The organism is Rhodopseudomonas palustris HaA2, assembly GCF_000013365.1.
In the GTDB taxonomy this organism is placed as follows: domain Bacteria; phylum Pseudomonadota; class Alphaproteobacteria; order Rhizobiales; family Xanthobacteraceae; genus Rhodopseudomonas; species Rhodopseudomonas palustris_J.
The window spans coordinates 4822501-4878278 of sequence record NC_007778.1 but is presented as its reverse complement, the minus strand read 5'-3'; the positions used below and the strand labels follow the sequence as shown (position 1 = coordinate 4878278).

Below are 55778 nucleotides of genomic sequence, written 5' to 3'. Positions count from 1 at the left end.
GGATGGCGGGGCGTGACGTCACATGGCGGATCGCCGCCGTGACGGCGGCCGGGACCCTTTAGTCCAGCGCCGACATCACGCGATCGACGGCGGCGCCGCCGGGATGCTTCACAATAACATATAGACGAATTCGTATTTCTCGATTAGAGCGCCGCGAGACAAGACATGGCGCGGTCGCCGGCGATCGGGCTTGCGTTTCAGCCGAGGCGTGCGCCGCGTCGTTGTCTGCCCTGCGTCGACGATCGAGGACGGAAATCACGATGACCGTTTCCGAGACCAGCCGTCCCAACCGGCTGCCGTGGCCGCCGATGCTGCTGACGCTGGCGGCGCTCGCGTCCATCGGTCTCGGCGTGGTGGCGCCACTGACCGTGCCGCGCGCGCAAGCGGTGGTGCTGATCGGCTATGCGATCGCGGGACTGGGGCTCGCTGTCGATCTCTGGGCGATCCTGACCATGCGCCGCGCGCGCACCAACATTCTGCCGCACCGCGCCGCCGACCGGCTGGTCACCTGGGGGCCGTTCCGCTTCAGCCGCAATCCGATCTATCTCGCCAATGCGTGGCTGCTGATCGGCATCGGGACGGCGTTCGGAAACGGCTGGTTCATCGTGTTCGCGCTGCTGTCGGCGGTGGCGGTCGATCGGCTCGCAATCCGCCGCGAGGAACGCCATCTCGCGATCAAATTCGGCAACGACTGGATAGAGTATTCGTCGAAGACGCCGCGCTGGCTGATCCGATGATCGCAAGCCGTCAAAGGGAGAATTGAATGACCACCAATGTGAAGCAGATGATGGAAGCCGCCAATGCGGCGGTGCCGCGGGTCACCCCGGATCAGGCGCGCGAGATGATGGGCAAGGGCGCCGTGGTGATCGACGTGCGCGACGCGCCCGAGGTCGAGAACAGCGGCAAGGTCGAGGGCTCGCTGCACATCTCGCGCGGCATGCTCGAGTTCCGCGCCGATCCGGACACGGCGTTTCACGACAAGCGTCTCGCCAAGGACAGACCGGTGATCGTGTACTGCGCCTCCGGCGGCCGCTCGGCGCTGGCCGGCAAGGTGCTGAAGGACATGGGCTACGCCGAAGTCTACAATCTCGGCGCGTTCAAGGACTGGACCGACGCCGGCGGACCGATCGAAAAGCCGATCGACCGCGGCATGTGAGCGCTGTCGGTTAGTTGCTGGTCGCGACGTTCGAGGTACCCCGAGCGTCCGGATTTCGGGTTTGCGCCCCGAGGGGCGCATCTCGGCATGACGAAACAATGGGGCGGCGACGCGAGGCTGGCGAATTGCCGGCATTGACGAATTGCCGTTCCGGCATTGATGCGACGCGTACAAGGAACCAAATGATTAGCCGGCCTTTGACCTCGACAAACGAGGTACCAGCAAATGTCGGACATCATCATTTTGTTCCGGATGGCTCTGCCCGTGCTGTCCCTGTTGGCGCTGACGATCGGCCTGGTAACAGGGTTGGTCCTGCTGATCTACGGAATCGGTGGGATGATTCCACGACGTCCGCGTGTCGTCGCGACGCAACGTCATCGCGACCTGACACGACGGCGTGAGCCGAGTCGTTAGTTCACTTCGTCAGAAATTTCCACGCCACCACGACGGCGACCAGCGCGGCGAAGATCAGCAGCGCGGGGACCGGCCGGCGGCCGGTCTGCGGGACGGGGCGGGCGCCGCGATCGGCGGCGCGGGTGACCTGCGGCTTCGGCGGCTTCTTGAAGCGGACGACGTTGTCGACCGGGGCCGTGCCGGGCTCCGCCGGCGGGGTGCGCGGTTCTGGCTCCGGCGCGTCGCCGGTGCCGCCCATGTCGCTGTAATAGGCCTGATAGGTCTCGCGCACCGCGATCGTCTTGGATTCGATCTCGCTCATCCGGTCGAGCCGCTCGCGATAGCCGTTCAGCACCGTCTGCGCATTCGGAGGCAGCGAGTCGAAGCTGCCGAGTTTCGCCATCATCAACCAGGTGGCGAAATCGGCCTCGGCCCGGGTTCGGGCTTTGCGGGCAATCGTGGTGCTGGACTTGGAAGCCATGGTGATCCGGTTGAGTCGCTCTCCGACATCGCGCGACGTGACGACAGGGTTGGGACGCATTCCTCAATAGCTGAAAACGCCGCCGCGCGTCAGGGGTTCGTGCCTCGCCACCGAAACGCGCAGGCGAGGCTGGCGAAGCAGCGGTATCATCGCTACATTGGGACGGCGAGGCTGCGTTTCGCGTCAGGAGCCATATATCCCCGGGGCCTTATCGATCCTTCCGGGAACTGTCCCTGGCCGGGTCCGTGGACCCGGTCACATGGTGCCCACCTACTTTCGTAGGGAACTCCGGGATCGAGCGCTTCAACGGTCATGTGGCTTCGCACTTCCTCCTCCCTCGTGCTCTCCCGGCTTTTCCGGCCGGCGGCCCCTGCCTATAAGCGGGGATGAGCGAACTTTCCGACAGCGTCTCCAAGGATGAATTGCGCGCCGCGGCATTGGCCCGGCGTTTGGCGTTGTCGGACGAGGCCCGCGCCGCGGCCGCCGTTGTGATTGCCGCAAGGCCTCTGCCGTTCGCGGTGCCGGAGGGCGCGATCGTCGCCGGTTATGTGCCGATTCGCGGTGAAATCGATCCGCTGCCGTTGATGCGCGCGCTTGCTGAGGGCGGCGCGAGGCTGGCCTTGCCGGTGGTGACCGGGCCCGGACGGCCGCTGAAATTCCGCGCCTGGTCGGAGGGCGAGGCGCTGCAGCGCAGCCGACTCGGCATCCTGGAGCCGCTACCCGGCGCGCCGGAGCTGGTTCCGGACATCGTGCTGGCACCGCTCGCCGCGTTCGATGCGCAGGGCCACCGCATCGGCTACGGCGCCGGCCACTACGACTGCACGCTCGCGGCGCTGCGCGGCTCGAAGCCGGTGATCGCCGCGGGGCTCGCCTTTGCGGTGCAGCAAATCGAGGCGGTCCCCGCCGCCGCCCACGACGTGGCGCTGGATTATGTGATAACGGAACGCGACACGCTCATTTTCCGGAGTCGATAGGTTTGCGCATTCTGTTCATCGGCGACGTCGTCGGCAAATCCGGCCGCACGGCGATCGCCGAACATCTGCCCCGAGCGATCCGCGACTGGCAGCTCGATTGCACCATCATCAACGGCGAGAACGCCGCCGGCGGCTTCGGCATCACCGAGGCGATCTACAATGATTTCATCGACGCCGGCGCCGATGCGGTGACGCTCGGCAACCACGCCTGGAATCAGAAGGAGGCGCTGGTGTTCATCGAGCGCGCGCCGCGCCTGATCCGCCCGGCGAATTTTCCGCGCCACACGCCGGGCCGCGGCGCCACGCTGGTCGAGACCCGCAACGGCGCCCGCGTGCTGGTGATCAACGCGATGGGCCGGGTGTTCATGGAGCCGCTGAACGATCCGTTCGCCGCGGTCGCGCGTGAGCTCGACGCCTGTCCGCTGCGCGAAGCCGCCGACGCCATCGTGCTGGATTTCCACGGCGAGGCGTCGAGCGAAAAGCAGGGCATGGGTTACTTCTGCGACGGCAAGGTCAGCCTCGTGGTCGGCACCCATACCCATGTGCCGACCGCCGATCACCAGATCCTGCCCGGCGGCACCGCCTACATGACCGACGCGGGCATGACCGGCGATTATGATTCCGTGATCGGCATGCACAAGGACGAGCCGCTGCAGCGCTTCACCACCGGCATTCCGCAGGGCCGGTTCGAGCCGGCCAACGGCGTCGCGACGCTGAGCGGCGTCGCGGTCGAGACCGATGATACGACGGGCCTGGCGCTGCGCATCGCCCCGGTCCGTATCGGCGGAAGGCTGGAGCCGGCGGTGCCGGGGTTCTGGATGAGTTAGCTGCTCGTTCCGTAGGGTGGCGCTGAGCGCAGCGAAGCCCACGCGCACAGCGCTCGGCTTGTGAGCGGGGGCACAGCGCTACGCGCCTTTGCGCACCCTGCCAACGACACGTGCAAGTGAGCACAGCGCGCTCCCTCGCCCCGCTCTTCGCGGGGAGAGGGTTGGGGTGAGGGGCGACGCGCGCACTGCGTCTCGGCTGTGCGGAGATGCCCCCTCACCCGGCTTGCATCTGGCGATGCAAGCCGACCTCTCCCCGCGCGCGGGGAGAGGTCACAACGGCCGCTTGCTCACCATCCAAGATTCGAAGTCCGGCAATGCTCAATACCGCTCCGGCACGTACATCTCCTCCGGAATCGGCGTGCGGTGATAGTCGGGGTGGTGGATCCGCGGCGGCAGCACCACGCGCTCGCTCGGCACCTCTTCGTAAGGGATCTGGTCGAGCAGATGCGCAATGCAGTTCAGCCGCGCCTTCTTCTTGTCGACCGCCTGCACCACGTGCCACGGCGCCTCGGCGATGTGGGTGCGCTCCAGCATCTCTTCCTTGGCCTTGGTGTAGTTCTCCCAGCGCGCCCGCGACTGCACGTCCATCGGGCTCAGCTTCCACTGCTTCAAGGGATCGTTGATCCGCATCATGAAGCGCAGCTGCTGCTCGTCGTCGGTGATCGAGAACCAGTATTTGATCAGCACGATGCCGGAGCGCACCAGCATCCGCTCGAATTCCGGCACCGAGCGGAAGAACTCCTCGACCTCGGCCTCGGTGCAGAATCCCATCACCCGTTCGACACCGGCGCGGTTGTACCAAGAGCGGTCGAACAGCACGATCTCGCCGGCGGCCGGCAGATGCGAGACGTAGCGCTGGAAGTACCATTGGCTGCGCTCGCGCAGGCTCGGCGCCGGCAGCGCCGCGACGCGGCAGATCCGCGGATTGAGCCGCTGGGTGATCCGCTTGATGACGCCGCCCTTGCCGGCGGAATCGCGGCCCTCGAACACCACCACCACCTTCAGGCCCTGATGCTGCACCCAGCTTTGCAGCTTCACCAATTCGCCCTGCAGCCGGAACAGTTCCTTGAAATAGATCCGGCGGTCGACGGTGTCGGCGGGCGAGTGACCGGCGAATTCGTTGGTCAGCGCGTCGAGGCGATCGTCGTCGATTTCGAGTTCCAGCTCCTCGTCGAATCCGTCGAGCATTTCCGCCTCGATCCGCTGCCGCATCGTCGGCGCGGCTTTGACGGGCTTCTTGCGGGTCGCAGCGGTGGTTGTCTTGGTCGCCTTGCCGGCGGGTTTTCGAGCCATTTTGGTCTCCGGGCGTGACTGCCGGAGGGAAACTGCCGCGCGGTGTTTGTCGCAGGTATGACAGCGGTGGCCCGGTGCGACATTTGGCGCGGATGGCCGCCCGGTTTTTGGGCCGGGCGGCCATCGATCGGCTCGCGATATCAGGCGGCTCGGACGTTGCTGAGGAAATTGCCGACTTCCAGTTTCAGCCGGTTGCTTTCGGTCGACAGCGATTGCGCCGCCGACAGCACCTGCGAGGACGCCGCGCCGGTCTCGCTGGCGCCACGCTGCACGTCGCCGATATTGCTCGACACCTGATGAGTGCCCTGCGCCGCCTGCTGCACGTTGCGGGCGATTTCGTGGGTGGCGGCGCCTTGCTCCTCCACCGCCGCGGCGATCGTCGACGAGATTTCCGACATCCGGGCGATGGTCTGGCCGATCTGCATGATGGCGCCGGCCGATTCCTGGGTGGCGGATTGGATGCCGGAGATCTGCTGGCTGATCTCGCCGGTCGCCTTGGCGGTCTGCTCGGCCAGCGCCTTGACCTCGGAGGCGACCACGGCGAAGCCGCGGCCGGCGTCGCCGGCGCGGGCGGCTTCGATCGTCGCGTTCAGCGCCAGCAGGTTGGTCTGCCCGGCGATGGTGTTGATCAGTTCCACCACGGCGCCGATCCGCGCCGCGGCCTGGGTCAACTGGCCGACGCTCTGATTGGTGTCGCGCGCCTGATCGACCGCCTCGGCGGCGATCCGGGCCGATTCCTGGACCTGGCGGCTGATCTCCTGCACCGAGGAGGTCAGTTCCTCGGTGGCCGAGGCCACCGATTGCACATTGGCGCTGGCCTGGCCCGAGGCGGCGGCGACCGAGGTGGTGAGCTGCTGGGCGCGGTCGGCGGTGGCGGTGAGGGTGCCGGCGGAGGCCTCCAGTTCGGTCGAGGCCGACGCCACCGTCTCGACGATCTCGCCGATCATCTGCTCGAAGTGGCGGGTGATCTCGTCGACCCGCTGGCCGCGCTGGATCTTTTCGGCGGCGTCCTTCATGGCGGCTTCGTCGGCCGCCTTCTTGGCGATCAAGGCCTCCTTGAACAGCTGCAGCGAGTCCGCCATCTTGCCGATTTCGGTGGCCTCGCCCTGGTGCGGGACGCTGGCGCCGAGGTCGCCCGCACCCAGCGCCTGCATCGGCGCCACGATCGAATCGATGCCGCGTGACACGTCGCGCACCAGATAGATCGCCAGCCCGCCGCCGAGCACGATGGCGGCGCCGATGATGATCAGCAACTGCATCAAGGCCGACTGATGGACCTGGTTCGCGAATCGGCCGGCTTCGTCGGCGCCCTTGTTGTTGAGGGCGATGTCCCGGTCGAGAATGGCGTCCGCCTGTTTCGAGATCGGATAGGCCTTGGTCTCGTTGAATGCGGTGGCGTCGTGCGGGATGCGGCCGATGCTGTCGCGCGACAGCGCGACGACCCGCGGAATCTGGCTTTCGTAGAGATTCCATTGCTCACTCCACTCGTTGTAGAGCGCGCGTTCTTCGGCGGAGCCGATCAGCTTCTCGTAGACGTCGCGAAACTTCCGCAGCGCTTGCGCCGAGGTCTCTATCCGATTTTCGACCGCCGCCTTGGTGTCCGCGGTTTCGGAGAGCAGGTGCAAGCGAACGATGGCGCGATAGGTGACGACTTCGGCGCGCAGATCGCCGAGCGCGCGGACGCGCGGCAGCCAGTTGCTCTGGATATCGACGGCTGCAGTGTTGATCGCCTGGGTCTTTGTGACAGCCAGTATTCCCATGCCGATTATGGTGATCAGCAGAAACCCAACGACAAGACTGATCTTGGCGCGAATGGAGAAGTTGGTCGGCATCGTCGATATCCTTGACCGCTATGGATGGTCACCGACGAACGACTCGGGATCGAGGGGCTGGTCAGGATGAGGGGCGCAGCGGCGGTAGATCGCTCTCATTGCGACGCAACATCATCCCCGCGCATGAACGCTTCGTAAAACTACCAGGTACGAGTCTCGCAATCCGACGGTAATAGACTAAAGGGGTATGGCGATCGATGATCCGGCAGTAATGGCGTTTCCCGATACCGTCAAGTGCCTCCGCCGAGTCGGAGTCGTCCGGTTTCTGGTCGGATCAGACCGGACCGCTCGATTTGTGAGTGGACGCGTACGGCCGGCACCATGCTTACCCTGTCAATACGCCACCCGGTTTTCAATCGTGGACTATATTCCTAAAAAGGATTGTGCGCATATATACTTAACAAATGTGATGATATGCCTAGAATCGATGATCGACAGGCCGGCGTATCAAGTGTTTCGTTTCTGAAGGATTCGGGCGGTCTCCGCTTCGAGACCGAGCACGATGCTGTCAACTTTGGTCATAATCTCGTTTAGCGTAGCCGAGACTGGATACTCAGACAGAAAGCCAGTGTCCGCGAAGGATATGTAGAAGGGCGCGCCGAACTTGTAGTCACATGATCCATCGGGGGACGTTTTTGCGACTACAATCTCGTTCTTCGATCTGTCCCAATAGGGATCGAAGCCATCAATGGCCTTGATCGCGTTCATATTGGTGATGGTGTACACTCCATCCAGGTTTCTAGCGCCCAGCCTGAGTGGAACTTGGTGTTTGTTCGGGTTGGCGATCTTAGCGAATGCCCTAAGGAGGTCGTCCCCGCCTTCATGAGTATCCCCAGTTGGGTAAGTCTGGAGAGACGCGAGGAAGGGCCTCAGATCGACGGGGATGTCGGAATAGGTATCCCTTCTGAAAACACCTTCGAGGTCTTTGGGGCCTTCGGCAAAGGGGAAGTACGCCTTCTTAGCCGGCCTTCCGTTCAAGACTTCACAACTGGCACAGACGGCAAAATCGAGGGCGTTGCGAAGGTCATTGACGACAGCATAGGCCGCGTAGCACAGCCTGTCGGGCAGCTCCTTGGTAACTTTCAGTTTATGGACCAAATGCCCTGTCTCGGGGTCTATCTCTGCGATAGGAGTGCATAGATTGTCCGCGAGGAACGACTCGGACAGTTTGTCAAACTCGGCAAGATTTTTGTATGCCCCCTCATTCACGACTAGCCGCGCCCCATAAAAAGGGTCTTCTTTGCGGGCTTCGCGCCTAGGGTCGAACTGCTCTTTGCCGGAATACCCGGTGGATAATGCTTGGAACGATTTGCGTGGAGAACTCCTCGATATATTCAGGTTGTTAAATGTTATGTTCTCCGCGCCATCTTCGATTTGAACTGGAACGTCGAAGCCGGATACCATCGTGTTATCGAAGGTGAGATTGGAGCTATCTTTACTGATATAGAATCCGGCTCCTCCTGTTCGCTTTTGCACCATGGGATCACTCCGATGTCGAAGTCTAAGGATAATGAAGATGATTTGGAACGGCACGTCTTATGGGCGCGCTTGTGCGCATGAAGCCAAAGCCGCACCAGGAAATGAAGGTTGGAAAGAAAGAGGTTTCGGCCAGAAAGAAAGGCCCGGCTTAAGAAAAGCCTAGCCCATCGAAACAGGTTTAACCTATAGCCGGCATCCCATCGTCTGGTGAAAGCGCGTCTGGTGAAAACGGTTTCGCGTGTAGTCTTGTTCCCTATCGAACCATTCGCACCATACGTCGCCACTTGATTGTCTATTTGTCACTGTCATGAGCGGGCCGCCAGACTTGAGCCTTACGGTGTCACACTTCTTGAACTGAGACATCCCTGCCTCGTTGGGCGATTAATTATGAAGTACAACAACGGCAAGATTAATGCACGCAATCTCGTGCATGTCTATTCGTTGATGATAGAGAGCCCCCTTTTTTATTAGGTAGCTTCGCATGCCTAAACAGTGGCGGGCCAACAATGTTTCTTGTTGATGGATGGCTGCAACGTTCTTGCCCGAGTTCATCATATGCGCGGCCATCCACGACTTGGTCAGAGGGACCTTGGACCGCTCGAACACGGTGCCAACGGTCACAGTGAACTGGCCTTTGCAGTCGTTGCAGTAATACAGGCCGGGGCGATGGGATTTCTTGGTCCCTTCGAGCTTGTCGGGATCAGAGGAGCCGCAATGATGACAAAAGGGACCTTCGGGTCATCGCACTGCCTCAAGGGTTTCGCGGGCCTTGTCCTCGTCCTGAAACATGGGGTCCTCGTCAGGCGTGCCCGCATCCAATCGCTCGAAAACGCCCTATCGCTGCCGTTGCGCGCCGAATGTGAGCACCGCATCGACCATCCGGTCGACGTCCGCGCACGTGGACCGGTGATTGACGATCGCGGCGCGGATCGCGAGCTGGCCGCCGATCGTGGTCGAAGACGGCGCGGCGATCCCGGATTCGTGCAGGTCGGCGACGATCTCGGCGTTGAGCGCGTCGGCATCGCCCGATGACGTTCGATGACGGAAGCAGACGATGTTGAGGGCGACCGGCGCCAGTCGTTCGAGTTTCGGCTCGCGCTGCACCCGGGCTTCGAGATGCCGCGCCACCGCGCAGGTGTGGGCGATCATCGCGCCGAGGCGCTCGGCGCCGTAGGTCTTCAGCGTGAACCAGGTCTTCAGCGCGCGGAAGCCGCGCGACAGGTCCGGCCCGTAGTCGCACGGCCAGGGCGAGCCGGCGGCGAGCCCCCGGGTCTCGCGGCGTAGATAGGCGGCCGGCGCCGCGAAGGTGGCGCGATGCTGCTCGCCGTCGCGCACGATCAGGAAGCCGGCGTCGTAATTGACCTGGCCCCATTTGTGAAAGTCGAGCGCGACCGAATCCGCTTCGCTCAAGCCTGCGAGCATCGGCGCGATCTGCGGCGACAGCATCCCGAGCGCGCCATAGGCGCCGTCGACGTGAAACCACAGCCCTTCGTCGCGGCAGAGCTGCGCCAGCGCGGCGAGATCGTCGATCGCGCCGGTGTCGACGGTGCCGGCCGAGCCGGTCACCAGGAACGGCCTGAATCCGGCGGCGCGGTCCTCGGCGATCCGCCGGCGCAGCGCGGCGATGTCGATGCGATGCGCGGCGTCGAACGCGATCCGCCGCACCGCGCCGCGACCGAGTCCGGCGAGATCGGCGGCCTGCACCACGCAGCCATGGGCCGCGGCCGAGGCGTAGGCGGTGAGCGGTTCACCCGATAGTCCGCCCTCGCGCACCTGCGGCCCGAGCGCGGCGGTCCGCGCCACCAGCAGCGCCATGAAGTTCGCCATCGACGAGCCGGTGACGAACAGCCCGCTCGCGGTCTTCGGGAAGCCGAACAATTCGCGCACCCAGCGTACGATCTGGCGCTCGACCTCGAGGCCGATGTGGTCGCGGCCGCCGCAATTGGCGTTCAGTCCTGCGGCCAGCATCTCGGCGAGCATGCCCACGGCGGTGCCGCCGCCATGCACCCAGCCCATGAAGCCGGGATGCACATTGCCGGTCGCATAGGGCGCGATGCTGTTCGAGAACTCCTGATACACCTCGCCGAGCGGCGTTTCCCCGCGCGGCAGCGTCTCGCCGAAGCGCGCGCGCACGTCGTCGGGGATCGGCTGCCACACCGGCCGCTCGCGCACATCGGCGATGGAGTCGATGACGTCGTCGAGCATCCGGTGCGCATCGGCGCGGAGGCTCTCCCAGTCGTCGGGATCGAGGCTCGGCGCGCCGGAATGCCCTCCGGCGCGCTCCGTCTCACTCACGCCACGCTCTGTCGACGCGCCGTCACGCGACGCTCCAGCATCGCCGCGAACGCGTCGAAGATCTTGATCATCTGGGGCGGCTTGTAGGGATACAGCTCCGGGCTGTCCATGTTGTGGACCACCGCGGTGTTGTCGATCTCGAACACCAGCAGGTCGCCGGCCGGCGTCTGCGCGCAGTCGATGGTGAAATAATCGAGCCCGATCCGTTCGATCATGCCGTCCAGCGCGGTGCGATGCCGCCGCGCGAAGCCGAAATCGAAGGTGTGGAAGAACGCCGCCTCTTCCAGCCGCTTGCTGGCGCTCTGCGCCATTCCGGCGTTGAGATACCAGATGTCCCAGCGGTCGGCGATCGCCATGTGGCAGGCATAGGGCTTGCCGTCGACCACGACGAGTCGATATTTGCGGAACAGCCCGTCGTCGCTGGCGTAGTCGACATAGCGCGCGACGAAGTATTCCTCCTCGGGGCGCTCTTCCAGATAGGCGGCGAGGTCGGCGGTGTGCTCGATCCGCGCCAGGCCGAAGCCGGCATGCGAGCCGCGGGGCCGGACGATGAGCGGATAGCCGACGCCGTTGGTGACGTCGGCGAGCGCCGCGGTGCCCACCGCGACCGCGACGAGCGCGTCGCGACCGACCGGAACGGTGGCGGGAATGTCGAGGCCGTCGATGTCCCCGATCAGCCGGTACAGCTTGTCACGGTCGAGATGGCCGATCAGATCCGGCGGATTGAGCAGCGGCACCGGCCAGCTCGGCGCGCGCGCCGCGATCTTGGCCAGGGCGCCGCGGCATTCCTCGGAGTCGGAGGCGATCACGATCGCCAGATCGTGCGCCGGCAGCGGCTCCGGCAGCGGCACGCCGTCGACCACATACAGCGTCACCAGCTCGATGCCGGAGCTCTCCAGCAGAAATTCGATCGGCGTGTTGCCGCCCATGTCGATGTCGGCGGCGAGTGCCAGCACCCGCATCGGCGGGGTCTCGCGCGCGCAAGGCGAGCGGAACAATTGATGCTGCGCCAGCGTCTCGGTCTGCACCGACAGCCCGGCCTCTTTGTGGCCGAACAATTGCGTGATCAGCGCCAGATCGAGTTGCTCGCCGGCGGTCGCGGTGCCGTCATCGACCTTGCTCATCAGGCTCTGCCACAGCGGAAACAAATTCTCGCCGTCGAACGCGCGCTTGGTCAGGCGCGCGAAGCCGATGCGGTCGGCGATGGGCTGCGGGACGGGCGGCTGCTGCGTCTCAATGGGCATGGCGGTCCTGGGCTGGTGTGGTGGGGGCCGGCTGCGGCAGCAGCAGCGTTTCAAGTCTGGCCACGATCCGCGCGGCGTCGCCGAGGATGCGATCGATGGCGTGCTGCGCCTGACCGGGTTGCGCCGCGAAGGCATCGACGACATGGCGGGCGCTGATGCAGATCCGCAGCGCCGCCACGGCGTCGTGGCCGGGCCCGCCCCAGCCGACCGGCTGTCCGATCAGGCATGGCGGGTCGTCGGGCGACCCTTCGCGCAGCGCCGCATGGATCGCGCGGCACTGCGCCAGCGACAGCGCCGCGCCGCCGGACGTGAGGGTGAAGCCGAAGATCGACGGGTTGGCGAATTCGCCGCCGTGTTCGGGGCGCGGCTGCGGCGGCAGCAGCGTCAGCGACGGCGACGCGGCGATCACCTTGGCGATACCGTCGCTGAGCGTGCGCAGCGCGGCGCGGCGGAACTCGTCCGGAACCGCGTAGTACGCGCGCATCTCTTCCAGCGCCGCCTCCCAGCGCAGCCATTGGCCGAAATTCGGCGCCGCCGAGAATTGCTCGCGCAAGCCGCGCCAGCGCAGCGGCCAGTCGCTGCGGCTGGCATAGTCGGCGAGCCCCGGCGCCAGTTGCGTCAGCGCGTCGATCTGCGCGCCGAGCCGCGGCGGCACCAGCAGCGCGCCGCTGAACGCCGGGCCGGCGTAGTATTTCGAGCCGGTCAGCAGCACCAGGTCGCCGCGCGCGAGACAGCGCGCGATGCGGCGGCGGCCGATCCGCATCTGGCAGGCATCGACCACGATCTGCACCCGGCCCGGCCAGCGCCGGGCGATTTCCGTGGTGCAGCGGTCGCTCGGCGCCTGCAGGCCGAGCTTGGAGCAGTCCATGATTTCGAGCATCACCCGGGCGCCTTGGGCGACGAGCGATTCCACCGTCTCCAGCACCTCGGCGTCGATCGCCGATGGCGACCGCAGCCGGCCCTCGGCATCGCGCAGCCGCAGCGCGAGGCTGTGGACCGGGCCGAGTCCGGTCACCGGCGCGCCTTTGGCCACCTTGCAGTCGTTGGTGCTGCGGTCGCTGAAATGCTGGCCGCGCGCGGTGTGCACGGTGCCGGTGCCGGTCTGGTCGGCGGCGACGATCAGCGTCACCACCTCGCCGCCGAGCAGCGCGCGGCTCAGCGCCAGCGCCTGCAATTGCGCGTCGGTGCCCGACGCCGCGAACACCACCTCGACGTCCGAGCGGGCGAGGCCGAGCAGCGCCTTCAGGTCGTCCCGCATCGCCTCGATCCGGGCGTCGAAGCACTCGATCAGCCCGTGCAGCATCGCCGAGGACATCAGCGCGGTGCGGGCGCGCTCGGCGGCCTCGTAGCCGCGCTGCGAAATGGTGGTGGCGGTGCAGGACGAGAAGCTGGCGACCTCCGGCGTGGGGGTCGGGCTGCAGCCATAGGCATTGCGGCCGGTCGCCGGGTCGATGTCGAGCCGGGCATCGCCGCCGCAGCTCAGCAGTTGACCGAGCGGCGCGAACAAGTCGCGCAGCGGCGAGGGAGCGCGCAGCCCCATGTCGGTCGGGGCGTGGCGGTCGGCGGCGGTGCGCGGCAGGCTCCGGGGATTCGACATCGCTCAACCTCTCGCCCGGCACCCGGGGCGGTCGTCGGCGCCGCGGCCGGCTGCCGGGCGCTAGTCTCACCAAGGCGTAAACGAACTTGGTTAATGCCGGCTTTACTTCTGGCCTCGGATGGTCCCGAGGCGGAGCTCAAACGAAAGCCGGCGCCACGCGGGCGCCGGCCGGTCTTGGGTGCCGTGGTCCGCTCAGGCGGCGCGGACGTTGTCGAGGAACTTCGACACCTCGACCTTGAGGCGGTTGCTGTCCCGCGACAGCGACTTCGCCGCCGACAGCACCTGGCTGGAGGCCGAGCCGGTCTCGGTGGCGCCGCGCTGCACGTCGGTGATGTTGACCGACACCTGCTGGGTGCCGATCGCCGCCTGCTGGACGTTGCGCGAAATCTCCTGGGTCGCCGCGCCCTGTTCTTCCACCGCCGAGGCGATGGTCGAGGAGATTTCCGACATCCGCCCGATGGTCCCGCCGATCTCCTTGATCGCCGTCACCGACTGGTCGGTGGCGACCTGGATGCCGTTGATCTGCTGGCTGATCTCGCCGGTGGCCTTGGCGGTCTGCTCGGCCAGCGCCTTGACTTCCGCGGCGACCACGGCGAAGCCGCGACCGGCCTCGCCGGCGCGCGCCGCCTCGATCGTGGCATTCAGCGCCAGCAGGTTGGTCTGGCCGGCGATGGTGTTGATCAGTTCGACGACGTCGCCGATCCGCGCCGCCGCCTTGGCGAGTTCTTCCACCCGGCCGTTGGTGGTGCGGGCCTGCTCGACCGCCTCATGGGCGATCCGCGCGGATTCCTGCACCTGGCGGCTGATCTCGTTCACCGACGAACTCATCTCCTCGGTCGCCGACGCCACCGACTGGACGTTGGTGGAGGCTTCTTCCGAGGCGGAAGACACCATCGTGGCGAGGTGCTGCGAGCGCTCCGCGGTGGTGGTCAGCGTCGTCGCCGAGGCTTCTAGTTCGTGCGAGGCGGAGGACACCGTCTCGACGATCTCGCCGATCGCCCGCTCGAACTCGTCGGCGAGGCGGACGGTGTCGGCCTTGCGCTGCGCGGCGGCGCGTTCCTCGGTCACGTGCTGTTCGGCCTCGAGCCGCTGGCGCTCGATGGCGTTGTGCTTGAACACTTCGACCGCGCCGGCCATGTCGCCGATCTCGTCGCGACGCCCGACGCCGGGCACCTCGGCGTCGAGCCGGCCGCCGGCGAGAGTCTTCATCGCCGAGGTGATCGCATCGATCGGCCGGGTGATGCCGCGCGCCACCAGGATCGACACCGCGGTGATGATCAGCAGCGCGATCGTCGCGGCGATCAGCAGGCGCTGCGTCGCGCTCCAGGTCTGGGCGTCGAGGTCGTCGATATACACGCCGGTGCCGACGATCCAGCCCCACGGCGCGAAGCCGGCCACATGGGTCAGCTTGGGATAGGGCGTGTCCGAGCCAGGCTTCGGCCAGGCGTAGTCGACGAAGCCGCTGCCGTTGCGGCGGACGGTGTCGACCATTTCGGTGAACAGCGGCTTGCCGTTGGGGTCGCGGGCGTTCGACTGATCCTTGCCGATCAGTTGCGTCGCGATCGGATGCATCAGCATCATGCTCTGCATGTCGGTGACGAAGAAGTACTCCTTGCCGCCGTAGCGCAGCTTGGAGAGCCGCGCCTGCGCGCGCTTCTGCGCCTCGTCGACCTTGATCTCGCCGCGCTGTGCCGCGTCGTATTCGTCCTTGATGATCGCCAGCGCGAGGTCGGTGAGATGGGCGAGTTCGATCTGCTTCTGCTGCTTCAGGCCGCCGCCGATCTCCTGCGACGCCATGAAGGTCGTGCCCAGCAGCCCGAGGAAGCCGAGGCCGATCAGCAGGTAGATGCGGCGACCGATGGTCATGTGCAGTCTCGATAGCATTGGTGATCTCCGGTTGTCGTCCCCGGGGGTCGGCCCGCTGGAGGTGTTGCGCTCAGTGCGCGATCTTGGCATCGCGCGTTCGACCTTGCGACGCCCGACAACAGGCACCGCAATCGACCGCACGTTGTGAAATCAGATCCAGATCCAGGGAGCCGAGCGCGCCGGATGACTTCCGATACCGCCGCGCCCCGCTACATGGAATATGAACGGTAAATGATAGCGATTAGTAAAACTGCGTATCAATTGATAGGAAACTGTCCGCGCCACGGGCCGAAAGTCCGTCGAATTCCGCACTGTAGTACCGGCTTCGATCGATTCTGACCTCGTGTTTCTACGGGGCGGCAACTCGCCGCAGCCGACAAAATGAATCGGTCGTTCGGCGCGAGGGAAATTTCCGGTGCGCCCGTACTCCTTCTGTCGGCCCGCGGCTTCGCGTCGCGAGCCGGGAGCCCAGCAGAAGGATTCCAACCATGCGAACAGTTCTGACCGTCGCCTTCCTCGCCATCGCGGCGCCTGCCGCCCATGCCGCGCCGCTGATCGCGCCGGAGGCGATGCGGTCCGCCATCGCCGCGACCTCGCCGGTCGAAACCGTGGTCTGCGTGCGCGGCGGCTGGCGTGGCCCGGGCGTCTATCCGGGATGCCGCGCCTATCGGCCGGGCTATCCGGTGCGGCCGTATCGCTATTACGCGCGGCCGGTGGCGCCGTATTATGTCGGTCCGCGGGTGGTGGTGGCCGGGCCGCCGGTGGTGGTCGCGCCGCGCAGCTGCTGGATCGCGGGCGCCTGGCGTCCCTGCTGAACCGATGCGGGGGAGCCCGGCCGTCGCGCGCGCGCGAATGGTCGAGATGTTGGCCGGGCCGGGGGCGGCACTGATGGACGATGACAGCGACGAGGCGTTGATGGCCGCCGTGGTTGCGCGGCGGCAGCAGGCGTTTCGCGTGCTGATGAATCGCCACATGCCGCGCGCCATCCGGGTCGCTCAGCGCGTCGTCCGCGATCCGGCGGAGGCCGACGATATCGGCCAGGAGGCGTTTCTGCGGGTCTGGAACAAGGCCTCGTCGTTCGATCCGCAGATCGCGCGGTTCACCACCTGGCTGTACCGCATCGTGCTCAATCTGGCGTTCGATCGCGCGCGAAAGCCGCAGCTGGCGCCGATCGAGGAGGCCGCCGAGATCGAATCCGGCGAGGCCGGTCCGGTCGAGACGATCATCGCCGCCCAGCAGCGTCGGCTTCTGGAACGGGCGATGGCGGCGCTGCCGGAGCGCCAGCGCGGCGCGGTGGCGCTGTTCCACATGGAAGGTTTGAGCGGCGAGGACGCGGCGCGGGCGATGAATCTGAGCCCGAAGGCATTCGAATCGCTGCTGGCGCGGGGACGGGCTGCGCTGCGTAAAGAGGTCGAGAGACTAGAAGGTCACAGGAGGGACGCATGAATCGCGAACAATTCAGGCAACTGGCCGAAAGCTGGGGCGGTGACATCGGGCGTTGGCCGCCCGATCTCCGCGATGCCGCCCGGCGACTGGCCGAACACGACGAGCAAGCCGCGGCGATGCTGCGCGCGCAGGTCGCGTTCGATCGCCTGCTGGCGATCCCGCCCGAGGTCGACGCCGCGCGCGCCGGCCGCGCCGGGCTGTCGGTGCTGCAACGGATCGCGGCCGCGGAGACCAAAGCGGAGACCAAAGCGACTCGGGCCCCATGGTATCAGCGCTTGCTGTGGCCGGAATCGCTGGTGCCGGCGGGCAGTCTCGCCTGCTCGGCGCTGCTCGGCGTCTGGATGGCGAGCACGCTGCCCTATCACCCGGACGCGCAGGCGCTGGAAGCGGTCAGCGCGGTGTTCGACGCTTCCGCCTTCACCTTGTGGGGCGCACAATGACGATCCGGCGGGGGTCTCTCACCGGCGGCCGCCTGCTGTTGCTGGCGTCGCTCTGTCTCAACGTCGCGCTCGGCGTCTATGTCGGCGTGCAATGGTCGCAGCCGGAATGGCAGCCGGCCAATGTCGGCATGCCGCTGCGGATCGTGGAGCGCGTCGCGTCGCGATTGCCGGAGTCGGATGCCGCGATCCTGCGCCGCAATTTCGAGGCGCGGCAGGCCGAAATGCTGCCGCTGCAGCAGCAATACGCCACGGCGTTGCTGAAGACGCTGCGGCTGATCGCGCAGACCGATCTCGACAAGCCGGCGCTGCGCGCGGCGATCGAGGACTCCCGCGAAAAACGCGTCAAGATGGGCGATGTGCTGGCCGAAACCTTCCTGGAAACGCTCGAGCAAGTGTCGACGAAAGGACGGCGACAGCTCGTCGGCGGGTTTCGGCCCTGACGCACGGCGGCGCGGCGAGGGATCGCGCAGCCTGCAGCGTATCACCTACATTCGACCCCGACACAGCAATCTCGACCGCAAGGAGCCGACATGCGAATGACCTCGAAGACCCCGCTGCGCCGCAAGGCCGTTCTGAACGTCAGCGACGCGATGGTGCGGGCCACGCTCGTCGCCGGCTGCGTGATCGCCGCGCTGGCCGTCTCGCTCACATTGGCGAGCGCGCAGGACCAAAGCAAGGCGCGCGAAGCCTGCAAGCCGGACTATCAGAAATTCTGCAGCGGCATGATGCCGGGCGGCGGCCGCATCAAGAAGTGCCTCGTCGAAAACCGCGACGCGCTGTCGGCCGCCTGCAAGCAGGTGCTCGACGACATGAAGTAACCGGCTGGCCTCGACCCGTTCACCGTCATCGCCGGGCTCGACCCGGCGATCCATCCTTTTCGAAACAGAGTCATCCGTGCGCGCTTGGCGACGGAGTGGAACACGGCGCGGCGTTACAGAGTTCGTCATCCCCCGCGCATGCGGGGGATCTAGTATGCCGGAGCGCTCGTGGGGCTCTGCAGACGAGCAAAGCTCTGGAATACTGGGTCGCCCGCCTTCGCGGGCGATGACCATCGGCGGGGGCGAGCAATGCCCTCGCGCAATGCCCCGCGCAACCCCCCGTCGACGTTTGGCCGCGGAGGCAGGTTGAAGTCCCGCATAGCGGGTGGCGAGCCGCTTACTTTTTCGTGTTTCGCCGGACGATCGGCGGAACAGGACCGACGGTCTGATAGGCCCGTTTTGCGGTTCGATTGTTGTGCCAGACGAGCGCCGCGCCCATCGCGGTGACCAGCGCGGGAATAGCCAGCAAATACAGCACATCGATCATTGGAGGCTCCGCAGCGCGCTACGTGCCAGCAAATGTAGGATGCCGCTCAGCACCACGCAACCACATCCGACGATGAGGACGTCGCTCTTGGCGAGCAGCGGGCGTTCCGACAGCAGCGACAGCGCCGGCGCGAAAACGCCTGCGGCGATGAGGCCCACGCCCAGATTGCTGACGAAACTGGCCGTCAGCTTGGTGACCTCGTTCTGCGCGGTTCGGGAGAGTTCGGTCATCGCCCAGACGCCCTACAGCCTGTACGCCGTCCGGAAGCCGCCCCAGTGCCGGCCGCGGACTTTCACCGGGACGTCGATCTCGCGCATCATCACCATGTTGCCGCCGCCCATGTCGCGGGCGTAGCTCTGGATCAGGAACGGGCGGGTGTTGCGGCCGGCGGCGAGCCCGGCCGGATCGTTGAAGATCCGGCGGTTGCGGCTGTTGGCGGTGTTGAAAGTCGTGTCGCCCGGGCGCTGCGGCTGCGAGTAGATCCTATTGTGCACCGGCAGATAGCCGTTGCGGTCGATCATCGCGCAGAACGCCATCCGCTTGTCCTTGGCGAGGAACGCCTCCTGGAACGGCGGCAGCGCCTGATCGGCCCAGGTCAGGATCCGGGTGCGATATTGCGTCGGGTTGGTGCCGGCGATCTCGACGTAAGTGTCGTCGAACATCTCCTCCAGCGTGATCGCGCCGGTGGCGATGCCGCGTTCGAAAATCCGATGCAGCTCGGCGCCGGCTTCGAGCGCGCGGGTGACGAACTCGGTGTTCTCGTCGCGGATCGCCCACAGCCGGTCTTCGATCAGTTCACGCAGTGTGGTGCTCGGCGCGACGAAGCTCGCCTGTGCGCCGGCGCCGGTTTGCGCGTCGATGCGGATCCTGCAGGCGCCGATATCCTGCAGCTCGGCCGCGAGCGGCTGCCGCAGCGGCAGCGCCGCGGCGCCGGGCCCGGCGATCAGCAGGCCGTCCAGCGAGATCTCGTAAACTGGCGCCTCGACTTTGCCGCGCGGCGTGTCGATCGCGATCGACAGATGGCACGGCAGCTTCTCGCGCTTGCGCGCCTGTTCGCGGTCGCCCTGTTTGAGCAGCACCGCGGTGCGCGTGCGCAGCTTCTCGGCATACATCGTCACCGCCTGGCCGGCCTTGGCGACTTCGCCGCCGTGCTGTTCGGCTTCGCGGGTGGCGCTCTCGATCTCGGCGGCGCTGTCGCCGACCGAGACGATGAAGCTGCTGGCGGTCGCGGCGTTGCCGGCGATGTCGCCGGTGGTGGTGTTCTGCTCGGCGACCGCGCCGTTGACGTTCTCGAACACCGGCCGGATCGCCGCGATCGCGCTGGTGATGCGGTGAACGGCGTCGGCCGAGCTGGAGGCGTCGCGCTGCAGCGCGTCGATCTTGCGCTTGATCTCCTCGGTCGCCTCCTGGGTCTGCACCGCGAGCGCCTTGACCTCGGTGGCGACCACCGCGAAGCCGCGGCCGGCGGCGCCGGCGCGGGCTGCCTCGATCGTCGAATTCAGCGCCAGCAGCGTGGTCTGGCGGGCGATCTGCGCGATCAGATTGACGACATTGCCGATCGCCCCGGAGGATTCGCGCAGCCGCTCGACATTGGCGGTGGCCTCGTCCGCCGCCGCGCTGGCGTCGTCGGCGAGCTGCGCCGCCTGCCGCACCTGGGCGCCGATGCCCTGCGCCGAATCGGTGAATTTGTCGGCGGCCTGCGAGAACGACGACGCCGTCGCCTGCGCGGCGCTGGTGCGCCCGGTCAGCGCATCGGTGCGCTCGCGAATGGTGTGCAGCGTGGTGGTGGTGGATTGCACCCCGGTGGTGACCGACTGGGCGGCGCGTTCGAGCTGGCGGATCAGCGAGCCGAGCTCGAGTTCGAGCAGTTCGAGGATTTCGGACGCCGAATCGGTCTCGGCAGCGGGCAGAGGCGTCGGCTCGGGCGCCGGGGCCCGCGCGACGTCAGGCGCGGCCGTTTCCGGCTGCTGCTTTCGAAAGAGGCCGAACGCCATGAATCCTCCCGCAGGACGCGAAATTTACCTGCTACTCTCGCAGGCCTGCGTGAAATTACGGTTAAATTTCTCGATGCGGAAATCCGGTTCCGGTGCGGATATTGGGGCCAGGTCTTTGATTTCAGGCCCTGCGCCGCTTATAACCCCGCGCCGCAGCCCGAAATTTTCCCGATCGACCGCGAGAGAGCACGCATGGCCGGACATTCCCAATTCAAGAACATCATGCACCGCAAGGGCAAGCAGGATGCCCAGAGGTCCAAGGCGTTCAGCAAGCTGGCCCGCGAAATCACCGTCGCCGCCAAGCTCGGCACGCCGGACCCGGCGATGAACCCGCGGCTGCGCGCCGCCGTGATCGCGGCGCGGGCCGAGAATATGCCGAAGGACAATATCGAGCGCGCGATCAAGAAGGCGATCGGCGGCGACAGCGAGAACTACGACGAGATCCGCTACGAGGGCTACGGCCCCGGCGGCGTCGCGGTGATCGTCGAGGCGCTGACCGACAACCGCAACCGCGCCGCCTCCGACATCCGCTCGTTCTTCACCAAATCCGGCGGCAATCTCGGCGAAACCGGCTCGGTGTCGTTCATGTTCGACCGCACCGGCGTGATCGAATACGACGCCGACAAGGCCTCTGCGGACGACATGCTCGAAGCCGCGATCGAGGCCGGCGCCGACGACGTGGCGTCGTCCGAATCCGGCCACGAGGTCTATGCGTCGCAGGACACGTTCCGCGACGTCGCCAAGGCACTCGAAGCCAAATTCGGCGAGGCCCGCAAGGCGGCGCTGATCTGGAAGCCGCAGAACACCGTCGCGGTCGACGACGAGACCGGCGAGAAGCTGTTCAAGCTGATGGATCACCTCAACGACCACGACGACGTCCAGAACGTCTACGCCAATTTCGAAGTGTCGGACGCCTTGATGGCGAAGATGGCGGGGTGAGCCACTCGCGAACGGACGGCGCCGCCCCACAACACCACGTCATCGCCCGGCTCGTCCGGGCGACCCAGTATCCCAGAGCGTTCATGGTGGGGCGTAGCCGCCGCTGCGGCCAAACGTCGGCGTTCTGGGATACTGGATCCCCGCATTCGCGGGGATGACGTGGGTGGGGATGATCCCGTCGTCCAAACCGTTTCTGTTTCGTTCACGTCTATCTGGCGTTATCACTGCGCCATGAGCCTTCCGCCGATTCGCACCGCTGTCCGCATCCTGGGGATCGACCCCGGCCTTCGCCGCACCGGCTGGGGCGTGGTCGAGAGCGACGGCAATCGGCTGGTGTTCGTGGCCTGCGGCTCGGTCGAACCGAAGGACACGTTGACGCTGGCGGAGCGGCTGCTGGCGATCCATCATGGGCTCGAGAAGGTGCTGGCCGAGTTCGCGCCGGCGGAGGCCGCGGTCGAGCAGACCTTCGTCAACAAGGACGGCGCCGCCACGCTGAAGCTCGGCCAGGCGCGGGGCGTGGCGATGCTGGCGCCGGCGATGCACGGCATTCTGGTCGCCGAATACGCGCCCAACCAGGTCAAGAAGACGGTGGTCGGCGCCGGCCATGCCGACAAGGTCCAGATCCAGATGATGCTGAAGATATTGCTGCCCAAGGCCGATCCGCGCACCGCGGACGCCGCCGACGCCCTCGCCATCGCCATCACCCACGCCCACCACCGCGTCGCCGCGCAGCGGCTGAGGGCGGTGGGGGGATGAGCGTGTTCATCCGCGGAACCAGCCCCGCGCACAGCGCGCTCCCTCTCCCGCTTGCGGGAGAGGGCTGGGGTGAGGGCGACGCGGGCACAACTTCTCCCTCTCCCGCCCTTGCGGGGGAGGGCCGGGGTGGGGGCGAGCCGAGCACTGAGTCCGCGTTGCGCGGAGAGCTTTTCCCCCACCCGGATCGCTACGCGATCCGACCTCCCCCGCAAGCGGGAGAGGTTGCGGAGTGCCGCTTGGCGATTCCGATATCAAGATCGCGCCTCCCCGGAGCGGTTGCATGATCGGCAAGCTCAAAGGCATCATCGATTCCTACGGCGAGGACTATGTGGTGCTCGACGTCCACGGCGTCGGCTATCAGGTGCATTGCGCCAGCCGCACGCTGCAGGCGCTGCCGGCGCCGGGCGAGGCGGCGGTGCTGTCGATCGAGACCTATGTGCGCGAGGATCAGATCAAGCTGTTCGGCTTCCGCACCGATACCGAGCGCGAATGGTTCCGGCTGCTGCAGACGGTGCAGAGCGTCGGCGCCAAGGTGGCGCTGGCGGTGCTGTCGACGCTGCCGCCGAACGACCTCGCCAACGCCATCGCGCTGCGCGACAAGGCGGCGGTGGCGCGCACGCCCGGCGTCGGGCCTAAGGTCGCCGAGCGCATCGTCACCGAGTTGAAGGACAAGGTGCCGGCGCTCGGCAATGTCGATCCGGCGGTGGTGCATCTGTCCGGCGCGCTCGACGATCACCGCGCGCCGCGCCCGGTGACGGACGCGATCTCGGCGCTGGTCAATCTCGGCTACGGCCAGCCGCAGGCCGCCGCCGCGATTGCGGCTGCGTCCCGCGCCGCCGGCGACGATGCCGCGACCGCGCAACTGATCAAGCTCGGCTTGAAGGAGCTGTCTAAGTGAGCCTGACCGAGACCGACCGCGAGTTGATCGCCAGCGCGATCGAGGCGATCAGCCGGCGCTATCGCAACGACTGGCAGGAGGTCGGCGCCGCGCTGCTGACCCGCTCGGGCCGGCGCTTCGTCGGCGTCAATCTCGACGCGTATCTCGGCCGCATGGCGGTGTGCGCCGAAGCCGTCGCGCTCGGACAGGTGATCACGCAGCTCGGCGAGGCCGGCATCGAGACCATCGTGGCGGTGCGCCATCCCAAGCCGCATGAGACTGACCGCGAGGTCCGCGTGGTGTCGCCCTGCGGCGCCTGCCGCGAACTGATCTTCGACTACGACCGAGGCGCCCGCGTGCTGGTGCCCGGCCCGGACGGCGTCGAAGGCGTCCGCATCAGCGAGTTGCTGCCGAACAAATACAGCCGGGAGCGCGTGTTGTGAGGGCTGCGCTGATGATGGCTGCTGCGATCTCCCCGCGCCCGGCGCGCCCCCTCTCCCGCGTGCGGGAGAGGGCTGGGGTGAGGGCGACGCGCACGCCGTGCCCGCAGCCCCCCACCCCCGACCCCGGATCAAGTCCGGGGCAGGCTCCCTCCCCGCAAGGGGGAGGGGAGAAGAGGGCGCAGTGCACACTCACCATGCTATCCTCGCGCCATGACTGACCCCTCCCGCCTCGTCACCCCCGAGCGCCGCGGCGATGATCTCGGCGATGCGGCGCTGCGGCCGCAGAATCTGTCCGAATTCGTCGGGCAGGAGAAGGCGCGCGCCAATCTGCAGGTGTTCATCGACGCCGCCCGCAAGCGCAAGGAGGCGCTCGACCACGTGCTGTTCGTCGGGCCCCCCGGCCTCGGCAAGACCACGCTGGCGCAGATCGTCGCCCGCGAACTCGGCGTCGGGTTTCGCGCCACCTCGGGCCCGGTGATCGCCAAGGCCGGCGATCTCGCAGCCTTGCTGACCAATCTCGAAGAGCGCGACGTGCTGTTCATCGACGAGATCCACCGCCTCAGCCCGGCGGTGGAAGAAGTGCTGTATCCGGCGATGGAGGATTTTCAGCTCGATCTGATCATCGGCGAAGGTCCGGCGGCGCGCTCGGTCAAGATCGAGCTGTCGAAATTCACCCTGGTCGGCGCCACCACGCGCGCGGGCCTGCTGACCAATCCGCTGCGCGACCGCTTCGGCATTCCGGTGCGGCTGAACTTCTACACGATTGAAGAGCTGGAAAGCATCGTCAGCCGCGGCGCCCGCGTGCTCGGCACCGGTATCACGGCGGACGGCGCCAACGAGATCGCCCGCCGCGCCCGCGGCACGCCGCGCATCGCCGGCCGGCTGCTGCGCCGGGTCCGCGATTTCGCCTCGGCAGCCGATGCCGAAGCGATCGACCGCAAGATCGCCGACCACGCGCTCGGCGCGCTCGAAGTCGACGCCGCCGGCCTCGACGCGATGGACCGGCGTTACTTGTCGACGATCGCGCTGAACTATGGCGGCGGCCCGGTCGGCGTCGAGACCATGGCGGCGGCGCTGTCGGAGCCGCGCGACGCCATCGAGGACATCATCGAGCCCTATCTGATCCAGTGCGGCTATCTGCAGCGCACCCCGCGCGGCCGCCTCTTGACGCCGCACGCCTTCAAGCACCTCGGCCTCGCCGAGCCTTCGCGCGAGCCCGGGCAGTTCGGGCTGTTCGGCGGGGAGGAAGAGGCGTAACGACACTCGCATCGGCGCCAAAATCAGCTATATTCGGCTGATGAGCTCCGTGATCGAAAAAGCCGTCGAAGCCTTGGAGATGATGCCGGACGACATGCGTGAGCATGCGGTGGCTCGTCTCGTCGAACAGGCTGAAAAATTCCGCGCGCTCAAGGCTTCGATCGACGAGGGAATGGCCGATGTCGAAGCTGGGCGCGTCGTGCCGTGGGACTCGAAGACGTTTCTGGCGCGGGCTCGGGAGCGGGTAGCATTCATTGGGCCCCCGAATAGCTGATGTCTCTCTCCACTCATCATACCCTGCCCTGTGCCGGGCATCCACGCCTTGCGGCAGACGTCGCGTGAAGAACGTGGATGGCCGGGACGAGCCCGGCCATGACGACGTTGATAGCTTCCGCTTCTGCAATACAGGTAGAACAAGTGTCCCATCCCCTCGACGGCGCCATCATCGACGGCGCTCACCACATGCAGGTCCGCGTCTATTACGAAGACACCGACTTCTCTGGCATCGTCTATCACGCCAACTATCTGCGCTTCATGGAGCGCGGGCGGACCAATTATCTGCGGCTGCTCGGCGCGGCGCAGAGCGAATTGTTCGCCGAAGCCGAGAGCGAGACACCGGGCTTCGCCTTCGTGGTGCGGGCGATGCAGCTCGATTTCCTGAAGTCCGCCAAGATGGACGATCTGCTCGACGTGATCACCCGCCCCGTAGAAGTCCGCGGTGCGTCGATCACCATGCAGCAGGAAATCAGACGGGACGAACTGCTGCTGCTGAAAGCCAGCGTCAAGGTCGCCTTCGTCTCCGGCGGTCGCGCCCGCCCGATCCCGGTACCATTACGGGTGGCGATGAAAGCCGACGTCGCCTGATCCTGTGCGCGGCGTTAGGGCGTTGCTAGGGAGACCCGGGCTTTGATGCTACACGGAACGCACCGGCGGTCCGCTACGTTGGGATGCATCATGACCGAGACAACACCCCACAGGATCGTCATCGTCGGCGGCGGCGCCGGCGGGCTCGAGCTCGCCACCGCGCTCGGCGACAAATACGGCAAGTCCGATAATGTGCGCGTCACGCTGGTCGATCGCAGCCGCACCCACATCTGGAAGCCGCTGCTGCACGCGATCGCCGCCGGCTCGTTGCGCCGCTCGCAGCACGAGCTCAACTATCTGGCGCAGGCGCATTGGCACGGGTTCCACTACCGGCTCGGCGAAATGGTCGGGCTCGATCGCGCCGCGAAGACGATCACGCTCGCCCCGGTGATCGACGAGGAGGGGCGCGAGATCAATCCCGCCAGCAGCCTCGGCTACGACACGCTGGTGGTGGCGGTCGGCAGCGTCACCAATGATTTCGGCACGCCCGGAGCAAAGGAGCACGCGGTGCCGCTGGAGACGCCGGAGCAGGCGACGCGGTTCAACCGCCGCATGGTCAATGCCTGCCTGCGGGCGCAGCATCAACACACGCCGATCGCGCCCGGTCAGCTCCACGTCGCGATCATCGGCGCCGGCGCCACCGGAACCGAACTCGCCGCCGAACTGCACCACACCGCGCGCGAGATCATCGCCTACGGCCTCGACAAGATCGATCCCGAGCACGACCTCAAGATCGTGCTGATCGAGGCCGCCGACCGCATCCTGCCGGCGCTGCCGCCGCGGATTTCGCAGGCGACGCTGAAGCTGCTGCAGGATCTCGGCGTCGAGGTGCGGACCAAGGCGCGGGTCGCCGAGGTGCTGGTCGACGGCATCCGTCTCGCCGACGGCGAGGTGGTTCCGTCGGAACTGGTGGTATGGGCCGCCGGCGTGCGCGCGCCGGATTTCCTCAAGGACATCGACGGGCTCGAGACCAGCCGCATCAATCAGCTGGTGGTCCGGCCGACGCTGCAGACCAGCCGCGACGACGACGTGTTCGCGCTCGGCGATTGCGCCGCCTGCGCGATTCCCGGCTACGAGAACGGCATTCCGCCGCGCGCCCAGGCGGCGCATCAGGAAGCCGAATTCATGCTGGCGCAGATCGACAGGCGGCTGAAGGGCGAAGCGCTCGGCGGGTTTCAATATCGCGATTTCGGCTCGCTGGTGTCGCTCGGCAAATATTCGACCGTCGGCAGCCTGATGGGCTCGCTGGTGAGCAAGAGCTTCATGATCGAGGGCTATTTCGCGCGCTTCATGTACAACTCGCTGTACAAGATGCACGAGGCGGCGTTGTACGGCCGCAGCCGGACGCTGCTCAGCATGTTGTCCGGCGCGACGCGGCCGACGCCGACGGTGAAATTGCATTGAGGTCCGTCGCGCAAGGCGGTTCCGGTGCAGGCCGCCGCGACGACGATCGCGATGGGTCGGTCCGCATCGCGCCGGACACGAATGCCCGTGGCACGCGGGACACGCGATCCTCCGTCACATGCATCCCCACCGGAGCCGCGGCGCGGGTCGGATAGATTGCCGGCTGGTGAGATGATTCGGGCCGAAAGACCGGGAGGACAGGCGCGTGGATGCAAGCAACGAAACCCCGCGCGGCGTCGCGATCGGTCCCGGCGAGCGCGATCTGCGGCTGGATTTTCTGCGCGGCGTCGGCCAGTGGATGATCTTCGTCGATCACATTCCCTACAATGTGCTGAGCTGGTTCACGCTGCGCAATTACGGGTTCTGCGACGCCGCCGAATTCTTCGTCTACATCTCCGGCTATTCGATCGGCTTCGCCTACGGCCCGGCGGTGCGCCGCGGCGAGATGGTCGCCGCGATCAAGCGGCTGTGGACGCGCGCGGCGCAGCTTTATGTCGCGCACGTGTTCCTGTTCCTGTTCTTCACCGCGCAGATCGCCCGCGCGGCGCGCCGCTTCGACAATCCGATGTACAAGGACGAGTTCAACGTCGCGCAGTTTCTCGCTGCTCCCGACATCATGATCCAGCACGCGCTGCTGCTGCAATACAAGCCGGTCAATCTCGACGTGCTGCCGCTGTACATCGTGTTCGTGGTCGCGGCGCCGCTGGTGCTGTGGGGGCTGCTGCGCCGGCCGCACTGGACGCTGGCCGCGTCCGGCGTGCTGTATCTGGCGTCGCGCCATTTCGGCTGGAACCTGCCGTCGTTCCCCGACGGGCATTGGTACTTCAACCCGTTCGCGTGGCAGTTCCTGTTCGTGTTCGGGATCTGGTGCGGCTTCGGCAACGGTCCGAAGGTGCGGCCGTGGGTGAAGTCGTGGCCGAACCAGACGCTGTCCTGGACGATCGTTCTGGTCGCGCTGGTGATCGCGATGTCGTGGAATTTCGAGGCGCTCTACGGGCTGGTGCCGGAGTCCGTCGGCAAGCTGATCTATCCGATCGACAAGACGAGTCTCGCGCCGCTGCGGCTGATCCACTTCCTGGCGCTGCTCGCGATCGTGGTGAAGCTGTTGCCGCCGGATCTGCCGGCGCTGCGCTCGCGCCGGCTCCATCCGATCATCCTGTGCGGCCAGCGTTCGCTGCCGGTGTTCTGCGTCGGCGTCATGCTGTCGTTCACCGCGCACTGGATTCTGGTGCAGATCTCCGGCGGCATCGCCATGCAGATCTTCGTCAGCGTCGTCGGCATCGGCCTGCTGGTCGCCGTCGCCTGGATCGCGACCTGGTATCGCAGCCTGCCGACGCTGTTCACGGTGCCGGTGACGATGCCGGTGGAGGAGGAGGCGAAGCCGGCGGAGACGAAACCGCGCGCTTGACTCGCTGTACCGATCGGTACAATCTTCGCCGCAACTCATCCGCCGTGAAGATATCGCGATGTCGCGCCCGCCATTGCCGCCGTTCACCCGCGAGACCGCCGCGCAAAAGGCGCGGATGGCCGAGGATGCCTGGAACTCCCGCGATCCCGTCAAGGTGTCGCTGGCCTATACGCCCGACAGCCGCTGGCGCAATCGCGGCGAGTTCTTTCAGGGCCGCGACGCGATCGTCGACTTCCTGACCCGGAAATGGGCGAAGGAGCACGACTACCGGCTGGTCAAGGATCTGTGGGCGTTCGACCGCCATTTCATCGCGGTGCGGTTCCAGTACGAATGGCACGACGATGCCGGGCAATGGCATCGCTCCTACGGCAACGAGCAATGGGAGTTCGACGACGCCGGCCTGATGCGCCGCCGCGAGGCCAGCATCAACGACGTGGCGATCAAGGAAACCGAGCGCCGCTTCCACTGGCCGGCGCCGGGCCCGCGCCCCGCGGACGTGCCGGGGCTGGCGGCCGAGCCGTACTAGCGCCGCAATGACCGATCGCGCGGCTCTGCTGCCGCTGCTTGGCGAGGTGTTTCGCGCCCACGGCTACGAGGGCGCGTCGCTGGCGCTGATCTCGCAGGCCACCGGGCTCGGCAAGGGCAGCCTGTATCACTTCTTTCCGGGCGGCAAGACGCAGATGGCCGGCGAGGTGCTGGCCGAGATCGACGGCTGGTTCGAGACCCGGATCTTCGCGCCGCTGCGCAGCTCCGACGATCCGCGCGCCGCGATCGTGGCGATGCTCGCCGGCGTCGACGATTACTTCCGCTCCGGCCACAGGGTCTGCCTGGTCGGCGTCATCGCGCTCGGCCATGCCCGCGACGAGTTCGCCGAGCCCGTGAATGATTACTTCGCCCGCTGGCACGACGCGCTCGCCGCGGCGCTGCGCCGCGGCGGCATCGGCGCATCGCTCGCGCGCAAGCGCAGCGAAGACGCGGTGCTGACGATCCAGGGCGCGCTGGTGCTCGCCCGCGCCCGCGACGACGCCAAGATCTTCACCCGCGCGCTGGCGGAGCTGAAAACGAGGCTGCTGGCCTAGACGTCCCGTTCGCCTTGCCGTGAAGTCCTTCAACGGAGCACTGCGCCACCTCTCCCGCGTGCGAGGGAGGTCGGATCGCGTCAGCGATCCGGGTGGGGGAAGGGCTTTCGGCGAATAGGAGAGTGAGTTCAGGGCGACCGCCGAGTTAGTTCGTCAACTCACCGACTCACTGCTCGGCTCGCCCTCACGCCGCCCCACTCCCGCAAGCGGGAGAGGAAGCGAGCTGCGGCGTGTGGCTTGCCGGAGTGACGAACTCGAGGGGCCTCTACGCCGCCTTCTTGTGCCGCGCCATTTCGGCCTGGAACAGCGGCAGTTCTTCGGACAGCGCGCGGGCGACGCTGGGGCGCTGGTGCAGAAATTCGGCGTAGGCCTTGATCGCCGGCCATTTCGCCAGGTCGATCTGCGGCGTCGCGCGGCTCCAGTTCAGCACGGTCGCGAGATAGGCGTCGGCGACGCTGAAGCGGTCGAGCAAGTAGTCGCGGCCTTGCAGATGGTCGTTCAGATAGTCGAGCCGCGACACGCCGACCTCGACGGCGAAGGCCTTCACGTCCGGCGGCGCCTTCAGCAGCAGCGCGAACAGCCCTCGGTGCAACTCAGTGGCGATGAAGTTCAGCCATTGCTGCAGCTTGGCGCGCTCGATGCCGCTGCCGGCACCGATCGGGCTCGAGGGATAACGGTCGGCGATGTATTGCAGGATCGCGGCGTTCTCGGTCAGCACCACGCCGGTCTCGGTGCGCAGCACCGGCACCAGCCCGAGCGGATTGAGTTTGCGGAAATCCGAGCCGTCCGCCAACACCGTCTTGGTCGCCGAGTCGATCTCGTGAAAGACGGCGCTTCCGCCGGCTTCGTACAGCGCGATGCGGGTGGCCATCGAACAGGCGAGCGGCGAGAAATACAGATCCATCGGAACCTCCCTCGGGTGGCGGCCGTTCGCGAGCGGCCGCGAGTTGATTTTCATACCGTCTCGCATAATATAAATCTGGTCAAGGAATTTAATGCGATATGGTACAAAAATCACGCGCGCCGTCGCGCGCCGCCGCCAAGCCGAAATCGCCGGCAATGCCCGACGCCGCGCCGGCGCCGAAGAAGCGCGGCCGGCCGCGCAGCTACGAGCCCGAGCAGGCACTCGGCCAGGCGCTCGATCTGTTCCGGCAGAGCGGCTTTGCGGCGACGTCGCTGGACGAATTGTCCGCCGCCACCGGCCTCAACCGGCCGAGCCTGTACGGCGCGTTCGGCGACAAGCGCGAGCTCTACATCAAGAGTTTCGCGCGCTATCGCTCGGACGCCCGCGCCCGGATCACCGAGGCCATCGCCGGCGAGGCGCCGGTGCGGCAGCGGCTGAAGCGGCTTTATGACGCCACGCTCGACATTTACCTGTCGGGCGAAAATGGCCCACGCGGCTGCTTCACGGTGATGACCGCGGCCTCCGAGGCGATGGCCGATCCGGAGATCCGCGCGATGGTGCAGGACACGCTCGGTGAACTCGACAGGGCCTTCGCCGGCCTGCTGCGTCAGGCGCAACAGCAGGGCGAGCTGCCGTCCTCCGCCGATCCGCAGTTGCTCGGCCAACTCGCGGCTGCGACCGTCCATACGCTGTCGGTCCGCGCCCGCGCCGGCACGCCGCGCCCGGCGCTGGACCAGATCGCGGACGCGGCGATCGAGTTGATCTGCGGCCCGGCCTGACGGCGAAAATATCGCCGGCGGCTGTCGGGTGCGGCCGACGCCGTTCGTCCTTCGCGGGTGAGCCATCACCGAGGACGCCACCATGACCGAGCCTGCCATCGCCGAACTTGCTCTCGCCGATCCCGCCATGATCGCTCGCCAACCTGTCACCCCGCATCTCGTCGTCCGCGACGCCAATGCGGCGATCGACTTCTACAAGCAGGCGCTCGGCGCCACCGAGGCGGTGCGAATGCCGGCCGATGACGGCAAGCGGCTGCTGCATGCCGAGATCCATGTCGAAGGCGCGCGGATCTTTCTCGCCGATCACTTCCCGGAATATTGCGCCCAGCACGGCAACGAGGCGGTGATGCCGCCGACCGAGCTGAAGGGCACCGCCGTGACGATGCATCTCGAAGTGGCCGATTGCGACGCCGCGGTGGCGCGCGCCGAGGCAGCCGGCGCGATCGTCACGATGGAGCCTTGGGATGCGTTCTGGGGTGCGCGCTACGGCCGCGTGGTCGATCCGTTCGGCCATTCCTGGAGCTTCGCGCATCCGCTGCCGGCGGCGACATAATCGTCATTGCGAGCGAAGCGAAGCAATCCGGAAAAGCGGGCACTGCACTGGATTGATTCGTCGCGGCGGTCCTCGCAAGGGCGGATCCGCCGGGCTTGGCTGCTGCAAACTTGTCGGCCATGCTGGCGAGCCACGGCGACGTCGATCGTCGTGCAGAAAGGGAGATTCGTCCGCATGCTCTACGCCATCCTTTGCTATCACGACGAGGACTTCGTCGGCTCCTGGAGCCGCGAGGAGGACGCGGCCGTGATGGAGAAGCTGAAGCTCGTGCACGGCAAATTGGCCGCGCAGGGCCGGCTCGGCCCGGTGGCGCGGCTGCTGCCGACCACGGCGGCGACCACGCTGCGAAAGGATTCGGAGCCGCCGGTGGTGATCGACGGTCCGTTCGCCGAGACCAAGGAGCAGTTGCTCGGCTTCTATGTCGTCGACTGCGCCGATCTCGACGGCGCGCTCGATGTCGCGCGCGATCTCGCTTTGGCCAATCCGGGCGGCGCCTACGAGATCCGTCCGATCGGCCTGTTCATGCCGGGAGCCGCGCAGCCATGACCGACCTCGCCTGGATCGACACCGCGATCACGGCGTCCCGGCCCCAGGCGATCGGCGCGCTGCTGCGCTATTTCCGCGATCTCGACACCGCCGAGGAGGCGTTCCAGAACGCCTGCCTGCGGGCGCTGAAAGCCTGGCCGCAGAACGGCCCGCCGCGCGATCCGGCCGCATGGCTGATCCTGGTCGGCCGCAATGTCGCGATCGACGACCTCCGCCGCGGCAAGAAGCAACAGCCGCTGCCCGACGACGAAGCGATCTCCGATCTCGACGACGCCGAGAGCGCGCTCGCCGAGCGGCTCGACGGCTCGCATTATCGCGACGACATCCTGCGGCTGCTGTTCATCTGCTGTCATCCCGAATTGCCGCCCACCCAGCAGATCGCGCTGGCGCTGCGCATCGTCTCGGGGCTGACCGTGCCGCAGATCGCGCGGGCGTTTCTGGTGTCGGACGCGGCGATGGAGCAGCGCATCACCCGCGCCAAGGCCAAAGTCGCCCGCGCCCGCGTGCCGTTCGAAACCCCGGGCGCGCCGGAGCGCAGCGAACGGCTGGGCGCGGTGGCGGCGATGATCTACCTGGTCTTCAACGAGGGCTATTCGGCGTCGGGCGACACTGCGGGAATCCGCGCGCCCTTGTGCGAGGAGGCGATCCGGCTGGCGCGGCTGCTGCTGCGGCTGTTTCCGTCCGAGCCCGAGATCATGGGGCTCACTGCTTTGATGCTGCTGCAGCATGCGCGCGCGCCGGCGCGCTTCGATGCCCATGGCGAGATCGTGCTGCTCGACGAGCAGGACCGCGGCCTGTGGGACACAAAGCTGATCGCCGAGGGCCTGGCGCTGATCGACAAGGCGATGCGTCATCGCCGCACCGGCGCGTATCAGATCCAGGCCGCGATCGCCGCCCTGCACGCCCGTGCGACCCGGCCCGAGGATACCGACTGGGCGCAGATCGATCTGCTGTACGGCTCGCTGGAGATCCTGCAGCCGTCGCCGGTGATCACGCTCAACCGCGCGGTCGCGGTGTCCAAAGTGCGCGGCGCCGAGGCGGCGCTGGCGATGATCGCACCGCTGGAAGAGAGGTTGTCGAACTACTTCCATTATTTCGGCACCAGGGGCGCGCTGCTGCTGCAGCTGGGTCGCCGTGACGAGGCGCGGACCGCCTTCGACCGCGCCATCGCGCTGGCCCGGACCACCGCCGAGGCCAACCACATCCGCATGCATCTCGACCGCTCGAAGCGCGACGACGCGGCCGAGCGGATCAATCCGTAGGGTAGGCGCAGCGCAGCCGGCCGCATCCTTCGAGGCTCGCCCAAGAGGGCGAGCACCTCAGGATGACGCTGTGCTTGTCTCGAGCCCCACAACAGGGACTCCGTCATCCTGAGGCGCGAGCGTAGCGAGCCTCGAAGGATGCTGTTTCGGCACAGCTCACCGCGCTGGCTTGCCGCCGCGGCGACGCGCCAATTGCTGCACGCCGTCCCAATCGGACCTTGCCAGCGCTTCCTTCTTGGCCCGACCCCAGCCTTTGATCTGCCGCTCGGCGGCGATGCCGTCGGTGATGCGGTCGAAATGCTGCGACCAGACCAGTGTGACCGGTCGACGGACGAACGTGTAGCCGGGGAAGGCGCCGGCATTGTGCTGATCGATCCGCGCGGACAGATCATCCCCCGTCGCGCTGCCGACGTAGTACGAGCCGTCCGAACAGTGCAGCATGTAGACGTAGATGCCCATCGCCGAGTCCTTCGAAGCTGGCTATACTCGCATCTTGAGGATGACTGCGCCGTGCTGATTGTCAATTATCTCGTCGGTGCCGCGTCGCCGCATCCTTCGAGGCGAGCCGAAGGCGGCTCGCACCTCAGGATGACGATGCCGTGCCTGTTGTAGAGCGCAGCGAGCCTCGAAGCGTCATCCTGAGGTGCGAGCGAAGCGAGCCTCGAAGGATGCTGTTCTGTCGCTGGCGCACCAGCGAGCCTCGAAGCGTCATCCTGAGGCGCGAGCGAAGCGAGCCTCGAAGGATGCTGTTCTGTCGCTGGCGCACCAGCGAGCCTCGAGGCGTCATCCTGAGGCGCGAGCGAAGCGAGCCTCGAAGGATGGGCGGGCGGAGAGAACTACCCGTTCCGCCGTTCGCCGCGCAGGGTCGGCAGGCCGATGCCGGCGGCGTCGAAGCCGCCGTCGACGGCGAGGATCTGCCCGGTGATGTAGCTGGCGCGGTCGCCGCACAGGAAGTAGATCGCCTCCGCCAGTTCGTCTTCCAGCCCGTAACGGCCGAGCGGGATGGCGTCGCGATAGTCGGCGCGGATTTCAGGGGTGTGGACAGCCTTGGCCATCGCGGTCTCGACCGGGCCGGGCGCGACGCCGTTGACGCGGATGCCGAGCGCGGCCAGTTCGACCGCGCACTGCTTGGTGAGATGCGCCAGCCCGGCCTTGCTGGCGCCGTAGGCGACCCGCAGCGTCGAGGCGCGTAGCGCCGAGATCGAGGTGATGTTGACGATCGCGCCGCCGCCGCTGTCGCGCAGCAGCGGCACCGCCGCCTGGATCACCAGGAACGGCCCGGTGAGATTGACCGCGAGCACCCGCTGCCATTCCTCCGGCGTGGTGTCCATCAGCGGCTTGAACACCGCGATGCCGGCATTGTTGACCACCGCGTCGAGCCGGCCGAACCGGGTCGCGATCGCGCCGACGCCGCGCGCGACCGCGCCGGCATCGGAAACATCGCAAGGCAGCGCCAGCGTCCGCTCCGGCGCGGCCAGGTGGGCGATCGTCGCGGCCAGGCCGTCGCCGTCGATATCGAGCAGCGCGACGCGCCAACCATCCGCGAGAAAGCATCGCACCGCTGCGAGCCCGATGCCGCGCGCGGCGCCGGTGACGAGGGCGACTTTGGGCGAGGAGGTGGTCATGACGGGTCCTGTCGTTGGTGATGACGTATCGATCGTCCAGCACGGCCGCCACGACGCGCCCCGTCGTTGCTCCGGTGGACATTTGCGGCCGCGACAGGCCTGCGCACGCGCCGCCGTGGCTTGCATGCGAATACCGCATCCCACCGGGCCCAGGAACCAGTCTCTGACATCAGGATTACACCAACCTGAAATAGAGAAATCTGCGTTGCACGCAACGCATCTGACCGGAGGCAGCCATGGACGACGAACTGACCCAGCGTATCCGCCACCGTGCCCGCGAGAAGTGGGAACTGGCCGGCTACCCGGAGGACCGCAGCGAGGAATTCTGGCTGGAAGCGGAAAAGGAAGTCCGCGGCGAGCAGGAGACCTACAGCGAGTTGAAGGCCGATCCGAGCGTCACGACGAACAGCTGATCGCTCCGCGCGTCGGACCTCAAGAGATCCCGGCCGTCACCCGCCGTCGTCGCCTCAGCGTGACCACGGCGGGTGACGTGCGTCGCGCGCGCCGTCGCAGATGCCTGACGGGTGGGGCCGCGCCCATCCCCGCCGCTCACTCCGCCGCGGTCTTGCCCAATTGCGGATGCTTACGGCCGAAATCGGCGGCGGCCTCGTCCTGACCGATCTCGACGATGCCGCGGCGAATCGCGCGGGTGCGGGTGAAATGGTCGAACAAGGCTTCGCCGTCGCCGCGGCGGATCGCCCGGGTCAGCTTCGACAGATCCTCCTGGAATTCGCCGAGCATCTCCAGCACCGCGTCCTTGTTGTTGAGGAACACGTCGCGCCACATCGTCGGGTCGGACGCGGCGATGCGGGTGAAGTCGCGAAAGCCGCCGGCGGAGAATTTCAGCACTTCCGAACTGGTCACGCCCTCCAGCTCCTGCGCGGTCGAGACGATGGTATAGGCGATCAGATGCGGCAGGTGGCTGGTCACCGCCAGCACCTTGTCGTGATGCTCCGGCGTCATGATCTCGACATTGGCGCCAAGCCCACGCCAGAACGCGCCGAGCTTGTCGGTCGCGTCGGCATTGGTGCCCTCCGGCGGCGTCAGAATGCACCAGCGGTTGATGAACAGTTCGGCGAAGCCGGAATCCGGGCCGGAATTCTCGGTGCCGGCGACCGGATGCGCCGGCACGAAGTGCACGTTCGGCGGCAGATGCTCGGCCATCGCCTTGACGACCGCGGCCTTGACCGAACCGACATCGGAGACGATCGCGCCCGGCGCGAGATGGGCCGCGATCTCCTGCGCGGCCTCGCCGCAGGCGCCGACCGGGATGCACAGGATGACGAGATCGGCGTCCTTCACCGCCTCGGCATTGGTCTCGACCACGCGGTCGACGACTCCCAGCTCGGCGACGCGCGCCCGCGACCCCGCCGAACGCGCGGTCGCGACGATCTCGCCCGCGAGACCCTGCAGCCGCGCGCCGCGTGCGATCGAGCCGCCGATCAGGCCGAAGCCGATCAGCGCCAGCCGTTGAAACAGCGGCGCGGTCATGGCTTCGCCATGAACTCGGTCAGCGCCGCGATTACCAGCTCGTTGGCCTCGTCGGTGCCGATGGTCATGCGCAGCGCGTGCGGCAGCTTGTAATTGCCGAGCGCGCGCAGCACGAGACCGCGCTTGGTCAGGAACGCGTCGGCATCCGCCGCGGTCTTGCCCGCCGTGGTCGGGAAATGCATCAGCACGAAATTGCAGACGCTCGGCGTCACTGTCAGGCCGAGTTTGGTGAACTCCTCGGTCAGTCGGTCGCGCCACTTCTCGGTGTGGACGCGCGACATGTCGACATGCGCGGTGTCCTGGATCGCCGCGACCGCGGCGAGCTGCGCCGGGATCGACGTGTTGAACGGACCGCGGATGCGGTTGACCGCGTCCACAATATTCGCCGGGCCGAACATCCAGCCGATCCGCAAGCTCGCGAGGCCGTGCACCTTGGAGAAGGTGTGGGTCAGCACGGTGTTGTCGGTGGTCGAGACCAGTTCGATGCCGATCTCGTAGTCGTTCTTCGAGACGTAGTCGGCATAGGCGGCGTCGAGGACCAGCACGACGTGCGAGGGCAGGCCGGCGCGCAGCCGCTTGACCTCGTCGAACGGAATATAGGTCCCGGTCGGGTTGTTCGGGTTGGCGAGCCACACCAGCTTGGTGTTCGGCGTGACCTTGCTGAGGATCGCGTCGACGTCGGTCGTCAGGTCCTTTTCCGGCGCGACCACGTTGGTGGCGCCGTTCGCCAGCGTGGCGATCGGATAGACCAGGAAGCCGTGCTGCGACGAGATCGCCTCGTCGCCGGGGCCGAGATAAGTGTGCGCCAACAGGTTCAGGATTTCGTCGGAGCCGGCGCCGCAGATGATGCGGTCGGGGTCGAGGCCGTAGGCACGGCCGATCGCCTCGCGCAGCACCCGCGAGGTGCCCTCCGGATAATCCTCGAGATGATCCGCCGCGCTCTTATAGGCCGCGATCGCGTGCGGCGACGGGCCGAACGGGGTTTCGTTGGCCGAGAGCTTGAACACCTTGCGGCCGGCTTCGGGCACGGGGCTCTTGCCGGGGGTGTAGGGCGCAATATCGAGAATGCCGGGCTTCGGCACGGGACGGGACATCGTCAACTCCGGAGTGTCAGGCGGCTGCAGGCCGGTCCTTCAGGTCGGGGCCTTGCCGCTCGGGGGCACCGTATAGCGCCTCGCGTGGCTGCCGACGAGGCCCGATGAGCGCACCGAGGCCCCCGCTGCGATCAGGGCAGCCTTGATATTGTCGAGGCCGCCGGGGGCGGAAATCGACACCAGCAGCGCCGCGCCGTCAAAAGCGGTATCCGGCACCGCCACGACTTCGGCCAGCGGCGAGATCGCCCGGGCGATCTCGGCATTCCAGCCCGACACCCGGATGCTCCAGGTCTCGACCTCGGTGACCATGGCGCTGTCCGCGACCCGCGACACCACGAAGACCGGCAGCGCCGCCGGATGGTCGGCGCGCTCGATGAAGGGCAGCCGGGCGATGATCTTCGGGGCGCCTGCGGCCTCCAGCGCCAGCCACCACGGATTGCTGCCGGAGGTCGCCGACACCAAAGCGAGGTCGCCCTTGGAGCGCGCCACCGCCTCGACCGCCGCGGAGGCCGAGAAATGCGGCACATAGGGCACCGTGAAGCCGAAATGGAACCGGGCCGAATCCCGCATCGCGGATTCGCCCAGCGACTGGTCGACATGCACGGCGAACGGCGCTTGGACATAAGTAAAGGTGGCGATGATCACCCGCCAGATGCTCTCCACGGTGTCGAGCGGCAGGATGCCGTGGTGGCGCTGCACCAGCCGCCGCATCATGTCGGCCTCGCGCGCCGGGCGGAACGCCGAGCCGACCTCCTGGGTCTGCTTCACCGAAATCAGCCGGTCGATGATGTCGCCGCGCTGCATCAGCAACTGATGGACCTGCGCGTCGATGCCGTCGATCTCCTGGCGCAGCTCGGTCAGCGACGGCGGCGAGGGCGGTTTGGTCATGGCGGGGAACCTTCAGGCGAGATCGAGGCGCGATACGACCTTCTGCTTAGGAAACCAGACGATTGAAGGCAAAGGATTTTGCCTTCGGGCAGGGCGCCGCCCCAGCCGCAGCGCGCTCCCTCTCCCGCGCGCGGGAGAGGGCTGGGGTGAGGGCGAGCCGAGCACGGCGCTGAGGTGTGGCCGCTCTCCACAACCACCGTGCTCGCGGCCCCCCACCCCCGACCCCTCCCCGCAAGGGGGAGGGGAGAGCAGGCGCTGCACACCCTCGGCCCCAATATTGACGACCCCGAGCTTCGTGATTAGAGTCCCAGCCAGATCCCGTGGTCATTTGAGCCGGCCGGCTTGCAGCCACGTTAAACAACTCGCTAAACAGGCCGGGGACAGTTTCTGATCCCGGCCGAACCGATGTTCAGGCCGGGTTTTTTATTGGCTCGGTCGCTCTTATCTGAGGTCAGCGGGGATGCCCTCGCTGAGGCCGTTGGCAGTATGATGAATGTACACCCGGTGAAAGGTCCCGTTGCGACCGGTGGCGAGCGCCCCCACGAGGCCGACCATCCGACGTCGCTGGTGGCGTCGTTCGGCGCCGACCAGCCGCTGCGGCTCGATTGCGGCGTCGACCTCGCCCCGTTCCAGATCGCCTACCAGACCTATGGCACGCTGAACGCCGACAAGAGCAACGCCATTCTGGTCTGCCATGCGCTGACCATGGACCAGCACATCGCCAATGTGCATCCGATCACCGGCAAGCCGGGCGGATGGCTGACGCTGGTCGGTCCCGGCAAGCCGATCGACACCGACCGCTATTTCGTCATCTGCTCCAACGTGATCGGCAGTTGCATGGGCTCGACCGGTCCGGCCTCGACCAATCCGGCCACCGGCAAGGTCTGGGGCCTCGATTTTCCCGTCATCACCATCCCCGACATGGTCCGCGCCCAGGCGATGCTGGTCGACCGGCTCGGCATCGACAAATTGTTCTGCGTCGTCGGCGGCTCGATGGGCGGCATGCAGGTGCTGCAATGGAGCGTCGCCTATCCGGAGCGGGTGTTCTCGGCGATGCCGATCGCCTGCGCGACGCGGCATTCGGCGCAGAACATCGCCTTCCACGAGCTCGGCCGCCAGGCGGTGATGGCCGATCCGGACTGGGCCCATGGCCGCTATGTCGAGACCGGCGCGCATCCGCATCGCGGCCTCGCGGTGGCGCGGATGGCCGCGCACATCACCTATCTGTCCGACGCCGCCTTGCACCGCAAGTTCGGCCGCAGGATGCAGGACCGCGAACTGCCGACGTTCTCGTTCGACGCCGACTTCCAGGTCGAGAGCTATCTGCGCTATCAGGGCTCGTCCTTCGTCGAGCGCTTCGACGCCAACTCTTATCTCTATCTGACCCGCGCGATGGATTATTTCGACATCGCCGCCGACCATCACGGCGTGCTGGCGGCGGCGTTCCGCGGCACCCAGACGCGGTTCTGCGTGGTGTCGTTCACCTCCGACTGGCTGTTCCCGACGCCGGAATCGCGCGCGATCGTGCATGCGCTCAACGCCGGCGGCGCGCGGGTGTCGTTCGCCGAAGTCGAGACCGACAAAGGCCACGACGCCTTTCTGCTCGACGAGCCGGAATTCATCGACATCGCCCGCGCCTTCCTGCACTCGGCTGCGACCGCGCGCGGGCTCGACAAAGCGGGGCGCTGAGATGGCGGTGCAGGAGAGCTTGCCGCTGGAGCCGCCGGCGCGCACCACGCTGCGGGTGCATCGCGCCGATCACCTGCTGGTCGCCGACATGGTCGAGCCCGGCTCCAAGGTGCTCGACGTCGGCTGCGGCGAGGGCGATCTGATGCAGCTGCTCGAATCCCGTGGCGTCGATTGCCGCGGCATCGAGCTGTCGCGCGAGGGCGTCAACCGCTGCGTCTCGCGCGGTCTCGCGGTGGTGCAGGGCGACGCCGACACCGACCTCGACAACTACACCGATGACGCCTTCGACTACGTGATCCTGTCGCAGACGCTGCAGGCGACGCGGCAGCCGCGCGTCGTGCTGGAAAACCTGCTGCGCATCGGCCGCCGCGCGATCGTGTCGTTTCCGAATTTCGGCTACATCAACATGCGGCTGCAGCTGCTGATCAACGGCCAGATGCCGCGCACCGACAATCTGCCGGCGACCTGGTACGACACCCCGAACATCCATTTCTGCACCATCAAGGATTTTGTGCTGCTGTGCGACGAAATCGACGTCAAGATGGAACGCGCGGTGGCGCTCGACCGCTACGGCCGGCCGCTGCGGCTCAACGCGCCGTGGTGGTTCTGGAACATGTTCGGCGAGCAGGGCGTGTTCTTGCTGAGCCGCGCCGAGAAGAAACACCACGCCGCGCCGGGCGATTACCTCGCGCCCTGATCTGCCGAGTCGCAACGACGACCGCCGGGCGCTGCGCCGCTGTGCTTTAACTAATGGTTAACGCACGCGCGGAGGCCGGATGCGGCGGTTCCCCTGCCACGAAATGATCATCCTATGACCGCGGAATGACGACTTCGTCGCCGCACGAGTCATTCTCTCGCCATCCCCGCTCTGTTTACGCACCGGGCCGGTCGTACTTGCCGGGTATCGATGGAGAGAGTTCTGCATGGTCGAGTTTACTGCGTTCGCGTTCGGTCGCGTAGTTGTGTTGGGTCTGGGTATCGCGGCGATCGCCGCATTGGCGTCCCCCGCATCGGCCCGGCCGTTGCATCGTCATCATGGTCACACCGTTTCTCACTACGGCGATCACAGCGCGTCGGTTCGCGGCGCTCATCGCGCGTCCCGCAGCGCGTATCGCCACCAGCGCGCCGCCAAGCGCCATCGCGCCGTGCGCCGCGCGCCGCAGGCGGCGACCGGCGGCTTTGCTCAGCCGCAGCAGTTCGGCTTCGATCAGGGGCGTCATGATCAGGGGCAGAACTATTCGCTCAGCTACGCGCAGAACCAGGCGCAGAATTTCACGCCCGGCGGCGCTTCCACGTTTTCGTCCAACTACTCCGACGGCATCCATGCGCCGCGCGTGACCAAGCAGCGCGTCTCGCGGCGCGCCGTGCGGGCTCGGGCGATGGCGCAACAGACGGAGCCGCAGCAGATGCAGACGCAGAGCTGGGCCGGTAGCGGCGGTGGCGGCAATTCGAGCCTGGTCGCCGAGGCGCGCCGCTACATCGGCGGCAACCCGACCGGCCGCAGCCGGCTGTGGTGCGCGCGGTTCATGAACATGGTGCTGGAGCGCGCGGGCCATCGCGGCACCGGCTCCGACATGGCGAGTTCGTTCGCCCGTTACGGCCAGCGCATCTCCGGCCCGCAGGTCGGCGCCATCGCGGTGATGTCGCGCGGCAAGCGCGGCGGCCATGTCGGCATCGTCAGCGGCATCGATTCCAGCGGCAATCCGATCGTCGTCTCCGGCAATCACGGCCGCCGCGTCGCCGAGTCGGTGTACTCCAAGAGCCGCATCTACGCCTATGTGATGCCGTCGAGCTGAGGCCCGCTCTTACCCTCTCCCCTTGTGGGAGAGGGTAAGAGCGTGCTCACGCTGAACATGCCGACAGCCGCCGTGCAGTTAATGTATTAGGAAGGCGGCGCTCACCCCTTTCAGAAGCTCAGACGGAAGCTGAACGGCTCCGACGACCTCGCTCGGATTGCTAGCGCTGAATCCCGAGAGAATGCCGTTGTTGAAGGATATGACGGTCTTATTCTTGACAAAGGCTCGCCGATTGAACCGGACAAATCCAAGTTCGCTCGCCACGGGAGCAAGAACTTGGAAGCTCACTGGTGGCGTGGTGGCGAGCGTCTTTTCTCCATTTTGGCCCTTCTGAACCAACTTCGCATAGCCTTTGACTGAAAACAGTCCCGCTCTCCTGAAGCAAAAACTGAAATTACATACTTGATCCGGATTTGTGCCGATGTCGTTCTGTGGAATAAACCCGTTGAAAGAGAGAACTTTATCCGGGTGTGATTTGACCTCGATCGCAAACCGGATCGAGCAACTGGGCTCGCCCAATTGCGTGATGGTTGTTCGATGTCGACGGTTGTTGGTGATATCTTTCTGAGCAACAGCCTTCATGTCGCTGCAGGGAGGCATAGCGGGCGTGTCTGCGATGAAGTTGCTGAACACCCGCGATTTCTCCAGGTCCTTTTGTGTTGCGCCAGCTTGCGTGAGCAGCGCCGTTACGCTTTGCACGACGGCGATGGAGCGGTCCTCCGTCGAGGAAGAGAGCGATTTTACTAGCGCTCCGTCCATTTGGATTTCGATGTCGTCACTAGAGAAGCTGTTGTGATCATAGACAACCTTGAACATTGCCCCGTAGTCGGGGGTTGCCGTCATCTTCTGATCACTTGAGAGCAATAGCCGCTTGTTCGTGTATTCGGCGCTGAAGCTAACTTCTCCCTGAGCCATTGCATAGGAAAGTACTGCGCCGTCCAGGTTTGGCGGAATATCGAGATTGCTGGACGCGCTCCACATTGAGTTGCCGCAGCTGCAGAGCAGGACTGAAGTGCTCGAAACAAAGGCGAACTCTCGAAATCTGCGAAACATGAAATGCCCCACAAGCTAAAACCAGAGTTGCTGTTCGGAATCAGGCGGTCTTTGAAAATTACGAGCTACGGCTAGTAAGAGAAAATCTTGTGCATCGAAAAATCCTATGCACTCCAAAAAGAAGTCAACCTGCCAATGAGCGTCGAGTCAATTGGTAAATTTGAGTTAATCTCAAGAGCGCGTAGCGCGACAGTAAACTCCGTACTGCGCATATCGAACCATTTCAGTCGAACCCTACCGCATCGCCCCTCGCGATTCGTCCGCCTTCGATCACTTCGGCATACACCCCGCAATCGGCGTGGCCGAGCTGGCGCTGCAGTGTTTCGGGAATCTTCATGTCGCGCGCGGCGGTGACCGGGTCGACATTGGTGGCGGCGCAGCGGACGGTGCGCTTGACGATCTTCAGCCGCGCGTCGCCGATCGCCAGAGTCTGCCCGATCATGTCGAGCTCGGCCCAGGCGGGCCAGCCTTCGACATAGAGGTTGGCACGGAAGCGCAGCGGGTCGACCTTGTGCCCCGTCATCTCCTCCAGCGCCGCGACGCTGGCGAGGTTGATGACGGACAGCACCTTCATCGGCACGTCGGAGAAACTGTAGCCTTTGCCGTCCAGAACCTTCGGCGGCCCCTTCAGCTCGTCGGCAAAGCGCGCGGCAAAGAACGCCTCGATCGCGGCGCGGCCCTCGACCGTGCGCAGGTCGCCGCGGGCGGCCTCGGCGCCGTCCTGGCGGATCGTCAGCATGGCGGTGGCGTCGTCGTAATGCGTTCGCAGCGCGGCCAGCCGCTCGTTGCGCATCAGCATGAGATAATGGACCTTCGCCTTCCACACCGGATTGGCCGGATCGAAGCCGGTCGGCCCGTTCTCGATCGCATAAGCGCGGTCGGCCGGCAGCGTCTGGCCGACCCGCAGCGCCACTTCGGCCAGCGGCTCGGGCGACAGGCCCTTGACGGGATAGCGATAGATCGAGGTGAGAGACGCCGGGGATGGTATGGTCATGCCGCTCCTTAATGGATTTTCGCGACCCTGACCTGCACGAAATTGTGACGCCGCGTCTTCCGTTTCCACCAGCAGATGCCCACATTTCCGTCAAGCCGCTGCCCTGATCGGGCAGGGCGACGACCGCCGCCGGCTGAGGAATGTCAGCGCGGCCGGTGGAACCCCAATGAAGATGCCGTCCGCGTGCTTTCGAGGCGCCGATGGCAGGCTGAGGGACACCCAACATGAATCCAGAAAAATACACCGAACGCGTGCGCGGCTTCGTCCAGTCGGCGCAATCCCTGGCGGTCCGCGAGGGCCATCAGCAATTCTCGCCGCTGCATATTCTCAAAGTCCTGCTCGATGATTCCGAGGGGCTGGCCGGCGGTCTGATCGACCGCTCCGGCGGCAATTCCCGCGCGATCCTGAAGGCGACCGAAGACGCGCTCGGCAAGATGCCGAAGGTCTCCGGCTCGGGCGCCGGCCAGGTCTATCTGGCGCCGGCGACGGCGCGCGCGCTCGACGGCGCCGAGCAGGCCGCCGAAAAGGCCGGCGACAGCTTCGTCACCGTGGAGCGGCTGCTGCTGGCGCTGTCGCTCGACAAAGATTCCGAGGCCGGGCAGTTGCTCGCCAAGGGCGGCGTCACCCCGCAGAATCTCAACGCCGCGATCAACGCGCTGCGCAAGGGCCGCACCGCGGACAGCGCCACGGCCGAAAACGCCTATGACGCGCTGAAGAAATACGCCCGGGATCTCACCCAGGCGGCGCGCGACGGCAAGCTCGACCCGGTGATCGGCCGCGACGAGGAAATCCGCCGGACGATCCAGGTGCTGTCGCGCCGCACCAAGAACAATCCCGTCCTGATCGGCGAACCCGGCGTCGGCAAGACCGCGATCGTCGAGGGTCTGGCGCTGCGCATCCTCAATGGCGACGTGCCGGAGAGCCTGAAGGACAAGAAGCTGCTGGCGCTCGACATGGGCGCGCTGATCGCGGGCGCGAAATATCGCGGCGAGTTCGAGGAGCGGCTGAAGGCCGTGCTCAACGAGGTCACCGCGGCCGCCGGCGGCATCGTGCTGTTCATCGACGAGATGCACACGCTGGTCGGCGCCGGCAAGGCCGACGGCGCGATGGATGCGTCCAATCTGCTGAAGCCCGCGCTGGCGCGCGGCGAGCTGCACTGCATCGGCGCCACCACGCTCGATGAATATCGCAAGCACGTCGAGAAGGACGCCGCTTTGGCGCGGCGGTTCCAGCCGGTGTTCGTGTCCGAGCCGACCGTCGAGGACACCATCTCGATCCTGCGCGGCCTGAAGGACAAATACGAGCAGCATCACGGCGTGCGCATTGCCGATTCGGCGCTGGTGGCCGCCACCACGCTGTCGAATCGCTACATCACCGATCGCTTCCTGCCCGACAAGGCGATCGACCTGATGGACGAGGCCGCGGCGCGGCTGAAGATGCAGGTCGATTCCAAGCCGGAAGAACTCGATTCGATGGACCGCGAGATCGTGCGGCTCAAGATCGAGCAGGAGGCGCTGAAGAAGGAGAGCGACGCCGGCTCCAAATCGCGCCTCGTCACGCTGGAAAAGGAGCTCGCCGATCTCGAGGAGAAGTCGGCCGCGCTGACGCAGCGCTGGAGCGCGGAGAAGAACAAGCTCTCGGACGCCCAGAAGCTGAAGAGCGAGCTCGACGGGTTGCGGCTCGAACTCGCCGACGCGCAGCGTCGCGGCGAGTATCAGCGCGCCGGCGAACTGGCCTATGGCCGGATCCCGGAGCTGGAGAAGCGGCTTGCGGACATCGAAGCCAACGAGAATGCCGGCGAGATGATGGAGGAGGCGGTCACCGCCGATCACATCGCCCAGGTGGTGTCGCGCTGGACCGGCGTGCCGGTCGACAAGATGCTCGAGGGCGAGAAGGAAAAGCTGCTGCGGATGGAAGAGCAGATCGGCAAGCGCGTGGTCGGCCAGTTCGAGGCCGTGCATGCGGTGTCGACCGCGGTCCGTCGTGCGAGGGCCGGGCTGCAGGACCCGAACCGGCCGATGGGCTCGTTCATGTTCTTGGGGCCCACCGGCGTCGGCAAGACCGAGCTGACCAAGGCGCTGGCGCAATATCTGTTCGACGACGAGACTGCGATGGTCCGGCTCGACATGTCGGAATACATGGAGAAGCACTCGGTCGCCCGGCTGATCGGCGCGCCTCCGGGCTATGTCGGCTACGACGAGGGCGGCGCGCTTACCGAAGCGGTGCGGCGCCGGCCGTATCAGGTGGTGCTGTTCGACGAGATCGAGAAGGCGCATCCGGACGTGTTCAACGTGCTGCTGCAGGTGCTCGACGACGGCCGCCTGACCGACGGGCAGGGCCGCACCGTCGACTTCCGCAACACGCTGATCGTGATGACGTCGAATCTCGGCTCGGAATATCTGGTCAACCAGCCCGAGGGCGAGGACACCGGGGTGGTGCGCGAACAGGTGATGGACATGGTGCGGGCGCATTTCCGGCCGGAATTCCTCAACCGGGTCGACGAGATCATCCTGTTCCACCGCCTGCAGAAGAACGAAATGGGCCGGATCGTCGACATCCAGTTCAGCCGGCTGGCGAAGCTGCTGGAGGATCGCAAGATCGTGCTCGATCTCGACCCCGCCGCGCGCGACTGGCTCGCCGAGAAGGGCTGGGACCCCGCCTATGGGGCGCGTCCCCTGAAGCGGGTGATCCAGCGCCATGTGCAGGACCCGCTCGCCGAGATGATCCTCGACGGCACCGTCAGCGACGGCGCGAAGGTGGCGATCTCGACCGAAGGCGGCGTCCTGACCTTCAACGGCGCCCCGCCGCACACCGCCGATGTCGAGCCGTTCCCCGGGCGTCCGCCGAAGCGGATGCTGAACTGAGGCGAGGCAAAGTGCGGGCGGAATTTCCGCACGCACTTTGAGAAGTCACAAATCGTCATGGCCGGGCTCGTCCCGGCCATCCGCATTTTGAGACCGCGCGCTGAGACTGATCCTGCCTCGCCACCTGCTCGGCGTCATCCTGAGGAGCCCGACGTGCCGCGCTTTTGCGCGGCGCGTCGGGCCTCGAAGGATGTTGCATCGAGCTCGTTGCTCATCCTTCGAGGCTCGCTGCGCTCGCTCCTCAGGATGACGGTCGCGCAGCCTGGTGAGGCCGTCGAGCCTGCCCGGCTACTTCTTCGCGATCTTGTAGATCGCGTTCTCGATGTCCGACGACACGTAGATCGTGCCGCTGGCGCCGACGCCGATTCCGGTCGGCATGTTGGTCGGCGGCAGGCCGGGGGCGGGGACGAGGCCGATCGGGAGGTTGCCGGCGAGTTCGGTGACCTTGCCGGTCGCAGGATCGATCTCAACCACGCGTTTGGCGCCGACTTCTGCCACGACGAGCTTGCCGGACGGCGCCAGCGCCAACCCCTCCGGCATCTTCAGATCCTTCGCCACCACGGTCTTGGCGCCGGTGGCCGGATCGATCTTGGTCACTTGTCCGGCGAACGCCTCGGTGACGTAGACCGCGCCGTCGGGCGCCGCGGCGAGGCCGACCGGGCCGTTAAGGTCGGTGGCGATGGCTTTTCGGTCCTTGCCGTGCTCGCCGCCGACTTCGACCAGCGATTTGGTCCCGAGTTCGGCGACCACCAGCTTGCCGTTCGCCAGCCGGATCGCATCATACGGCGCCTTGAAGTCGTGCAGCATCTCGATGGTCTTGCCGCTCGCGCGGTCTATCACCTGCACGGTGCCGGTGAACCAGCTCGACAGCATCACCTCGTTGCCCTTGGCGGTGGCGCTCATCGGATATTCCAGCGTGACGCCGTCGGCATGCATCCGCGCCAGTTCGCGGACCTCGCCGGTGGCGCCATCGACGCTGCGATAGGCGAAAACATCCGCCACATAGATCGTGTCCTTGCCGCCGTCGGAGACCACGCCGATGCCGCCCGGAAATGCCAGCTTGCCGATGATCACCTGCCTGGCGGTGCCGGTCGCCGGATCGACCTCCTGGATGCCGTTGTCGGCCATGTTGGAGACGAAGATGCGGTCCTGCGCGTCGATCGCCAGATTGTCGAGCGACGGCTTCAGCTGCGCCGCGAGCTGTTTCTTGCCGGTCTTGATATCGACCCGGACGAGCTGGCCGAGCGCGGTGTCGAGCACGTAGAGATTGCCCTTGCTGTCGAAATTCGCCGCCGCCGGAATCTTGAAACCGTCGGCGACGACGTTGAGCTCGCCCTTGTCGACATCGACCGCGGCGACCTGGCCCTTGAACCACAATGGGCCGTAGAGCTTGTCGTCGGGACCGAATTCGAAGCCGTTCAGCCCGCCGATCTTCTCCATGATCTTGCGCGGCGGCTTTTCGCCCGCGACGTCGATCTCGTACAGCGCGTCGCCGAGAAACACCTGCGTGGCGTACAGCCGGCCGTCCTTGCGGAAGGCGAGCGAGTTGATGCCGGGCAGACCCGAGGCGAGCTTTTTGATCGGGCCGTCGCCCTTGCGCGCATAGAGGTCGCCGGTGAGGAACGCGGTCCACGCCATGGTGCCGTCGGGCGCGAACGCGATGTCGTCGGCCATGCCTTCCGGCGTCGGCACCGCGATCTTCGCCGTGCCCTTGTCGCGATCGACCTCGTAGAGCGCTGCGCCCGCGACCGAGCCGGCGAACAGCCGGCCGGCCTTGTCGATGCCGAGGCCATGCACGCCGTGAAACGCCGAGCCCTGCACCAATTTCGTGACGTGGTAATCATCCGCGCGCGCGGCGGAAACGGCCAGCAGTCCGAGCGCCATCGCGCTCGCGCCGAGCGCAAGTTTGGTCCTCATCGCATTTTCTCCCGTATGTTTGTTGTTATGCCGGGAGTATTTGGCTGCGCCGAAGCGTTGGCAAGGGGAAGTTGGCGAGGGGAATCGGCAAATCCCGTGTCCCGGACGCGCTGCGGCATTCTTCATGCCGCTGCGCAGATCCGGGAGCCCGGTCACTTCTTGTTTCGCAGAACTCCGGGCCCGCGGATCAGCCGCGCATCACGCCGCGAAGCGCTTTGTGCGGCACTGAATCGCCGGCGCGCTCGCGCGACGCTGCGCGCCGTGCTTACTTCCGCGCCGCCGCCGCGTTGACGCTGCGCACCGGGGTGGCTGCGGTGAGGTCTTCGGCGAAGCGGCCGGCGCCGCGGCCGGTCAGCATGGCGTCGAGGCGGTCGCGCTCTTTCTCGAAGGACGCCAGCAGCGGGCCTTCGAGCGAGCGGCCGCGCGGCAGTTTCACCCGCATCGGGTCGACGAAGCGGCCGTTGACGAGAATTTCGTAATGCACATGCGCGCCGGTGGAGAGGCCGGTGGAGCCGACGAAGCCGATCACCTGGCCCTGGCGGACCCGCTTGCCGGGCTCCATGCCCTTGGCGAAGGCCGACATGTGGCCGTAGGCGGTCTCGTAGCCGTTGTTGTGCTTGATCCGGATGTATTTGCCGTAGCCGCCTTCCCAGCCGGCCTTTTCGATCACGCCGTTGCCGGAGGCAAAAATCGGGGTGCCGTAGGGCGTCGACCAGTCGACGCCGGTGTGCATCTTGACGTAGCCGAGGATCGGATGGCGGCGGCCGCCGAAGCCGGAGCGCATGATCGCGTTGTTGACCGGCTTGCGCACCAGGAACTTCTTCGCGCTCTTGCCGCTCTCGTCGTAGAAATCCACCACCGAATCGTCGGGGGTCTGGAAGCGGTAGTATTTCTTGGTTTCGCCGCCGACGGTGAGCGCGGCGAACAGCACGTCGTTCTTCTCGACCGTTGTGGTGGTCTCGTCGTCGCCGGCGTAGAACACCTCGAACGAGTCGCCGGCCTGCACCTTGCGCTGGAAATCGACGTCGTAGGAGTAGATCTTGATCATGTCGTCGATGATCGCCTGCGGCACCTTGTTGCGCATCGCGGTCTCGTAGATCGACTGATACAGCCGCACGCCGGTGCCGTCGTCCTCGTCCTCGTCGCTGTTGTCGGCGGTGTCGCTGACGGTGTTGAGGGCCTGGACGTCGACCGCGACGTAGCGGCCGAGATCGGACAAGGCCGCCACCGCTTCGACCGCCGAATCGTTGGCGATGATCACCCGGAACGGCTGCGGCTGCTTGGCGGCGCCGGAGGGCTCCATCAGGATCCGCAGCTTCTGGCCTTCCTTCAGCCCGCCGTTGCGGCCGCGCGCGCCGAGCGCTTGGGCCACCGCATTGGCGTCCAGCTCGCTGGCGCCCTGGTCGCGCAGCACCGAAACGACGGTGTCGCCCTTCTTGACGATGTGGACGCGCTCGCCGGAGGCATTGCCGCCGGTCACCTGCTCCTTGGTCTTCGGCAGCAGCGTGACGTTTTCCGGCACGATGCGGGTCTCGAAACCCGCATAGGGGTCGGCGGAGGCGCCTTCGGGCGCGTAGCCGAGCCGCATATCGCCGCCGCCGCCGCCGATATCCCCGGCGGTGGCGCTGGCGTAGCGCACGCCGCTATTGCCCTTCCAGTTCGCCGCGTCGCGCACCCGCATCAGGATTTCGTCGGGCGGGATGAAGCCTGCGATCTTCGCCCGCGGCAGCACCTGGCCGAGATCGCGGGTGATGAACGAGACTTCGGCGTCGGGCTCGACGGCGTCGGGATTCTGCGCGTCTTCCGCCGCCGGCGCCGCGGCGCCGACGTCGCTGAGCATCCGCTGGGCGTTGAACGGCGGGATCTTGGCCGACAGTTCGGTGGTCGACAGCGACAGATTGCCGGCGATCTTGATGTAGGGCCGCACCCGGACGACGTCGCGATTGCCGACGCGCGAGACCGAGGAGACCCGGATCACGTTGCGCGCGGCCTGCGATTCGCTGGGCGGGGGCAGGCGGTCGCTCTTGTGCAGGGCGGCGTTCTTGTCGGCGCCGAAGGCGCCGCGCAGCGCGGCCTCGACCCGCTCGGGCGCCTTGGCGAAGGTCATTTCGCCGTCGAGCGACGCGAAAACGGCGCCGCCGATCAAGGCTGCGCCGCACAGGCCGGTCAGAATCGTGCCGCTGAACCATTGGACCGAGACGCGACGGCGATCGATCACCGCGGCTTCAGTGCCATCGACGGAAAGCGGGGGCTCGTGGCCGAGGTCGATGAAACCGACCTCGCGCCCGTGGCTGCGTCCCCGTGACAACCTCTGGCTCAATCCGCAGTCCCCCAAAATCCCGCCCGCCCGCTGACGTCGCCGGCCGGCAAGTGTCCCTGACCCGATGGAGGCGTCGCGCGATCGATCGCGAGAGCCTCCTGTTGCCCCGTGCCCGGGCAGCGCCGCGCGGGCGGAGCTCGGGAACGAGGCCGCGCCGCGGACGTTCGATAAGAGGCGGCCAAATTGCTGGCAGCCGGCTCGAACGTCAATGGCGGGAAATGTCCGGTGCCGAACTCAACCCGGGAACCGGCGATGAAAGCGTCACGATCGCGATCCCCGTCTGGCTGAACCCGGCTGCCGAAGGAGGCAACCGGACGAATCCGGCAAATCTATTTTGGGGAGAACGACCGAGGAATGTGGCTTGAGTACGGCGTCACGGCCCGGAAAGCCTTGTGCCATCGACGGAAAATGATTTTCCGAGGTCACACGACATTTTTCTGACGAAGGCCGTTGACAGATCCGAAGGGCCTGGCCTATAAACCAACCACTGAGCGCGGCGCCGCTGCAGCCCACCGGGCCCCAGCGAGCTTCCGCGCCTCTGAAAGCTTCATCATTACGATGAGTGATCAGCAGCCGACAGTCATCGGTTGCTAATTGCCGTCGGATGGAGAGTAAGGCTCCTATAAGTGTGGGAGCAGAAGTCGAGACCCTCGGGTTTTGGACTTCATGGGACCTTCGGGTTCCGGGCTGTTTGACAAGTAAAGATGAAGAAAGAGAAACGTGGACGGCGAAGTCCTTGCGGGTCTCGATTGTAAGAAGGCTTCGGCTTTCGAACATAGAGACCGGACGAAAGACTTCGGCGGTTACACGTTTCAAAGGTTACACCATGTCATCTTCGGATGGCGTGTCGATCGCGATGTGAATCGTCGGTCGGCGTATATGGTGGGACCTCGTCAAAACGTTGTGATCAGCCGGTTCAAAGTTTCAAGTCCAACTTGAGAGTTTGATCCTGGCTCAGAGCGAACGCTGGCGGCAGGCTTAACACATGCAAGTCGAACGGGCATAGCAATATGTCAGTGGCAGACGGGTGAGTAACACGTGGGAACGTACCTTTTGGTTCGGAACAACTGAGGGAAACTTCAGCTAATACCGGATAAGCCCTTACGGGGAAAGATTTATCGCCGAAAGATCGGCCCGCGTCTGATTAGCTAGTTGGTGAGGTAATGGCTCACCAAGGCGACGATCAGTAGCTGGTCTGAGAGGATGATCAGCCACATTGGGACTGAGACACGGCCCAAACTCCTACGGGAGGCAGCAGTGGGGAATATTGGACAATGGGCGAAAGCCTGATCCAGCCATGCCGCGTGAGTGATGAAGGCCCTAGGGTTGTAAAGCTCTTTTGTGCGGGAAGATAATGACGGTACCGCAAGAATAAGCCCCGGCTAACTTCGTGCCAGCAGCCGCGGTAATACGAAGGGGGCTAGCGTTGCTCGGAATCACTGGGCGTAAAGGGTGCGTAGGCGGGTCTTTAAGTCAGAGGTGAAAGCCTGGAGCTCAACTCCAGAACTGCCTTTGATACTGAGGATCTTGAGTATGGGAGAGGTGAGTGGAACTGCGAGTGTAGAGGTGAAATTCGTAGATATTCGCAAGAACACCAGTGGCGAAGGCGGCTCACTGGCCCATAACTGACGCTGAGGCACGAAAGCGTGGGGAGCAAACAGGATTAGATACCCTGGTAGTCCACGCCGTAAACGATGAATGCCAGCCGTTAGTGGGTTTACTCACTAGTGGCGCAGCTAACGCTTTAAGCATTCCGCCTGGGGAGTACGGTCGCAAGATTAAAACTCAAAGGAATTGACGGGGGCCCGCACAAGCGGTGGAGCATGTGGTTTAATTCGACGCAACGCGCAGAACCTTACCAGCCCTTGACATGTCCAGGACCGGTCGCAGAGATGTGACCTTCTCTTCGGAGCCTGGAGCACAGGTGCTGCATGGCTGTCGTCAGCTCGTGTCGTGAGATGTTGGGTTAAGTCCCGCAACGAGCGCAACCCCCGTCCTTAGTTGCTACCATTTAGTTGAGCACTCTAAGGAGACTGCCGGTGATAAGCCGCGAGGAAGGTGGGGATGACGTCAAGTCCTCATGGCCCTTACGGGCTGGGCTACACACGTGCTACAATGGCGGTGACAATGGGATGCTAAGGGGCGACCCTTCGCAAATCTCAAAAAACCGTCTCAGTTCGGATTGGAGTCTGCAACTCGACTCCATGAAGTTGGAATCGCTAGTAATCGTGGATCAGCATGCCACGGTGAATACGTTCCCGGGCCTTGTACACACCGCCCGTCACACCATGGGAGTTGGTTCTACCTGAAGGCAGTGCGCTAACCCGCAAGGGAGGCAGCTGACCACGGTAGGGTCAGCGACTGGGGTGAAGTCGTAACAAGGTAGCCGTAGGGGAACCTGCGGCTGGATCACCTCCTTTCTAAGGATGGGTCTTTTCAAGAACTCGCTGCTTGCAGTGAGGGATTATCGACCTGTTTTAGAAACATCCGGGGTTCAAGTCATAATGAACCCCATTTGGCGGGATTTCGCCGTCTTCGTTTCTCTTTCTTCGCGGACGAACACGCGCCAGGGGCGGCGCGCAGCGTTCTATCGATCGGTCGTATGGCCGGGTCGATGTGCGCGCGCATGCTCCTCGTGTTGAGGGCTTGTAGCTCAGTTGGTTAGAGCGCGCGCTTGATAAGCGTGAGGTCGGAAGTTCAAGTCTTCCCAGGCCCACCACTTCATCGAGCGTTGCGTTCGTCTTCTGGTTACGGGGCCATAGCTCAGCTGGGAGAGCGCGTGCTTTGCAAGCATGAGGTCGTCGGTTCGATCCCGTCTGGCTCCACCAGATGGATGATCATCGTGACCCACGCTCGTGCCTCGACGCTGTCATCGGACAGCTCGAGTGATTTCGTCCGCATTATGTATTCGCTTGCCTTCATTCGCATGAAGGCTTGCGGGTTTTCTGACATCGTAAAGAGGAGATCGATCCGGGTTCGGATCCGGCGAAGCAATTCGCGGGATGTGAACGCGTATCTCCAGATCATTTTCGGCGCACGCTCATCGCAAGATGAACGTGTTGTAAAATGGTCTTTGTTGGCGAGCTTGACCGCACGCCATCGGATCGATCTTACGAAGCAATAACTGGTCTTTTCAATCAATGTCCGTTCGCGATCGGCGTCCTTCGGGATCTGTCGCGGGCAACATTCTGCCGAGTGTGTGGACATTGATAATGAGAGCAATCAAGTGCCTTAAGGGTGTTCGGTGGATGCCTTGGCGCTGAGAGGCGATGAAGGACGTGCTACGCTGCGATAAGCCATGGGGAGCTGCGAAGAAGCTTTGATCCGTGGATTTCCGAATGGGGAAACCCACCTTCGATAGCCGGAACTCCAAGACCTTGTGTCTTGGTGAAAACCAAACCGCGAGGTTTTGGATTTCCGGTTATCAAGAGAAGGTATGAGACTCCTGAATACATAGGGGGTTTCAAGCAAACCCAGGGAACTGAAACATCTAAGTACCTGGAGGAAAGGACATCAACAGAGACTCCGTTAGTAGTGGCGAGCGAACGCGGACCAGGCCAGTCATCATTGGAAGACAATTGGAATCTGTCAGGAAAGCAGAGCCTTAGAGGGTGATAGCCCCGTACAAGTAATGCGACCAATGATGCTCGAGTAAGGCGGGACACGTGAAATCCTGTCTGAACATGGGGGGACCACCCTCCAAGCCTAAGTACTCCTCAGCGACCGATAGTGAACCAGTACCGTGAGGGAAAGGTGAAAAGCACCCCGACGAGGGGAGTGAAATAGTTCCTGAAACCGGACACTTACAAACAGACGGAGCCCAAGATACGTTCTGGGTGACGTCGTACCTTTTGTATTATGGGCCAGCGACTTAATTTAACGAGCAAGCTTAAGCCGATAGGTGAAGGCGCAGCGAAAGCGAGTCTGAATAGGGCGTCAAGTTCGTTGGATTAGACCCGAAACCTAGTGATCTAGCCATGAGCAGGTTGAAGGTGAGGTAACACTCACTGGAGGACCGAACGGGTGTCTGTTGAAAAAGACTCCGATGACTTGTGGTTAGGGGTGAAAGGCCAATCAAACTGGGAAATAGCTGGTTCTCCGCGAAAGATATTTAGGTATCGCCTCGGATGAATACCTCAGGGGGTAGAGCACTGGATGGGCTAGGGGGACTTACCGTCTTACCAAACCCAACCAAACTCCGAATACCTGAGAGTAATATCCGGGAGTCACACGGCGGGTGCTAACGTCCGTCGTGGAGAGGGAAACAACCCGGACCTACAGCTAAGGCCCCTAATTCGTGGCTAAGTGGGAAAGGATGTGGGAATCCCAAAACAACCAGGAGGTTGGCTTAGAA

General features: G+C 65.5%; 53 protein-coding genes, 2 tRNA genes, 2 rRNA genes, 1 other RNA gene, 1 pseudogene and 1 riboswitch (2 of these 60 only partly in view). Of the genes and pseudogenes, 36 read left to right on the top strand and 23 right to left on the bottom strand.

Annotated elements, in window-relative coordinates; genetic code table 11:
• The 4 genes from RPB_RS21630 to RPB_RS21615 form a co-directional block, all read left to right on the top strand.
• Positions 1-62, top strand: the 3' portion of a protein-coding gene (locus tag RPB_RS21630) for a DUF3240 family protein (RefSeq protein ID WP_011443164.1). It extends 244 nt beyond the left edge of the window; only the last 62 of its 306 coding nucleotides appear in the window; the start codon falls outside the window, past its left edge; it ends in the stop codon at positions 60-62.
• A 198-nt stretch (positions 63-260) separates the two neighbouring features.
• Positions 261-737 (top strand): methyltransferase family protein, encoded by a 477-nt coding sequence (locus RPB_RS21625; RefSeq protein ID WP_011443163.1) that lies wholly within the window; start codon positions 261-263, stop codon positions 735-737.
• Between the two features lie 26 nt (positions 738-763).
• The gene (locus RPB_RS21620; RefSeq protein WP_011443162.1) at positions 764-1156 is read left to right on the top strand and encodes a rhodanese-like domain-containing protein; all 393 of its coding nucleotides are present in this window, start codon (positions 764-766) and stop codon (positions 1154-1156) included.
• A 225-nt stretch (positions 1157-1381) separates the two neighbouring features.
• Positions 1382-1570, top strand: coding sequence for a hypothetical protein (locus tag RPB_RS21615; RefSeq protein ID WP_041798408.1), 189 nt, complete (start codon positions 1382-1384; stop codon positions 1568-1570).
• A gap of 1 nt (position 1571) precedes the next feature.
• Here the strand turns inward: RPB_RS21615 and RPB_RS21610 are convergent, their stop codons facing one another.
• Complete coding sequence (locus tag RPB_RS21610; RefSeq protein WP_041798406.1) at positions 1572-2030, bottom strand: hypothetical protein; 459 nt, start codon at positions 2028-2030, stop codon at positions 1572-1574.
• A gap of 165 nt (positions 2031-2195) precedes the next feature.
• Between RPB_RS21610 and ssrS the strand changes: the two genes are divergently transcribed.
• From ssrS to RPB_RS21600, 3 genes are all read left to right on the top strand, one after another.
• A non-coding RNA gene (gene ssrS, locus RPB_RS24345) (6S RNA) lies at positions 2196-2355 on the top strand.
• A gap of 61 nt (positions 2356-2416) precedes the next feature.
• On the top strand, positions 2417-3004 hold the full coding sequence (locus tag RPB_RS21605; RefSeq protein ID WP_011443160.1) for a 5-formyltetrahydrofolate cyclo-ligase: 588 nt from the start codon (positions 2417-2419) through the stop codon (positions 3002-3004).
• A 2-nt stretch (positions 3005-3006) separates the two neighbouring features.
• Positions 3007-3831, top strand: a complete 825-nt coding sequence (locus RPB_RS21600) for a TIGR00282 family metallophosphoesterase (protein WP_011443159.1) — start codon at positions 3007-3009, stop codon at positions 3829-3831.
• A 318-nt stretch (positions 3832-4149) separates the two neighbouring features.
• Here RPB_RS21600 and ppk2 read toward each other — a convergent pair whose 3' ends face one another.
• The 9 genes and pseudogenes from ppk2 to RPB_RS21565 form a co-directional block, all read right to left on the bottom strand.
• Complete coding sequence (gene ppk2, locus RPB_RS21595) at positions 4150-5043, bottom strand: polyphosphate kinase 2 (RefSeq protein ID WP_198135192.1); 894 nt, start codon at positions 5041-5043, stop codon at positions 4150-4152.
• Positions 5044-5264: 221 nt separating this feature from the next.
• Positions 5265-6956, bottom strand: a complete 1692-nt coding sequence (locus RPB_RS21590; RefSeq protein ID WP_011443157.1) for a methyl-accepting chemotaxis protein — start codon at positions 6954-6956, stop codon at positions 5265-5267.
• Between the two features lie 447 nt (positions 6957-7403).
• A complete protein-coding gene (locus tag RPB_RS21585; RefSeq protein WP_157038884.1) occupies positions 7404-8435 on the bottom strand; it encodes a hypothetical protein in 1032 nt (343 codons plus the stop codon).
• A gap of 183 nt (positions 8436-8618) precedes the next feature.
• On the bottom strand, positions 8619-8798 hold the full coding sequence (locus tag RPB_RS24340) for a YodC family protein (protein WP_080507815.1): 180 nt from the start codon (positions 8796-8798) through the stop codon (positions 8619-8621).
• A gap of 153 nt (positions 8799-8951) precedes the next feature.
• Positions 8952-9224: pseudogene (locus RPB_RS24335) on the bottom strand (transposase); the annotation flags it as partial.
• A gap of 45 nt (positions 9225-9269) precedes the next feature.
• On the bottom strand, positions 9270-10730 hold the full coding sequence (locus tag RPB_RS21580) for a pyridoxal phosphate-dependent decarboxylase family protein (protein ID WP_011443155.1): 1461 nt from the start codon (positions 10728-10730) through the stop codon (positions 9270-9272).
• The gene (locus RPB_RS21575; protein WP_011443154.1) at positions 10727-11974 is read right to left on the bottom strand and encodes an ATP-grasp domain-containing protein; all 1248 of its coding nucleotides are present in this window, start codon (positions 11972-11974) and stop codon (positions 10727-10729) included. The genes RPB_RS21580 and RPB_RS21575 overlap by 4 nt, the downstream gene beginning before the upstream one ends.
• Positions 11964-13571, bottom strand: coding sequence for a hypothetical protein (locus RPB_RS21570; protein WP_011443153.1), 1608 nt, complete (start codon positions 13569-13571; stop codon positions 11964-11966). Before RPB_RS21570 ends, RPB_RS21575 begins: the two co-directional genes overlap by 11 nt.
• 192 nt (positions 13572-13763) lie before the next feature.
• A complete protein-coding gene (locus tag RPB_RS21565) occupies positions 13764-15455 on the bottom strand; it encodes a methyl-accepting chemotaxis protein (protein ID WP_011443152.1) in 1692 nt (563 codons plus the stop codon).
• 470 nt (positions 15456-15925) lie between these two features.
• On the opposite strand from RPB_RS21565, the gene RPB_RS21560 reads away from it, so the two are divergent.
• The 5 genes from RPB_RS21560 to RPB_RS21540 all read left to right on the top strand — a co-directional run bounded on the left by RPB_RS21560 (position 15926) and on the right by RPB_RS21540 (position 18141).
• Entirely contained in the window at positions 15926-16252 is a 327-nt protein-coding gene (locus RPB_RS21560; RefSeq protein WP_041798404.1) for a hypothetical protein, read from the top strand.
• Complete coding sequence (locus RPB_RS21555; protein WP_011443151.1) at positions 16164-16883, top strand: RNA polymerase sigma factor; 720 nt, start codon at positions 16164-16166, stop codon at positions 16881-16883. Before RPB_RS21560 ends, RPB_RS21555 begins: the two co-directional genes overlap by 89 nt.
• Positions 16880-17323: a hypothetical protein gene (locus RPB_RS21550; protein WP_011443150.1), complete on the top strand. Its 444-nt coding sequence runs from the start codon at positions 16880-16882 to the stop codon at positions 17321-17323. Before RPB_RS21555 ends, RPB_RS21550 begins: the two co-directional genes overlap by 4 nt.
• The gene (locus tag RPB_RS21545; protein ID WP_011443149.1) at positions 17320-17763 is read left to right on the top strand and encodes a periplasmic heavy metal sensor; all 444 of its coding nucleotides are present in this window, start codon (positions 17320-17322) and stop codon (positions 17761-17763) included. The genes RPB_RS21550 and RPB_RS21545 overlap by 4 nt, the downstream gene beginning before the upstream one ends.
• Before the next feature lie 90 nt (positions 17764-17853).
• Positions 17854-18141 carry a cysteine rich repeat-containing protein gene (locus RPB_RS21540; protein ID WP_011443148.1) on the top strand — a complete coding sequence of 96 codons (288 nt, stop codon included), beginning with the start codon at positions 17854-17856 and terminating at the stop codon, positions 18139-18141.
• Between the two features lie 337 nt (positions 18142-18478).
• Here RPB_RS21540 and RPB_RS24745 read toward each other — a convergent pair whose 3' ends face one another.
• Genes RPB_RS24745 through RPB_RS21530 form a run of 3 tightly spaced genes read right to left on the bottom strand, consistent with a single transcriptional unit; the run spans position 18479 to position 20622 of the window.
• Positions 18479-18628 (bottom strand): hypothetical protein, encoded by a 150-nt coding sequence (locus RPB_RS24745; protein ID WP_157038882.1) that lies wholly within the window; start codon positions 18626-18628, stop codon positions 18479-18481.
• A complete protein-coding gene (locus tag RPB_RS21535; RefSeq protein WP_011443147.1) occupies positions 18625-18858 on the bottom strand; it encodes a hypothetical protein in 234 nt (77 codons plus the stop codon). Before RPB_RS21535 ends, RPB_RS24745 begins: the two co-directional genes overlap by 4 nt.
• 12 nt (positions 18859-18870) lie before the next feature.
• The gene (locus RPB_RS21530) at positions 18871-20622 is read right to left on the bottom strand and encodes a methyl-accepting chemotaxis protein (RefSeq protein ID WP_011443146.1); all 1752 of its coding nucleotides are present in this window, start codon (positions 20620-20622) and stop codon (positions 18871-18873) included.
• Positions 20623-20814: 192 nt separating this feature from the next.
• On the opposite strand from RPB_RS21530, the gene RPB_RS21525 reads away from it, so the two are divergent.
• The 11 genes from RPB_RS21525 (at position 20815) to RPB_RS21475 (ending at position 29649) form a co-directional block, all read left to right on the top strand.
• The gene (locus RPB_RS21525) at positions 20815-21561 is read left to right on the top strand and encodes a YebC/PmpR family DNA-binding transcriptional regulator (RefSeq protein WP_011443145.1); all 747 of its coding nucleotides are present in this window, start codon (positions 20815-20817) and stop codon (positions 21559-21561) included.
• A gap of 231 nt (positions 21562-21792) precedes the next feature.
• Positions 21793-22317, top strand: coding sequence for a crossover junction endodeoxyribonuclease RuvC (gene ruvC / locus RPB_RS21520; protein ID WP_041798402.1), 525 nt, complete (start codon positions 21793-21795; stop codon positions 22315-22317).
• 280 nt (positions 22318-22597) lie between these two features.
• Complete coding sequence (gene ruvA, locus RPB_RS21515) at positions 22598-23215, top strand: Holliday junction branch migration protein RuvA (RefSeq protein ID WP_011443143.1); 618 nt, start codon at positions 22598-22600, stop codon at positions 23213-23215.
• Complete coding sequence (locus RPB_RS21510; RefSeq protein WP_011443142.1) at positions 23212-23637, top strand: cytidine deaminase; 426 nt, start codon at positions 23212-23214, stop codon at positions 23635-23637. Before ruvA ends, RPB_RS21510 begins: the two co-directional genes overlap by 4 nt.
• Before the next feature lie 210 nt (positions 23638-23847).
• On the top strand, positions 23848-24894 hold the full coding sequence (ruvB, locus tag RPB_RS21505) for a Holliday junction branch migration DNA helicase RuvB (protein ID WP_011443141.1): 1047 nt from the start codon (positions 23848-23850) through the stop codon (positions 24892-24894).
• A 49-nt stretch (positions 24895-24943) separates the two neighbouring features.
• Positions 24944-25168, top strand: coding sequence for a hypothetical protein (locus tag RPB_RS21500; RefSeq protein WP_157038881.1), 225 nt, complete (start codon positions 24944-24946; stop codon positions 25166-25168).
• A gap of 98 nt (positions 25169-25266) precedes the next feature.
• Complete coding sequence (ybgC, locus tag RPB_RS21495; protein WP_011443140.1) at positions 25267-25758, top strand: tol-pal system-associated acyl-CoA thioesterase; 492 nt, start codon at positions 25267-25269, stop codon at positions 25756-25758.
• A gap of 90 nt (positions 25759-25848) precedes the next feature.
• Positions 25849-27162: an NAD(P)/FAD-dependent oxidoreductase gene (locus tag RPB_RS21490; protein WP_041798399.1), complete on the top strand. Its 1314-nt coding sequence runs from the start codon at positions 25849-25851 to the stop codon at positions 27160-27162.
• Between the two features lie 205 nt (positions 27163-27367).
• Positions 27368-28570 carry an OpgC domain-containing protein gene (locus RPB_RS21485; RefSeq protein ID WP_011443138.1) on the top strand — a complete coding sequence of 401 codons (1203 nt, stop codon included), beginning with the start codon at positions 27368-27370 and terminating at the stop codon, positions 28568-28570.
• A gap of 58 nt (positions 28571-28628) precedes the next feature.
• Positions 28629-29096, top strand: coding sequence for a DUF1348 family protein (locus RPB_RS21480; protein ID WP_011443137.1), 468 nt, complete (start codon positions 28629-28631; stop codon positions 29094-29096).
• Positions 29097-29103: 7 nt separating this feature from the next.
• On the top strand, positions 29104-29649 hold the full coding sequence (locus tag RPB_RS21475) for a TetR/AcrR family transcriptional regulator (protein WP_011443136.1): 546 nt from the start codon (positions 29104-29106) through the stop codon (positions 29647-29649).
• Positions 29650-29914: 265 nt separating this feature from the next.
• On the opposite strand, the gene RPB_RS21470 is transcribed toward RPB_RS21475, so the two are convergent.
• Positions 29915-30553, bottom strand: coding sequence for a glutathione S-transferase N-terminal domain-containing protein (locus RPB_RS21470; protein WP_011443135.1), 639 nt, complete (start codon positions 30551-30553; stop codon positions 29915-29917).
• Between the two features lie 98 nt (positions 30554-30651).
• On the opposite strand from RPB_RS21470, the gene RPB_RS21465 reads away from it, so the two are divergent.
• From RPB_RS21465 to RPB_RS21450, 4 genes are all read left to right on the top strand, one after another.
• The gene (locus RPB_RS21465; RefSeq protein WP_011443134.1) at positions 30652-31332 is read left to right on the top strand and encodes a TetR/AcrR family transcriptional regulator; all 681 of its coding nucleotides are present in this window, start codon (positions 30652-30654) and stop codon (positions 31330-31332) included.
• A gap of 82 nt (positions 31333-31414) precedes the next feature.
• Positions 31415-31885 (top strand): VOC family protein, encoded by a 471-nt coding sequence (locus tag RPB_RS21460; protein WP_011443133.1) that lies wholly within the window; start codon positions 31415-31417, stop codon positions 31883-31885.
• Between the two features lie 174 nt (positions 31886-32059).
• Positions 32060-32431 (top strand): YciI family protein, encoded by a 372-nt coding sequence (locus RPB_RS21455; protein WP_011443132.1) that lies wholly within the window; start codon positions 32060-32062, stop codon positions 32429-32431.
• Positions 32428-33693, top strand: coding sequence for an RNA polymerase sigma factor (locus RPB_RS21450; RefSeq protein ID WP_011443131.1), 1266 nt, complete (start codon positions 32428-32430; stop codon positions 33691-33693). Before RPB_RS21455 ends, RPB_RS21450 begins: the two co-directional genes overlap by 4 nt.
• A gap of 156 nt (positions 33694-33849) precedes the next feature.
• Here RPB_RS21450 and RPB_RS21445 read toward each other — a convergent pair whose 3' ends face one another.
• Together RPB_RS21445 and RPB_RS21440 are read right to left on the bottom strand one after the other, a co-directional pair.
• Complete coding sequence (locus tag RPB_RS21445; RefSeq protein WP_011443130.1) at positions 33850-34152, bottom strand: GIY-YIG nuclease family protein; 303 nt, start codon at positions 34150-34152, stop codon at positions 33850-33852.
• A 377-nt stretch (positions 34153-34529) separates the two neighbouring features.
• Positions 34530-35318: an SDR family NAD(P)-dependent oxidoreductase gene (locus RPB_RS21440; RefSeq protein WP_011443129.1), complete on the bottom strand. Its 789-nt coding sequence runs from the start codon at positions 35316-35318 to the stop codon at positions 34530-34532.
• A gap of 236 nt (positions 35319-35554) precedes the next feature.
• Between RPB_RS21440 and RPB_RS24330 the strand changes: the two genes are divergently transcribed.
• Complete coding sequence (locus tag RPB_RS24330; protein WP_011443128.1) at positions 35555-35731, top strand: DUF2934 domain-containing protein; 177 nt, start codon at positions 35555-35557, stop codon at positions 35729-35731.
• A gap of 136 nt (positions 35732-35867) precedes the next feature.
• On the opposite strand, the gene RPB_RS21435 is transcribed toward RPB_RS24330, so the two are convergent.
• From RPB_RS21435 to RPB_RS21425, 3 genes are read right to left on the bottom strand one after another with little or no spacing between them, the layout of a single operon-like run.
• Entirely contained in the window at positions 35868-36809 is a 942-nt protein-coding gene (locus RPB_RS21435; protein ID WP_011443127.1) for a prephenate/arogenate dehydrogenase family protein, read from the bottom strand.
• On the bottom strand, positions 36806-37903 hold the full coding sequence (locus tag RPB_RS21430; RefSeq protein ID WP_011443126.1) for a pyridoxal phosphate-dependent aminotransferase: 1098 nt from the start codon (positions 37901-37903) through the stop codon (positions 36806-36808). The genes RPB_RS21435 and RPB_RS21430 overlap by 4 nt, the downstream gene beginning before the upstream one ends.
• Before the next feature lie 39 nt (positions 37904-37942).
• Positions 37943-38791 carry a chorismate mutase gene (locus tag RPB_RS21425; RefSeq protein ID WP_011443125.1) on the bottom strand — a complete coding sequence of 283 codons (849 nt, stop codon included), beginning with the start codon at positions 38789-38791 and terminating at the stop codon, positions 37943-37945.
• 310 nt (positions 38792-39101) lie between these two features.
• Positions 39102-39181: riboswitch (SAM riboswitch) on the top strand.
• 96 nt (positions 39182-39277) lie between these two features.
• Between RPB_RS21425 and metX the strand changes: the two genes are divergently transcribed.
• From metX to RPB_RS24970, 3 genes are all read left to right on the top strand, one after another.
• Positions 39278-40480: a homoserine O-acetyltransferase MetX gene (gene metX, locus RPB_RS21420; protein ID WP_011443124.1), complete on the top strand. Its 1203-nt coding sequence runs from the start codon at positions 39278-39280 to the stop codon at positions 40478-40480.
• Position 40481: 1 nt separating this feature from the next.
• Positions 40482-41177 (top strand): methionine biosynthesis protein MetW, encoded by a 696-nt coding sequence (gene metW / locus RPB_RS21415; RefSeq protein ID WP_011443123.1) that lies wholly within the window; start codon positions 40482-40484, stop codon positions 41175-41177.
• A gap of 226 nt (positions 41178-41403) precedes the next feature.
• Positions 41404-42276: a TIGR02594 family protein gene (locus tag RPB_RS24970; protein WP_011443122.1), complete on the top strand. Its 873-nt coding sequence runs from the start codon at positions 41404-41406 to the stop codon at positions 42274-42276.
• 78 nt (positions 42277-42354) lie between these two features.
• On the opposite strand, the gene RPB_RS21405 is transcribed toward RPB_RS24970, so the two are convergent.
• Together RPB_RS21405 and RPB_RS21400 are read right to left on the bottom strand one after the other, a co-directional pair.
• On the bottom strand, positions 42355-43329 hold the full coding sequence (locus RPB_RS21405; RefSeq protein ID WP_157038880.1) for a hypothetical protein: 975 nt from the start codon (positions 43327-43329) through the stop codon (positions 42355-42357).
• Between the two features lie 223 nt (positions 43330-43552).
• Positions 43553-44323 (bottom strand): MOSC domain-containing protein, encoded by a 771-nt coding sequence (locus RPB_RS21400; RefSeq protein ID WP_011443120.1) that lies wholly within the window; start codon positions 44321-44323, stop codon positions 43553-43555.
• A 224-nt stretch (positions 44324-44547) separates the two neighbouring features.
• Here RPB_RS21400 and clpB point away from each other — a divergent pair, with 224 nt between their 5' ends.
• A complete protein-coding gene (gene clpB, locus RPB_RS21395; RefSeq protein ID WP_011443119.1) occupies positions 44548-47187 on the top strand; it encodes an ATP-dependent chaperone ClpB in 2640 nt (879 codons plus the stop codon).
• 288 nt (positions 47188-47475) lie between these two features.
• On the opposite strand, the gene RPB_RS21390 is transcribed toward clpB, so the two are convergent.
• Positions 47476-49104 carry a Vgb family protein gene (locus RPB_RS21390; protein WP_011443118.1) on the bottom strand — a complete coding sequence of 543 codons (1629 nt, stop codon included), beginning with the start codon at positions 49102-49104 and terminating at the stop codon, positions 47476-47478.
• 265 nt (positions 49105-49369) lie between these two features.
• Positions 49370-51412, bottom strand: coding sequence for a peptidoglycan DD-metalloendopeptidase family protein (locus RPB_RS21385; protein WP_011443117.1), 2043 nt, complete (start codon positions 51410-51412; stop codon positions 49370-49372).
• A gap of 943 nt (positions 51413-52355) precedes the next feature.
• Here RPB_RS21385 and RPB_RS21380 point away from each other — a divergent pair.
• From RPB_RS21380 to RPB_RS21360, 4 genes are all read left to right on the top strand, one after another.
• Positions 52356-53844 (top strand): 16S ribosomal RNA (locus RPB_RS21380).
• A gap of 222 nt (positions 53845-54066) precedes the next feature.
• Positions 54067-54143 (top strand) — tRNA-Ile (locus RPB_RS21375).
• Between the two features lie 33 nt (positions 54144-54176).
• Positions 54177-54252: transfer RNA gene (locus RPB_RS21370), tRNA-Ala, on the top strand.
• 392 nt (positions 54253-54644) lie between these two features.
• A 23S ribosomal RNA gene (locus tag RPB_RS21360) occupies positions 54645-55778 on the top strand (it continues 1695 nt past the right edge of the window).
• The 16S and 23S rRNA genes sit together here with 2 tRNA genes alongside, the layout of an rRNA operon.

Bases quoted from the DNA above. Each gene is read 5' to 3' on its own strand.
- RPB_RS21625 (WP_011443163.1), top strand. From the start codon at position 261: ATGACCGTTTCCGAGACCAGCCGTCCCAACCGGCTGCCGTGGCCGCCG.
- RPB_RS21620 (WP_011443162.1), top strand. From the start codon at position 764: ATGACCACCAATGTGAAGCAGATGATGGAAGCCGCCAATGCGGCGGTG.
- RPB_RS21615 (WP_041798408.1), top strand. From the start codon at position 1,382: ATGTCGGACATCATCATTTTGTTCCGGATGGCTCTGCCCGTGCTGTCC.
- RPB_RS21610 (WP_041798406.1), bottom strand. From the start codon at position 2,030: ATGGCTTCCAAGTCCAGCACCACGATTGCCCGCAAAGCCCGAACCCGG.
- RPB_RS21605 (WP_011443160.1), top strand. From the start codon at position 2,417: ATGAGCGAACTTTCCGACAGCGTCTCCAAGGATGAATTGCGCGCCGCG.
- ppk2 (WP_198135192.1), bottom strand. From the start codon at position 5,043: ATGCGGCAGCGGATCGAGGCGGAAATGCTCGACGGATTCGACGAGGAG.
- RPB_RS21590 (WP_011443157.1), bottom strand. From the start codon at position 6,956: ATGCCGACCAACTTCTCCATTCGCGCCAAGATCAGTCTTGTCGTTGGG.
- RPB_RS21585 (WP_157038884.1), bottom strand. From the start codon at position 8,435: ATGGTGCAAAAGCGAACAGGAGGAGCCGGATTCTATATCAGTAAAGAT.
- RPB_RS24340 (WP_080507815.1), bottom strand. From the start codon at position 8,798: ATGTCTCAGTTCAAGAAGTGTGACACCGTAAGGCTCAAGTCTGGCGGC.
- RPB_RS21575 (WP_011443154.1), bottom strand. From the start codon at position 11,974: ATGCCCATTGAGACGCAGCAGCCGCCCGTCCCGCAGCCCATCGCCGAC.
- RPB_RS21570 (WP_011443153.1), bottom strand. From the start codon at position 13,571: ATGTCGAATCCCCGGAGCCTGCCGCGCACCGCCGCCGACCGCCACGCC.
- RPB_RS21565 (WP_011443152.1), bottom strand. From the start codon at position 15,455: ATGCTATCGAGACTGCACATGACCATCGGTCGCCGCATCTACCTGCTG.
- RPB_RS21560 (WP_041798404.1), top strand. From the start codon at position 15,926: ATGCGAACAGTTCTGACCGTCGCCTTCCTCGCCATCGCGGCGCCTGCC.
- RPB_RS21555 (WP_011443151.1), top strand. From the start codon at position 16,164: ATGTCGGTCCGCGGGTGGTGGTGGCCGGGCCGCCGGTGGTGGTCGCGC.
- RPB_RS21550 (WP_011443150.1), top strand. From the start codon at position 16,880: ATGAATCGCGAACAATTCAGGCAACTGGCCGAAAGCTGGGGCGGTGAC.
- RPB_RS21545 (WP_011443149.1), top strand. From the start codon at position 17,320: ATGACGATCCGGCGGGGGTCTCTCACCGGCGGCCGCCTGCTGTTGCTG.
- RPB_RS21540 (WP_011443148.1), top strand. From the start codon at position 17,854: ATGCGAATGACCTCGAAGACCCCGCTGCGCCGCAAGGCCGTTCTGAAC.
- RPB_RS24745 (WP_157038882.1), bottom strand. From the start codon at position 18,628: ATGATCGATGTGCTGTATTTGCTGGCTATTCCCGCGCTGGTCACCGCG.
- RPB_RS21535 (WP_011443147.1), bottom strand. From the start codon at position 18,858: ATGACCGAACTCTCCCGAACCGCGCAGAACGAGGTCACCAAGCTGACG.
- RPB_RS21530 (WP_011443146.1), bottom strand. From the start codon at position 20,622: ATGGCGTTCGGCCTCTTTCGAAAGCAGCAGCCGGAAACGGCCGCGCCT.
- RPB_RS21525 (WP_011443145.1), top strand. From the start codon at position 20,815: ATGGCCGGACATTCCCAATTCAAGAACATCATGCACCGCAAGGGCAAG.
- ruvC (WP_041798402.1), top strand. From the start codon at position 21,793: ATGAGCCTTCCGCCGATTCGCACCGCTGTCCGCATCCTGGGGATCGAC.
- ruvA (WP_011443143.1), top strand. From the start codon at position 22,598: ATGATCGGCAAGCTCAAAGGCATCATCGATTCCTACGGCGAGGACTAT.
- ruvB (WP_011443141.1), top strand. From the start codon at position 23,848: ATGACTGACCCCTCCCGCCTCGTCACCCCCGAGCGCCGCGGCGATGAT.
- ybgC (WP_011443140.1), top strand. From the start codon at position 25,267: ATGACGACGTTGATAGCTTCCGCTTCTGCAATACAGGTAGAACAAGTG.
- RPB_RS21490 (WP_041798399.1), top strand. From the start codon at position 25,849: ATGACCGAGACAACACCCCACAGGATCGTCATCGTCGGCGGCGGCGCC.
- RPB_RS21480 (WP_011443137.1), top strand. From the start codon at position 28,629: ATGTCGCGCCCGCCATTGCCGCCGTTCACCCGCGAGACCGCCGCGCAA.
- RPB_RS21475 (WP_011443136.1), top strand. From the start codon at position 29,104: ATGACCGATCGCGCGGCTCTGCTGCCGCTGCTTGGCGAGGTGTTTCGC.
- RPB_RS21470 (WP_011443135.1), bottom strand. From the start codon at position 30,553: ATGGATCTGTATTTCTCGCCGCTCGCCTGTTCGATGGCCACCCGCATC.
- RPB_RS21465 (WP_011443134.1), top strand. From the start codon at position 30,652: ATGGTACAAAAATCACGCGCGCCGTCGCGCGCCGCCGCCAAGCCGAAA.
- RPB_RS21460 (WP_011443133.1), top strand. From the start codon at position 31,415: ATGACCGAGCCTGCCATCGCCGAACTTGCTCTCGCCGATCCCGCCATG.
- RPB_RS21455 (WP_011443132.1), top strand. From the start codon at position 32,060: ATGCTCTACGCCATCCTTTGCTATCACGACGAGGACTTCGTCGGCTCC.
- RPB_RS21450 (WP_011443131.1), top strand. From the start codon at position 32,428: ATGACCGACCTCGCCTGGATCGACACCGCGATCACGGCGTCCCGGCCC.
- RPB_RS21445 (WP_011443130.1), bottom strand. From the start codon at position 34,152: ATGGGCATCTACGTCTACATGCTGCACTGTTCGGACGGCTCGTACTAC.
- RPB_RS21440 (WP_011443129.1), bottom strand. From the start codon at position 35,318: ATGACCACCTCCTCGCCCAAAGTCGCCCTCGTCACCGGCGCCGCGCGC.
- RPB_RS24330 (WP_011443128.1), top strand. From the start codon at position 35,555: ATGGACGACGAACTGACCCAGCGTATCCGCCACCGTGCCCGCGAGAAG.
- RPB_RS21435 (WP_011443127.1), bottom strand. From the start codon at position 36,809: ATGACCGCGCCGCTGTTTCAACGGCTGGCGCTGATCGGCTTCGGCCTG.
- RPB_RS21430 (WP_011443126.1), bottom strand. From the start codon at position 37,903: ATGTCCCGTCCCGTGCCGAAGCCCGGCATTCTCGATATTGCGCCCTAC.
- RPB_RS21425 (WP_011443125.1), bottom strand. From the start codon at position 38,791: ATGACCAAACCGCCCTCGCCGCCGTCGCTGACCGAGCTGCGCCAGGAG.
- metX (WP_011443124.1), top strand. From the start codon at position 39,278: ATGATGAATGTACACCCGGTGAAAGGTCCCGTTGCGACCGGTGGCGAG.
- metW (WP_011443123.1), top strand. From the start codon at position 40,482: ATGGCGGTGCAGGAGAGCTTGCCGCTGGAGCCGCCGGCGCGCACCACG.
- RPB_RS24970 (WP_011443122.1), top strand. From the start codon at position 41,404: ATGGTCGAGTTTACTGCGTTCGCGTTCGGTCGCGTAGTTGTGTTGGGT.
- RPB_RS21405 (WP_157038880.1), bottom strand. From the start codon at position 43,329: ATGTTTCGCAGATTTCGAGAGTTCGCCTTTGTTTCGAGCACTTCAGTC.
- RPB_RS21400 (WP_011443120.1), bottom strand. From the start codon at position 44,323: ATGACCATACCATCCCCGGCGTCTCTCACCTCGATCTATCGCTATCCC.
- clpB (WP_011443119.1), top strand. From the start codon at position 44,548: ATGAATCCAGAAAAATACACCGAACGCGTGCGCGGCTTCGTCCAGTCG.
- RPB_RS21390 (WP_011443118.1), bottom strand. From the start codon at position 49,104: ATGAGGACCAAACTTGCGCTCGGCGCGAGCGCGATGGCGCTCGGACTG.